Genomic DNA, 57267 nt, shown 5'->3' on the forward strand with positions numbered 1-57267 from the left:
GGGAGCGCAGGCCGTTCAACCGCGACGACCGTGGCGCGAGCCGTCCGCCGTTCAATCGCGACGACCGTGGCTCCGGAAGGCCGCCCTTCAACCGCGACGACCGTGGTGGGAGCCGTCCGCCGTTCAACCGCGACGCCCGCGGTGGGGATCGCCCGTCCTACTCCCGTGACGATCGTGGCGGCGAACGCAGGTCGTTCAGCCGTGATGACCGGCCCGGTGGGGGACGTCCCTTCAGCGACCGCGACGGTGAGGGATCTCGTACCCGCTACGGTCGTGACGACCGTTTCGGTGGCCAGGAGGAGGCTCCTCGCCAGCGTGAGGAACTGCCGGAGCTCGCCCCGGACATCACCGCTGAGGAGCTCGACAAGGAGATCCGCGAGGAGCTGCGCTCTCTCCCGCTCGATCTCGCCGAACTGATCTCGCGTCACCTGGTGGCGGCGGAGCGCGCTCTCGGTGAGGACGACGCGGAGCGGGCGTACGAGCACACCAAGGTCGCACGCCGTTTCGCGGCCAGGATCGGGGTGATCCGCGAGGCCGTGGGTATCGCGGCCTATCGTGCGGGGCACTTCGCCGAGGCGCTCAGTGACCTCCGCGCGGCTCGCCGCATGACGGGCTCCGACTCGTTCCTGCCGATCATGGCGGATTGCGAGCGCGGTCTCGGACGGCCCGAGCGTGCCCTCGACCTGGTCCGTTCGAAGGAGGCCGAGCGGCTCGATCGCGTCGGCAAGATCGAACTGGCCATCGTGGAGTCCGGCGCCCGCCGGGATCTCGGTCAGCACGACGCGGCGGTCATCACCCTTCAGCGCCTTCCCGAGCTGCGGGACACCCGCCCCCAGCCCTGGTCGGCTCGTCTCGCCTTCGCCTACGCCGACGCGTTGGCCGGGGCCGGACACGAGGAGCCCGCGACCGAGTGGTTCGGCCGCGCCATGGCCTTCGACGAGGACGGCGAGACCGACGCGGCCGAGCGTTACGCGGAGCTGACCGGTTCCGTCATCGAGGACCTCGAAGAGGATGAGGACGACGAGAGCGTCGAGGAGATCCACTCCGGAGACGACGGAGACGACGTCCTCGCCGGCGACGGGATCGGTGCCGAAGCCTCCGCGAGCGTCGAGGACATCGACGGCGGCGAGAGCGACGGCGATGACGACGACGCGCCCACCGGCGGAGACGACGCGGACACCGACGGCACCGGCGATCCCGACGACATCGCGGCCGTGGACGCGGGCGCCGAGAGCGACGATCTCGAGGATGAGGACGACGTCGACGTCGAAGATGACGACGACGAAGATGACGCGCACGAGGGGGAGCGACTCGGCACCGGCGCGGCTCCGGGCAGGGAGTCGGCCGATGACGACCTCCCCTCCGGAAGCGTCCCCGCCGTGAAGACGACGGTGAAGACCGAGCCCGCCGCCCAGGAGAAGGCCGAGCCCGAGGTCCAGAGGCCCGGAAAGGTCGACCTGGTCGGGCCGGCGTTCATCGAACCCGACTTCGGGGACATTCTCAGTGACGTTCCCGACGTCGACCCTGACGACGAGGACGAGATCGGTCCCGGCCCGGATCGCCGGAGCAGGAACGACGGCAAGTAGTCCTCGGGCGGCCTCGTCCGCCGCGGGGACGGCTCGCCACCCCGCGGCGGACGGGAGATGTCCGACCCGCCGCCCACGACCGCGGTCACGGCCATGCCTTGGCCCTGACCGCGGTCATGCCCGGCCACGGTCATGTCCCCGGTCGGGGGCGTGGCCACGGCCGGGGGAGCCGTCAGGGCTGGACCCGGTCCAGCCAGTGCAGGATTCCGGCCACGTTGGACGGGGCGCCGCTGAGCAGCTCGAACTGCTCGGCGGTCGCCTCGTCTCCCCTCAGGGCGGCGTAGCGGTCACGGGTGCGATCCCTGACCATCGCCACGGCGTGGTCCAGGTCCATGCCCTCCGCGTGGGCCTGGCGGGTGAGATCGACCCAGACGCGTAGTTCCTCGGCGGAGCGCCCGAGCGTCTCCTCCACGTCGGTGACCGGCCCGTAGTGGCTGAAGAGCAGCCGCTGTGGCCCCAGCGCCCCGAACAGGGCGATGGAGTCCAGCGCGGTCTGCAGGTCGAAGTCCGGCGGGGGAGTGGCGGGACGCAGGTCGCCGGTCTCCGGAAGGTAGACACCGGCCGCGTCGCCCACATAGAGATCACCGGTGCCCGAGTCGACGAGCCCGACGTGGTGCTTGGCGTGCCCGGGGGAGTAGTGACTGCTCAGCGTGCGTCCGTTGCCGAGGTCGATGGAGCCGGTGTCGCCGAGCGCGCGGATCCTCGACGCCTCGGTGGGGGAGAGTTCGCCGAACAGGACGTCCAGTTTGTCGCCCCAGACCATCCGGGCGCTGGCCATCAACCTGGACGGATCAGCGAGATGCCGGGCGCCCTTCTCGTGGACCACGATCTCCGCGTCCGGGTAGAAACCGGCGATGTCACCGACCCCGCCCGCGTGGTCCAGGTGGATGTGCGTCACGACGACCGTGGCGAGATCCCGCGGGCCGACGCCCAGCGAGGTCAGGGCGTCGCGTACCACGGGGGCGGAGGTGGAGGTGCCGGTCTCCACCAGGCAGGGCCGGTCGCCGAGGATCAGGTAGCCGGCCGTTATGCCGGAGTACCCGGCCATTCTCGTGTCGATCTCATAGACGTCCCCGCCGAGGGCGGTGATGTTATCCACGGGTCACCTCATCACTGGAACCGGCGTCTCCAGAACAGTATTCGGCTCTTTGGGCGCGGATCACAGCACGGCGACGCGAAAAGATCTCGAAACCTCTCACGGGGCCGGCTCCCCGGCCGGGGCGGGTGTCCCGTGGGCGGACTCCGCGCCCTCCGGTACGGGGGAGAGCAGGCGCAGCACCAGGCCGGTCCGGGGCTTGGGGCCGAACGAGGTGGACTTGCGGGGGACCCGTTCTCCCTGGGCCGCGACCGAGAGGACGTCCTCGACCGCCAGCGGACGCAACAGCACGGCCGTCCCGCCGCAGGCCCGCGCGAGCCGTACGGCGGCCTCGGGGTCGTGGTGGACGATGCGCACCGAGCGCTCGTCGTCGTCGGTCCCCCACACCTTGGGGAGCAGGAACTCGGCCAGGATGGACGTGTTCAGCGCCCGCCATCCGGCTGACCGGCCGGAGGGCATGGCGTGTTCGAGCTGGTCGGGGTCGGGGTCGCTGAGCAGGTGGGCCAGCCCTCCGCCGGACAGCAGGTAGGCCGGCCCGGTGGTCTTCTCCAGGGCGGCCAGTCCTTCGGCCAGATCGGCGTGTTCCTGCACCCGCCACGACCCCCTGGCCTTGGTCAACGCCTCCTCCGGAGGCAGGCCGGGAACGACCCGGTGAATGGCCTTCAGGTTCGGGGGGTAGGCGGTGGAGTCCACCAGGAGGGCGAGGCCGAAGTCCCACGGTCCGGGTTCCACGGACCCCGTCTCCGCACCTCCTGCCCGGGTGGTGCGGGTGCTCCGGGAGGTCCCGTCCTCCTCGGAGACCCCGTTCTCCCCGGCGACCTCACCCTTCCCGGAGATCCCGCTCTCCCCGGAGATCCCGATCGTGTCGGAGGTCCCGGTCGCGTCGGAGCCCGCCACCGTCGCGGCCCGGTGCTCGCGCTGGAGCGCGAGATAGGTGGCGTAACGGTGGTGCCCGTCGGCGATGAGGGCCTGGCGGGGGCGGAGGTCGGCGTCGACCGAGGCGAGTTCCTCGGCGTCGGTGACGGCCCACAGCCGGTGCCGGAGGCCGTCGGAGGTCGCCGCCTCCACCAGCGGGGGCCGGGACGCGGCGATCCGGTCGACGAGGCGGGTGGCGGCCCCTTCCGCGCCGTCGTAGAGCAGGAAGATCGGTTCGAGATTGGCCTCGGTGGTGCTCATCAGCGCCAGCCGGTCCGCGACCGGGCCGGGCATGACGTCCTCGTGCGGCAGGATGACGCCGGACTCGGGCCCGGCCAGCCCCACGTCGCCGATGAGCCCGCGTTGCAGGATCCCAGGCCCGGACTGCTCGTACACGTAGAGGGCGGGATCCTCGTCGGCGGCGAGCACCCCCGAGGAGAGCCATTCGTGAAGCGTCGTACGGGCCTCGGCGTACCTGTGATGGTCGGAGCCGGGAAGGATCAAACGCACCACATTGTTGGGATGGGTGTCGAGCAACTCTCGTACCCCGGCCTCGTCGATGAGGTCGTAGGGCGGAGAGGTGACCCCGGCCAGATCGTCGACCGTGAACCGTATTCCGCGGAACGGGCGTAGCACCAGCCCGTCAGGTACCGGCAGTTCAGGATTCGCCATAGAGGGCATGCTGCCATAAAGGCCTGAAACGACCGGGAACCGCTTCGAGGCCGTGGCGACCCGTGGCGGTTTCCGGTCCGTCAGGAATCGGCCAGATCTGTCGTCTGTCGATGAAGGAGGCCTCACACGATGGTCCAGGGACGTGGCGGTCCGTCTGATTCCCCCGGCCCCGAGACGGGCACGCCTGTCGGGGACGTCTACGAATGGTTCCAACGAGGGATGAGGCTGCTGTCCGAGGGCAGCCCGGCGGCGGCGGCCGCGCTCCTGGAGCGGGCGGCCGACGCGGAGCCGGAGTCGCGCAGCGTCCGCGAGGCCCTCGCCCGGGCGCAGTTCAACTCCCGGCAGTACGCCGACGCGGCCGACAGCTTCCGCTGGATCATCGACGCCAACCCGGCCGAGGACTACGCGTACTTCGGTCTGGGGCTCGCCCTGTGGCGGACCGGGGACATGGAGGGCGCCCAGGAGCCCCTGGCCATCGCCGTCGCGATGCGTCCGGATCTGCGGCACTACGTCTTGGCGCTCAAAAGCGTGCGCGCGACGCTGCGTGCCCGCCGGATGTGACCCCGGTGACCCCGGTGACCCCGTTGACCCCGGTGGCCCCGTTGACCCCGGTGGCCCCGTTGACCCCGGCGCCGCCGAGCCCGGTTCGCGGACCGGGCGTCCGAAGTTCCCCGCCCTCCGCGGTTCGGTTGTCCGAAGCCGTCCGGAACGCCCCTCGCCTCCGTGAGACGTTGCTCGCGTGTCGCCCCGGATCAGGGGTGATCGGGATGATTCGCCGTGCATCAGGTGGTCCGTCCGAGCAGGAGGGGGCGAGTGATGGAATGGGCCGGTGAACACGAAAACGCTGATCGACCCCTACGACACCCTTCTTCTAGATCTTGACGGGGTGGTGTACCTCGGTCGCGAGGCCGTACCCGGGGCTCCGGAGTCCCTGCGCGAGGCGGCGGGGCGGGGCGTGCGCCTGGCGTACGTCACCAACAACGCCTCGCGCACCCCGGCGGCCATCGCCCAGCACCTGAGCGCGCTGGGCGCCCCGGCGGCGGCGGAGGACGTCGTGACCTCGGCCCAGGCCGCCGCGCGGCTCGTGGCCGAGCGGTTCGGGCCGGGGGCCCCGGTGCTGGTGGTCGGCGGGATGGGATTGCGCGTCGCGTTGCGCGCCCACGACCTGCGCCCGGTCAGCACCGCCCTGGACGCCCCGGTGGCGGTCGTCCAGGGCATCGCGCCCGACCTCTCCTACGGCCTGCTGGCGGAGGGGGCGCTCGCGGTCCGGAACGGCGCGCTGTTCGTGGCCGCGAACGCCGACGCGACCATGCCCACCGGCAGGGGCGAGCTCCCCGGCAACGGCGCCATGGTCAGGGTGATCGCCACGGCGACCGGCGTGGAACCGGTCGTGGCGGGCAAGCCCGAGCCGCCGCTGCACCGCGAGTCGATGCTCCGTACCGGATCGCGGAGGCCCCTGGTGGTCGGTGACCGGCTCGACACCGACATCGAGGGGGCGACCAACGCGGAGGTCGACAGCCTGCTGGTGCTGACCGGTGTGGCGACCCCGCTCGACCTGCTCACCGCCGGGCCCCGGCACCGTCCCACCTACGTCGCCGCCGATCTGGCGGCGCTGCACCTTCCCTACCCCGAGGTAGGGCGGATCGGGCAGGGATGGGCCTGCCGGGGGTGGACGGCCCACTGGGAGGGGGGCGCGCTGGTCCTGGAGGGCACGGGCGAGCCGCTCGACGGGCTCCGGGCGGCCGCCGCGGCCACCTGGGAGGCGGCGGGGGAGGAACGGGCGGACGAGGGCGCGATCAGGACGGCCCTGGACGCCGTCCTGTCGCCGCGGAGCCGTCCCGCCGGCGTCGCCTCCGCCCGCTGATCGTCCGCACACGTCCGGGCGGGCGGCGCGCCCCCTCTCCCGAGGCCCTCCTCAGAGGAGTTTGCGCAGGCGGAGGAGGTCGCCGAAGCTGGCGTCGATCTTGACCCGGCCGCCGAAGACGGCGCGTCCCATGTCGAGATCCCCGTTCACCAGGGAGACCAGGTCGTCACTGCCGATGGTCAGTTTCACCTCGGCCCGGCGGTCGTCGCCCGGGGTCAGATCCTCGAAGGGACCCAGCCCGCCATGGTGGAGGCGGCCGTAGAAGGTGACGTCCAGGTCCTTGATGTGGCAGCTGATGCTGCGTTCGACCACGTGCCTGGCACGGCTCTCCTGGTCGACCTCGTCGAACCGCTCGCCGAGTTTGCGCAGTGCCGTCCGGCACTCGTCGACGGTCGCCATCGCCTCCCGCTCCCTTCTCCTGCCGTGCCGGATCCCTCTCCGGTACGGACGGTAGCGTTCCACACGGGGACGGCCGCAACCCGGCGCGGGGGTGCCGGGAAAAGAAGGCCCCGTCGTGGTGAACGGAACCCCCCTTGGGCGGGTGGCGCCGGTCCAACGAGATGACAACGATCGGGCCCCCGGGATGGTTCGCGCCCACCCCGCCCTCCCACGGGAACGACGGGGGACGAGAGGAACGGGGCCGGGGTCCAGGACGCGCGGGCGCGGACGGCCGCCGGGGCGACGGGCGGCGCGGCTTCCGATACGGTCGGGGAGTTCACGCGCACGGCACCGGCGAGCGCCGTGCCCACGTGACGGCCTGGACGCGTGCCCGGATCATCACCCGGGGCGCCCGGACGATGGTCGCGGGGCGGCCCGGAGCGCCGGGACGACCATGAGGGCCGGCCACGTGGGACGGGGCGCCGGGCGAGGTTCCGGAGGGGGCACATGACGGACCTGCTGGAGGAGACCGGCGACGGTCGGGCGGATGCCGCGCTGAGCGGCCTGGCCCGGCTCGGCGCCCTTCCCGTCTCCGCGCACGCGGACGTCTTCGAGGAGGTCTTCACCGGGCTGGAGCACGCGCTCTCCTCGGTGGACGACAGGACGAGCCCGCCGTCCGGCGCGGCGGCGGACCCGGACGAGGACGGGGACCGGAGCCGGGACCAGGACCGGGAACGGGACGGGGACGGGGACCCGGGACGGGTGCCGGCCCGGGCGGACGCCCCCGGGGAGCGGTACCGGTGAGCAGGCGGGCGCGTCTCGACAGCGAGCTGGTCCGTCGCAAGCTGGCGCGTTCCCGGGAGCAGGCGGCCCAGCTCATCGAGGCCGGGCGGGTCAGCGTCGGCGGCAGGACGGCGGCCAAGCCCGCGACCCAGGTCGACACGGCCTCGGCGATCGTGGTCGTGGAGGCGTCCGACGGCCCCGACTACGTCTCGCGAGGGGCGCACAAGCTCCTCGGCGCGCTGGAGGCCTTCGGCCCCGGCGGCCTCACCGTGGCGGGCCGGCGCTGCCTGGACGCGGGGGCCTCGACCGGCGGTTTCACCGACGTGCTGCTCCGCGCCGGGGCCGAGCACGTGCTGGCCGTCGACGTCGGGTACGGCCAGCTCGCCTGGTCGCTGCGGACCGACGACCGGGTCACGGTGATGGAGCGGGTCAACGTCAGGGACCTGACGCCCGCCATGGTCGGCGAGCCGCCCCCCACGCTGGTCGTCGGAGACCTCTCCTTCATCTCCCTGCGCCTGGTCCTGCCCGCCCTGACGCGCTGCGCGGCCGGCCGGGCGGACTTCGCGATGCTGGTCAAGCCGCAGTTCGAGGTCGGCAGGGAGCGGGTGGGCGCCGGCGGGGTCGTCCGCGATCCCGGCCTGCGGGCCGAGTCCGTACGGGAGGTTGCCCGATCCGCGGGCACGCTCGGCCTGGAGGTGCGCGGGGTCACCGCGAGCCCGCTGCCGGGCCCTTCGGGCAACGTCGAGTACGTCCTGTGGCTCGGCAGGGGCGAGGGGCCGCCGCCGGTCGCCGACCTCGACGCCGAGATCGAGCGCGCGGTACGGGAGGGCCCCCGGTAGGACCCCGGGGGAAGTTCCGGTAGGAAGACCCTCCCGCGGGGAGGACGACCCGTGGGAAGGTCCCCCGGGAAGGTCCCCGGCAGGCGGGAGGGCCGGCAGGTGGCGACCCGAGAGAGTGAGACACATGACTGCCAAGCGCACCGTGCTGGTCACCGCGCACACCGGGCGGGAGGCGGCCGTCGACAGCGCCCGGATGGTGATCCGGCGCTTCCTGGACGCCGGGCTGACCGTGCGCGTCCTCAGCGCCGAGGCCGACGAGATCGCCTGCGCCGGGGCGGACGTGGTGCCCGCCGGGACGACGGCGGTCGACGACACCGAGATGATGATCGTGCTCGGGGGTGACGGGAGCCTGCTGCGGGCGGCCGAGCTGGCACGCCCGGCCCGGGTGCCGCTGCTGGGCGTCAACCTGGGCCACGTGGGCTTCCTCGCCGAGGCCGAGGTCGAGGACCTGGCGGAGGCGGTCGACAGCGTGGTGGAGGGTCGCTACGACGTCGAGGAGCGGATGACCATCGAGGTCACGGCCCGCCTCAACGGCAAGCTGCTGGCCGACAGCTGGGCGCTGAACGAGGCCACCGTCGAGAAGAGCGAGCGGATGCTGGAGGTGGTCGCCGAGATCGACGGGCGCCCGCTCTCGCGCTGGGGGTGCGACGGGGTGATCTGCGCCACGCCGACCGGCTCGACCGCGTACGCCTTCTCGGCCGGCGGCCCGGTCGTCTGGCCCGAGGTGGAGGCGCTGCTGCTGGTGCCGATCAGCGCGCACGCCCTGTTCTCCCGGCCCCTGGTGGTCTCGCCCCGTTCCAAGCTCGCGCTTGAGGTCCAGCCGGAGACGGCCGGGGCGGTGCTGTGGTGCGACGGGCGCCGCAGGTTCGACCTGCCCGCCGGTGCGAGGGTGGAGCTCAGGCGGGCCGCGCTGCCGGTGCGGCTGGCCAGGCTGCACGGCCTGGAGGACACCGGGGCGCCGTTCACCGACCGGCTGGTCGCCAAATTCGATCTCCCCGTTCAGGGCTGGCGTGGCCGGGTGAGGCCCTAGTTCGTCCGGGCGGGCGACGTCCGGAGCGCGTAGGATCGTGCCCGCGCACCGCACTGATGTTCGGTGAACTCGATGTGACGGGAGGGACCAGTGCGACCCAGAGTCGAGGAGGTCCGCATCCAGGGGCTCGGCGTGATCGATGAGGCCGTCCTGGTGCTATCGCCGGGATTCACCGTGGTCACGGGCGAGACGGGTGCGGGCAAGACCATGGTCGTCACCGGTCTGGGGCTGCTGTTCGGCGGCCGGGCCGACCCCGCCCGCGTCCGCCCCGGCTCCGACAGGACGACCATCGAGGGCACGCTCCTGGTCGATCCGGCCGGGCGCGTCGCCCAGCAGGTGCAGGACGTCGGCGGCGAGGTCGAGGACGGCGAGCTGATCATCTCGCGGACCGTCTCGGTCGAGGGACGCAGCCGTGCCTGGCTGGGCGGGCGCACCGTCCCGGTCGGCACCCTCACCTACCTGGCCGAGGACCTCGTCGCCGTGCACGGCCAGATGGACCAGCAGCGGCTGCTGCAGGCCGGCCGCCAGCGCGCCGCCCTCGACCGCTACGCCGGGGAGGAGCTGGTCAAGCCGCTGCGCGCCTACGAGCAGGCCTACAAACGGCACCGCAAGACCGCCGAGCAGCTGGCCGAGCTCACCACCCGGGCCAGGGAGCGCGCGCAGGAGGCCGACCAGCTCAGGTTCGGGCTCGGCGAGATCGAGAAGGCCGACCCCAAGCCCGGCGAGGAGAACGACCTCCGCGAGGAGGAGGAGCGGCTCTCCCACGCCGACTCGCTGCGCGGCGCCGCCGAGAGCGCGCACCGGGCGCTGCTCGGCGACCCGATGTCCGGCGAGCAGGCCATGCCGGACGCGATCGCACTGGTCGGCGAGGCCCGCACGGCCGTCGAGGGGGTGCGCGACTTCGACCCGGCGCTCGGCGGCATCGCCGAGCGGCTCGCCGAGGCGGGTTACCTGATCTCCGACGTGGCCACCGAGCTGGCCGCGTACGCCGAGTCGGTCGACTCCGACCCGGGCCGGCTCGCGGCCGTGCAGGAGCGGCGGGCCGAGCTGATCCACCTGATCCGCAGGTACGGCCAGGACACCTCCGAGGTGCTGGCCTGGGCGGCGCGGGCCGCCGCGCGCGTCGCCGAGCTCGACGGCGACGACGACCGCATCGCCGAGCTGACCCGCGAGCACGAGGAGCTCACCGAGCTGCTCACCGAGCTGGCCGCCGAGCTGACCCGGGTCAGGACGGCGGCGGCGGAGCGGTTCGGGCAGGCCGTGACCGAGGAGCTGACCGCGCTGGCCATGCCGCACGCCCGGGTGGTGGTCGTCATCACCGCCGCCTCGGAGTTCGGCCCGCACGGCGTCGACGAGGTCGAGCTGCGCCTGTCGCCGCACCCGGCCTCGCCGCCGCTGCCGCTGAACAAGGGCGCCTCCGGAGGTGAGCTGAGCCGGGTGATGCTCGCCATCGAGGTGGTGTTCGCCGGCGCCGACCCGGTCCCGACGTTCGTCTTCGACGAGGTCGACGCGGGGGTGGGCGGCAAGGCCGCCGTGGAGATCGGCCGCAGGCTGGCCAGGCTGGCCCGTACCTCACAGGTGATCGTCGTCACCCACCTGCCGCAGGTGGCGGCCTTCGCCGACCAGCACCTCGTGGTGGAGAAGGCCGACGACGGCAGCGTGGTGCGCAGCGGCGTGATCGCCCTGGACATGGACGGCCGGGCACGGGAGCTCTCCCGGATGCTCGCCGGGCTGGAGGACTCCGAGCTGGGCCGCGCGCACGCGCAGGAGTTGCTGTCGATCGCCGCCGCCGACAGGGCGTGACCGGACATGATGGGGTGTGAGCCGGAGGTGACGGGGCGCCCGGCCGGCGTCCGGGGGACCGGAGTCCCGGGCGGGAGACACGGCCCCGGGCGGGGCGAACGGGCAGGCGGAGCCGTCGGGGGACGGTGAGGACCGTGCGCGCCGGACGGGCGGCGCGCACCGGGTGAGCAGGCGGGGGTGAGCGAGCACGTGAGGGCTTGAAGGGGTGATTCGTCCGTTCCGGGGGAGCGGGCGGCGGGCATCTCGGTGACGTATCTGACACGCTGCCGCCTGTTTGGCTCTCCCGGTCGTTCCCTCTGGCAGGATGGTCGTGATGAAGGTGCCGATTGACGGGCTTCAAGACAGGCTCACGGGGTACCTCCGCCGCAGGAAGGTCACGGACCTTCCCGGGGTGACGGCAGTGGCGAGAATCGATCGGCGGACCAAGAGGCTGACCAAGCGCCTCAGGGCCGGGGAAATCGCGATTATCGATCACGTTGACGTTGACCGGGTGAGCGCGGAGGCGCTTGTCGCGTGCGGCGCGGCGGGCGTCGTCGACGTCGCCGCGGGCATCAGCGGCCGCTACCCGAACCTGGGCCCGCAGATCATCGTCGAGGCCGGGGTGCCGTTCATCGACAACGCCACCCCCGAGCTGTTCGAGCGGATCAAGGACGGCGACCGGGTCCGGCTGCACGACGGCGTCGTGTACCTGGGCGAGGAGGTCGTCGGCAAGGGCGACGTGCAGACCGCCGAGTCCGTCGAGGCCGCCATGAGCGAGGCGCGCGCCGGGCTGACCGTGCAGATCGAGGCGTTCGCCGCCAACACCATGGAGTACGTCCGCCGCGAGCGCGACCTGCTCATCGACGGCATCGGCGTGCCCGACGTGCGGACCGTCATGGAGGGCAGGCACGTCCTCATCGTGGTGCGCGGCTACCACTACAAGGAGGACATCGCCGCACTGCGCCCCTACATCCGCGAGTACCGGCCGATCATGATCGGGGTGGACGGCGGCGCCGACGCGCTGCTGGAGGCGGGCTACACGCCCGACATCATCGTGGGCGACTTCGACTCGGTCTCCACCAAGGCCCTCACCACCGGCGCCGAACTGGTCGTGCACGCCTACCGCGACGGCAGGGCGCCGGGGCTGGAACGGGTCCAGCAGCTCGGCCGCAGCGCCGTGCTCTTCCCGGCCATCGGGACCAGCGAGGACATCGCCATGCTGCTCGCCGACGACAAGGGCGCCGACCTCATCGTCGCCGTCGGCACCCACGCCACACTGGTGGAGTTCCTCGACAAGGGCCGCTCGGGCATGGCCAGCACCTTCCTCACCCGCCTGCGGGTGGGCAGCAAGCTCGTCGACGCCAAGGGCGTCAGCCGGCTCTACCGCAGCCGGATATCCACCCCGTCCCTGCTCCTGCTCGTCGCCACCACGCTGATCACCATGGGGGTGGCGATCGTCGTCTCCCCGGTGGGCAAGATCTGGCTGGACAGCATGCGCGACGGCTGGAGCGGCTTCATCTTCTGGCTGGTCGGACTCTTCTCGTGATCGATTTCCGCTATCACCTCGTCTCCATCGTCGCGATCTTCCTGGCCCTGTCGGTCGGCATCGTGCTGGGCACCACCCTGCTCGAGGATCCCGTCATCAAGGCGAGCGAGCTGGCCGTCAACCAGTTCCGCGAGGGCAACAACGAGCTCCGCGAGCAGGTGGAGACCCTGCAGAAGCGCGAGGCCGCCAACGACGCCTTCGTGACCGGCGACACCCCCCGGCTGGTCCAGGACGCGCTGACCGGCAAGCGTGTCGTGATCGTCGAGGCGCCGGGGGCCGCGACGGGCGTGCCCGAGGCCATCCAGCAGGTGGTCGAGGAGGCCGGGGCGACCGTCACCGGCCGGATCACCCTCGCCGAGAGGTACGTCGACCCGGCCCAGGCCGGCTTCGTCGACAAGCTGGCCGTCGGGGCCAAGGCCCCCGAGACCGTCTTCCAGGCCGAGGACACCGCCCACGACAAGGCGGCCGAGGTGCTCGCCGGCGCGATCATGACGACCGACCCCGGCCAGGCGGGCGAGGAGCACCCGGCGGGCGCCGGCATCCTCGACGCCTTCCAGCGCGGCGGCCTGATCGGCGTCACCGACACCCCGGCCAGACGCGCCGACCTGGCGCTGCTCATCGCCCCGGCGGAGGCGTACACCGGGGAGGGCGCCACCCAGCAGGCCAGGGCGCTGGTCACGCTGGCGCTCGGCCTGGACGAGGCGGGCCAGGGCGCCGTGCTCGCCGGCACGCAGACCGCGGCGGCGACCGGCGGGGTCATCGCCGCGATCCGCGACGACGCGGCCTTCACCGAGAAGATCTCCACCGTCGACACCACCGATATGCCCGCGGGACGGGTCGTGGTGGTCTACGCTCTCCGGGAGCAACTGACCGGTCTGGCCGGACAGTACGGCATAGGCCCCGGTGTCTCCGGCATCGAGCCCAGTGCGACGCCCACCCCCACGGCCGCCACGGCCACCTCCGGAGGATGATTCCGATGGCTCGTCCGGCTCTTCGTTCCTTCCCCCGTGCCCTCGCGGGCGCCCTCGCCGGCGCGGCCCTCGGCGCCGCCGCCGCGCGCGTGGCCTACGCCGCGTTCACCCGCAGGCCCCCGGTCGGCGACGCCGAGACCTGGGCCCGCACCAACCACAGGGGCGAGCCGATCACGTTGCTGGAGGGGCCGGCGTTCGTCGCCGGGGCCGGGGCCGCCGCGGTCGTGACCCCCGGCCTGCCGGTCAGGGTCCGTCTGGCGGCGCTGCTGGCGGCGGCGGGCGCCGGAGGGCTCGGCGCCTACGACGACCTGTACGGGGCGACCTCGTCCAAGGGGTTCCGGGGACACCTGAGCGCCCTGGCCAAGGGCGAGGTCACCAGCGGCGCGGTGAAGATCCTCGGCATCGGCGTGACAGGCCTGGCAGCCGCCGCCCTGACCTCCCGCACCCCCCCGGACGTGACCGCCGGCGCCCCGGCCTCCCGCGCCCTCGTGGACGTGGCCGTCGACGGCGCCCTGATCGCCGGGAGCGCCAACCTGGCCAACCTCTTCGACCTGCGGCCGGGCCGTGCCGTCAAGGTGGGCCTGCTCGCCGGCGCCCCCCTGCTCGCCGCGGGCCTGCGCCGGGGCGATCCCGCCTCCGCCGCCCTGGCCGCGCTCCCCATGGGGGCCGCCGCCGCGCTGCTGGGCGAGGACCTCGGCGAGCGGGCGATGCTCGGCGACGCCGGGGCCAACGCGCTGGGCGCGCTGCTCGGCCTGGCCGCCACCGTGAGCCTGAACCGCCCCGGACGCCTGGCCGTGCTGGGCACCGTGGCCGCGCTGACCGCGGCCTCGGAGAAGGTCAGCTTCACCAAGGTGATCGCGGGCAACCCGTTCCTGCACCGCGTCGACATGCTCGGCCGTCGCCCCGTGGAGCAGGCGCCCACCCCCCGATGACCGGCCCGATGACCAGGAGGATCGGGCAGAGCGTCGCGGGCGCGGCGCTCCTCATCGGGGTCGTGACCGTCGTGGCCCGGCTCGTCGGGTTCGGCCGCTACTTCGTCCAGTCCGAGAGCGTCGGCAACGGCTGCCTGAGCACCGCCTACAACACCGCCAACTACGTGCCCAACATCGTCTTCGAGCTGGTGGCGGGCGGCGCGCTGGCCGGGATGGTGGTGCCCGTGCTGGCCTCGGCGGCCTCCCGGGCCGACCAGGACCCGCGCGCCAGGGCCGAGACCGGCCGGACCACGTCGGCGCTGCTGACCTGGACGATGCTGGTGCTGGTGCCGGTGGCGCTGCTGATCGTGGCGTTCGCGCGCCCGATCGTCGCGCTGCTGGCGGGGAGCGCGCCCGGCTGCGACGTGGCCCAGGTCGTCGAGGTCGGCACCGGCATGCTCGTCCTCTTCGCCCCCCGGATGATCTTCTTCGGGCTGGCGGTGGTCCTGTACGGGGTGCTCCAGGCCCACCGGCGCTTCCTGGGGCCCGCGCTCGCCCCGCTCGTCTCCAGCCTGCTCATCATCGCCTCCAACCTGCTGTTCGAGGCGGTGAACGGGCCCGCCGCCACCCACCTGTCGGACCTGGACGACGCCGGAGCGCTCACGCTCTCCCTCGGCGCGACCGTCGCCGCGGCGGCGATGGTGGCGACCGTCGTCGGCCCGGTGGCACGGCTGCGGCTGCGGCTGCGGCCCTCGCTGTCGTTCCCGCCGGGCGTCGCGGCCCGCGCCCGGGGCCTGGCCACCGCGGGCCTGGCCGTCCTGGTCGCCCAGCAGATCACACTGATCGTCGTCGTCCAGCTCGCCAACGACCTGGGCGGCAAGGGCGCGGTCGGCGTCTACACCTACGCCTGGGCGCTCTACCAGCTCCCGTACGCGGTGCTGGTGATGCCGATCGCCACCAGCTCCTTCCCGGTGCTGTCCACCCGGGCCGAGGCGGGGGACCTGGCCGGATTCGACGCGCTGACCTCCGCCACGACGCGGGCCGTGCTGCTGGTGACGGGCCTGGCCGCCGGGGTGATGGCGGCGGTCGCCGTGCCGGTGGCGCGGGTGTTCCTGGAGGACACCCCGGGAGGCGACCCCGCCGAGATGGCCCGGGCGGTCGCGCTGTTCGCGCCTGGCCTGGCCGGGTACGCGCTCATGCTGCACCTGGCCCGCATCCTGTACGCCCGCGGCCTGGGCAGACCGGCGGCCGTCGCCTCGGTCGCGGGCTGGGGGGTCGCGCTGGTCGCCCAGATCGTCCTGGCCAACGCCGCCCGCGACGAGACCGAGGTGGTCGGGCGGCTGGCGCTGGGCAGCACGATCGGCATGACGGTCGGAGGCCTGCTGCTGGCCCTGGCCGTGTTCCGCGCCGGCGGGGCGCGCGCGCTGGCGGGCGCGCCCCGGGCGCTGCTGACCGCGCTGGCCGGCGGCGCCGCGGCCTGGGGGGCGGGACTGGCCGTGGTCGGGGCCTTCGGGGAGGTGTCCCGGTGGATGTGCGTGCCGGTCGGGGTGGCCGCCGCGGTGGCGGGGACGGCCGCGTTCGCGGTCGTGGCCGTGCTGGTCGGCGGTCCGGACACGCGGGGACTTCCGGGACGCCTGCGCGGCCGGGCCGGGCGGGCCGGGGAAGAGGGGAGCGGCTCCGACGCCCCGTCGGGGGAGGGGAACGGTTCCGATGAGCGATCTGCTGAGGGGAGCGGGTCCGGTGGTCGATCGGCGAAGGGGAGCGGTTCCGATGAGTGATCGGCGAAGGGGAGCGGGTGCGGCGGCCGATCGGGGCGGGCGGGTGGCACTCGTGCTGGGGACCAGCGCGGGCGGGGTCGGCCGGCACGTGGCCATGCTGGCCGCGGGGCTGGCGCGCCGCGGCCACCGGGTGGTCGTGGCGGGCCCGCCGAGCACCGAACGGACCTTCGGTTTCGCCGCCCTGGGCGCCCGCTTCGTGCCGGTGCCGATCTCCGACCGCCCCCGCCCGCCCGACGACCTGCGGGCGGCGCGGTCACTGCGGTCGCTGCGCGGGGCCGACGTCGTGCACGCCCACGGGCTCCGGGCCGGGGCGCTGGCGGCGCTCGCCCTGACCGGCGCCGGGACGCCGCTGGTGGTGACCCTGCACAACGCGGCCACCGCGGGCGGAGCCGTCGGAGCCGTGTACGGGCTCCTGGAGCGCGTGGTGGCCCGCCGGGCCGACCGGATCCTGGTCGTCTCCCCCGACCTGGGGGAGCGGATGACCCTCCTGGGGGCGCGGCACGTCGAGGCCGCCGTCGTCCCCGCGCCCCCGCTGCCCCCTTCCGCGCGCCCGCCCGGGGACATCCGGAAGGAACTGGGCACCGGAGACCGGGTGATCTTCCTGACGGTCGCCAGGCTGGCCCAGCAGAAGGGACTGGAGACGCTCCTCGACGTGGCGGGGGCGGTACGGGACGCCCTCCCGGACGAGGAGCGCAGTCGGCAGCGGGACCAGGACCAAGACCAGGGACAGGGACAGGAACAGGACCGGGACCAGGAACACGGCCAGGGACAGGGGCGGGATCGGGAGGCCGGGGACGGGAACTCGGGGCCGGTGTTCCTGGTCGCCGGCGAGGGGCCGTTGCACGAGGAGTTGCGGCGGCGGATCGACCGGGAGGACCTCCCGGTCCGGCTGCTCGGTCCTCGCACCGACGTCGCCGACCTGCTCACCGTGGCCAGGGCACTGGTGGTGCCGAGCCGCTGGGAGGGACAGCCGCTCGTCGTCCAGGAGGCCCTGCGGGCGGGTACGCCGGTGGTGGCCACGGCCGTGGGAGGCATCCCGGCGATGACGGGGGAGGCCGGGCTCCTGGTCCCGTACGGGGACGTGGCCGCGATGCGCGACGCGGTGACGGAACTGCTCGCCGACGACGGACGGGCACGCGAACTGGCCGACGCCGCCGCGCGGCGAGGCCGCGCGCTGCCGGGCGAGGCCGAGGCGCTGACGGCGGTGCTCGCCGCCTACGCCCTGCCGCCGGGGCCCCGTGAAACCCGCCGGGGCCCGGGGGAACAAGGCCGAGGGGGGCGATGTTGGATTAGGCGACACCATGCCGGACACCTATACTGGCGTGGTTAGGGGGGGAGTATCCCTTCGTGGCAGTCTCGTCATCACGGTGTTGCCTCGCTCCACGGGGCCCCCGGGGCTGTCGGTCCGCACGGCCCGGCTTCTAGCCGGGTCGTCTCCATGCGGGCGGGAGAGACCTCCGGCTGTCTGTCGTGCGCGCTGCCGGAGGTTTATCAGCTGTGAGTGTTCCCACGTGGGCCTGGTTCGCCATGATCGGCGGCCTGCTCGTCATCCTCGCCTTCGACCTGTGGATAGTCGACCGCGGTGAGCCGAGAGAGTTCTCCCTCAAACAAGCCGGGTTCTGGGTCGGGTTCTACGTCAGCCTGGCGGTGATATTCGGCATCGTGATGTGGGTGTTCGCCGGCCCCGTCCCCGCCGGCCAGTTCATCGCCGGCTACCTCACCGAGTACAGCCTGAGCATCGACAACCTCTTCGTGTTCTACATCATCATGACCCGCTTCGCGGTCCCGAAGATGTACCAGCACAAGGTCCTGCTGATCGGCATCCTGATGGCGCTGGTCATGCGCGGCATCTTCATCGCCATCGGCGCGGCCGCCCTGGCCAACTTCGGCTGGCTGTTCTACGTGTTCGGCCTCTTCCTCATCTACACCGCGGTCCAGCTCGTCCGCCAGTTCGGCCAGGAGGAGCACCTTCAGGAGAACGCGGTCCTGCGCTGGGCCCGCCGGGTGCTGCCGCACACCGACGACTACGTGGGCTCCAAGATCACCGTCAAGGTCGACGGCAAGCGCCTGGTCACCCCGCTGCTGATCGTCATGATCGCCATCGGCACCACCGACCTGCTGTTCGCGCTCGACTCGATTCCCGCGATCTTCGGCCTGACCACCGACCCGTTCATCGTCTTCGCCGCGAACGCGTTCGCCCTGATGGGCCTGCGCCAGCTCTACTTCCTGCTGGGCGGCCTGCTCCAGAAGCTGACCTACCTGAGCTTCGGTCTCGCGTTCATCCTCGGTTTCATCGGGGTTAAGCTGATCCTCGAGGCTCTGCACTCCAGCGGCGTCTCCTGGGCCCCCGAGGTGCCGATCTGGGTGTCGCTGTCGGTCATCGTGATCACGATGGTCGTCACCACCGTGATCAGTCTCGTGAAGGTCCGGCGTGATGCTCGTGAGGGCAAGGACGACAACACCCCGGCGAGCGTCGAGCAGGGCTAGCGAATCGGTGCATGAGGCGCTTTGCTTGTCTCATTGCGCCTTACAAGGGCTGAGAGATGGGTAACATCCTGCCCCAGAGCGGGTAGACATACCGGTCTAATGCCGCAAGACATCACAAAAGGTTCCCTGTGTCCCACGATTCAGCAAGCCGCCGGCCAGGTCCGCTGGGCCTGGCGCGTGGCGTCTCCCCGTGGTTGCTCCCGACCGTGGCCGCCGCCGCGGTGACCTCCCTGCTCAGCCGCCGTGACCGGCGCTGGGCGGCGGCGGCGCTCCCGCTGACCGCGCTCACCGGGGGGATGCTCTGGTTCTTCCGCGACCCCGACCGGACGCCGGGCGGCGCGCGGATCCTGTCACCGGCCGACGGCGTGGTGCAGAGCATCGACGCGTGGCCGGACGGACGGACCAGGGTGGCGATCTTCATGAGCCCGCTCGACGTGCACGTCAACCGGGCTCCGCTGGCCGGCACGGTCACCTCGATGCGGCACGTGTCCGGAGGGTACGTTCCCGCGTTCGACAAGGACAGCGAGAACAACGAGCGGGTCGTCTGGCACCTGGACACCGCGCTGGGCGACATCGAGTTCGTGCAGATCGCCGGCGCGGTCGCGCGCCGGATCGTGCCGTACGTGGCCGTGGGCGCGAAGGTCGCCAAGGGCGAGCGGATCGGCCTGATCAGGCTGGGCTCCCGGGTCGACGTCTATCTCCCCGAGGGGATCACCCCGGCTGTCTCGGTGGGCGAGAGAACCGTCGCGGGGGTGACGGGTCTTGACCACGGCTGACGCGAGCTGGCCACTGGACGAGACCGACGACGAGCCGCGAGGACCGGTGGGCAAGGCGTTCCGCCTGTCGGCCGCGGACTCCCTCTCGCTCGGCAACGCCCTCTGCGGGTTCCTCGCGGTCTGCGTGCTCGCCTGGTCGGCCATCAGCGCGCTGCAGGAGGGCAAGCCCTTCGCGGCCGATCCCCGGTTCTTCGGCACCGCCGTGGTGCTGCTGCTGATCGGCGCCACCTGTGACCTGTTCGACGGCCTGGTGGCCAGGAAGTTCCGCGCCTCGGCCATGGGCGCCGAGCTGGACAACCTCGCCGATGTGATCAGCTTCGGGTTCGCCCCCGCCTTCATGGTGGTGATCTGGGCGGGCTTCAACCAGCAGGTGCCCTTCCTGCTGGTGATGGCCGCCGCGGCGTCGGTGCTGCTGGCCGGTGTCATCCGGCTGGCGCGCTTCGCCTGCGTGAAGACCAAGAGCGGCGACTTCATGGGCCTTCCCATCCCGATGGGCGCCATGACCGTGGTCTCGATCGTGCTGCTCTTCCCCCCGTCGAGCTGGGCGATCCTGCCCGTCTTCGCGGTGGCGTACCTGATGGTGAGCCGGATCGAGTATCCCAAGCCCAAGGGCAACCTGGCCGCGGGGGTGCTCGCCTGGATGATGATCAACGTGGCCTGCCTGACCATCTGGGTCGCCGGCCTGGCCGGCGGAGACACCCTGATCAAGGTCGGGGCGGTCATGCAACTGACGATCGTGGCCAGCATCCCGCTGCGGGTCCTGATGTTCAAGCGCGAGAAGCGCAAGGCGTCCGCCGGGGTCGGCTGAGCGGCCGGGTGCCCCGCCGAACGGCGGAGGATGGTCGTGAATGTGCCATCCGGTGTCCCGTTCTCCCCCCGTGACCCCTGACCGGCCTTTCCCTCACCCCCGGGATCGCGTTCAATTGCCGCATGGCGACCGAGCCACGCGAGCACACCCGTACCTATTTCCTCGGCATCCTCGCCCGCGAGCTGGAGAGCCGGGGCGTCGTCACGACGCTCAGGCGGAGCCCGCCGTCGCTCCGGGTCAGCGATCCCGAGGCGGTGCTGTTCAGCGAGACGGTCGACTGCGTCCCGCTGGCCGACGGCTGGTTCTACCGCTGGTCCTGGGGCGACCTGGTCGAGCGGGTGGAGGATCCGTCCGCGGCGGCGGACCGGATCCTCCGGATCTTCGGCGGTACGGCCCGCTGACCCCCGTCGCGGTCACCGGCCCGCCCGTGACGGCTCGTCCGCCCGTGAAGGCTCGCCCGTCAGGATCACCCGCCCGTGACGGCTCGCCCGTCGGGATCCTTCGCCCGTCACGGCCGGGCGCGCGTCAGGATCGGCCGCCCTTCACAGCCGCCCTTCACGGTCGCCCGTCGCGGCCGGTCACCAGCCGCGTTCGCGCCACTCGGACAGCGAGGGGCGCTCGGCGCCGAGCGTGGTGTCCCCGCCGTGTCCCGGATAGACCCAGGTGTCGTCCGGCAGCCGGTCGAAGATCCGCTCCGACACGTCGGCGAAGAGTTGGGCGAACCGCTCGGGATCCTTGTTGGTGTTGCCCACCCCGCCGGGGAAGAGCGAGTCGCCGGTGAACAGGTGGCCGGGGTAGTACAGGGCGATCGAGCCCGGGGTGTGCCCGCGCAGGTGGATCACCTCCAGGCTGACCACGCCGACCGTGACCCCGTCGCCGTGCCCCACCTCCAGGTCCACCGGCACCGGCAGCGCCGGCGCGTCCAGGGGGTGGGCGATCACCGAGGCGCCGGTCGCCGCGGCGACCGCCTCCAGGGCCTGCCAGTGGTCACCGTGCTGGTGGGTGGTGATGATCTTGCTGATCGGCAGGTCGCCGATCAGCTCCAGCAGCCGGTCGGGCTCGGCGGCGGCGTCGATGAGCGCGCCGTCCCCGGTCTCGGTGCAGCGGAGCAGGTAGGCGTTGTTGTCGAACGGGCCGACGGCCAGTTTGGCGATCGTCAGAGCGGGCAGTTCGCGCAGGTCGGCGGGGCCGCCCACCTGCACGTCACCGGTGTACGTCACGGATTCTCCTCGGACGGGGTCGCGGGAAGGCGAGGGTGCGGGCGGTGTCTGTCGGTGCTGTGGGTGTTGTTCGGTGCCCGTCACCGTCGTCATCATCATCGCGCGTCGTGGGCCGGCCGGGGCATAAGGGGGGTGCCGGGATCGTTGAGTACGTGAGCGGCCTGACGCGTCCGGAAAGAGGCCGTACCCTGAAAGGGCCCTTAAAGAGGGCGGGGACATCCAGTGCCCCGGATGCCGGTCCGGAAAACTGTCGGTCGCTCTCGCTAGTCTTCCCGCGACCGCTCTCAACCCTTCTCTATCGACGTCGGGACTGCTGTGGCTGACCGCCTCATCGTGCGTGGCGCACGGGAACACAACCTCAAGGACGTCTCGCTGGATCTTCCGCGGGACTCTCTGATCGTCTTCACCGGCCTGTCCGGCTCGGGGAAGTCGAGCCTGGCCTTCGACACCATCTTCGCCGAGGGCCAGCGCCGCTATGTCGAATCACTGTCGGCGTACGCGCGGCAGTTCCTCGGGCAGATGGACAAGCCCGACGTCGACTTCATCGAGGGGCTCTCGCCCGCGGTGTCGATCGACCAGAAGTCCACCAGCCGCAACCCCCGCTCGACGGTCGGCACGATCACCGAGGTCTACGACTACCTCCGCCTGCTGTGGGCGCGTGTCGGCAAGCCGCACTGCCCGCAGTGCGGGCGGGCGATCGCCAGGCAGAGCCCCGAGCAGATCGTCGACCGCGTGATGGAACTGCCCGAGGGCACCCGCTTCCAGGTGCTGGCCCCGGTGGTCCGCGGCCGCAAGGGGGAGTACGCCGAGCTCTTCGGCCAGCTCCAGGCCAAGGGCTTCGCCCGCGCCCGCGTCGACGGCACCGTGGTCCGGCTGGACGAGCCGCCGACGCTGAAGAAGCAGGAGAAGCACGACATCGAGGTGATCGTCGACCGCCTCGCCGTCAAGGAGGGCGCCTCCGGCCGCCTGACCGGCTCGGTGGAGACCGCCCTGAACCTGTCGGGCGGGACGATCACCCTGGAGTTCGTCGACCTGCCCGAGGACGACCCGAACCGCGAGCGCTTCTACTCCGAGCACCTCTACTGCCCCTACGACGACCTGTCGTTCGAGGAGATGGAGCCCCGCTCGTTCTCGTTCAACTCGCCCTTCGGCGCCTGTCCCGAGTGCACGGGTCTCGGCGTCCGCATGGAGGTCGACCCCGACCTGATCGTGCCCGACCCGGAACGGCCGCTGGGCGAGGGCGCCCTGTCCCCGTGGGCCGGCGGCCACACCAGCGACTACTTCGTCCGGCTGGTCGAGGCGCTCGGCCTGACCATCGGCTTCAGCCTGGACACCCCGTGGGAGCGCCTCCCCAAGAAGGCGCAGAAGGCACTGCTGTACGGCCACGACGAGCAGGTCCACGTCCGCTACAGCAACCGTTACGGCCGCCAGCGCTCGTACTACACCACCTTCGAGGGGGTCATCCCCTGGGTGCAGCGCCGCCACGGCGAGTCCGACAGCGACGGCATGCGCGAGAAGTACGAAGGCTACATGCGGGAGATCCCGTGCCCGGCCTGCAAGGGGGCCAGGCTCAAACCGGTCTCGCTGGCCGTCACGGTCGAGGGCCGCTCGATCGCCGAGGTCTCGGCGATGTCGATCGGCGACTGCGCGGTCTTCCTGGCGGGCCTGAAGCTCTCCGACCGCGACATGCACATCGCCGAGCGGGTGGTCAAGGAGATCAACGCCCGCATGGGCTTCCTGCTCGACGTGGGCCTGGACTACCTGACCATGGACCGGGCCTCGGGCACCCTCGCCGGCGGCGAGGCGCAGCGCATCCGGCTCGCCACCCAGATCGGCTCCGGCCTGGTCGGCGTGCTCTACGTGCTGGACGAGCCCTCCATCGGCCTGCACCAGCGCGACAACCAGCGGCTGCTGGAGACGCTGATCAGGCTCCGCGACATGGGCAACACGCTCATCGTGGTCGAGCACGACGAGGACACCATCGCCGCCGCCGACTGGGTGGTGGACATCGGTCCCGGCGCCGGCGAGCACGGCGGCCAGGTCGTCGTCTCCGGCACCGTGGCCGACCTGCTGGCCTCCGAGGACTCGATGACGGGCGCCTACCTGTCGGGCCGCAGGTCCATCACCATCCCCGCGACCCGCCGCAAGCGCGACAGGAAGCGGCAGATCACCGTGAAGGGCGCCCGCGAGCACAACCTCAAGGGCGTCGACGTGGAGTTCCCGCTCGGCGTGCTGACCGCCGTCACCGGGGTCTCCGGGTCGGGCAAGTCCACGCTGGTCAACGACATCCTCTACAACGCCCTGGCCAAGGAGCTCAACGGGGCGCGCACCGTCCCGGGCCGCCACTCCCGGATCAACGGGATGGACCTGGTCGACAAGGTCGTGCACGTCGACCAGTCGCCGATCGGCCGCACGCCCCGCTCCAACCCGGCGACCTACACCGGCGTCTTCGACAAGGTCCGCGACCTGTTCTCGCAGACCACCGAGGCCAAGGTGCGCGGCTACCAGAAGGGCCGCTTCAGCTTCAACGTCAAGGGCGGCCGGTGCGAGGCGTGCTCGGGAGACGGCACCCTCAAGATCGAGATGAACTTCCTGCCCGACGTCTACGTGCCGTGCGAGGTCTGTCACGGCGCGCGGTACAACCGGGAGACCCTGGAGGTCCACTACAAGGGCAAGACGATCTCCGAGGTGCTCGACATGCCGATCGAGGAGGCCCTGGGCTTCTTCGACTCGATCCCGTCGATCAAGCGGTACCTGCAGACGCTGTTCGACGTCGGCCTGGGTTATGTCCGGCTGGGCCAGCCGGCCACGACGCTGTCCGGCGGCGAGGCCCAGCGCGTCAAGCTCGCCTCCGAGCTGCAGCGCCGTTCCACCGGCCGCACGATCTACGTGCTGGACGAGCCCACGACGGGCCTGCACTTCGAGGACATCCGCAGGCTGCTGGGCGTCCTGGGCAAGCTCGTCGACGGCGGCAACACGGTCATCGTGATCGAGCACAACCTCGACGTGATCAAGACCGCCGACTGGCTGATCGACATGGGCCCGGAGGGCGGTTCCCGGGGCGGCAGCGTGCTCGCCGTCGGCACGCCCGAGGAGGTGGCCCTGGTCGACGAGAGCCACACCGGCCGCTTCCTGCGCAAGATCCTCGGTAGCTGAGCGCCGGACGTCCCGCGCCCGGTCACGGAGCCGTGACCGGGCCCGACGTCCCGCGCCCGCTCACGAAGCCGTGACCGGGCCGGACGTCCGGCCACGGGCCCGCCGCGGACCCGGCCGAGGAGGTATTTCTTCACAGTCTCCTGATGCGATGTACGGCATGCTGAACCGTCATCGGGGCGCTGGCCGTACCTGAACATGACGATCCTGGAGGAGACACATGACCGAGACGACGCGTCGTACGGTGATATTCGGTGCCGGTGGAGCGGGTATGGCGGCTGTGCTGACCGCCTGCGCGGGTTACGGGGAGCCGGCCGCCGAGGGCGGTGAGGCCTCGTCGACCGCCGCCTCGCAGGCCCCGGAGAAGAGCGCGGACACCGGGGCGGGGGCGGGCGCCGACTCCGGCGCCGAGGCGCTGGCCAAGACCACCGACATCCCCGAGGGCGGTGGCAAGATCTTCAAGGACCAGCAGCTCGTGATCACCCAGCCCACCGCCGGTGAGTTCAAGGCGTTCAGCTCCGCCTGCACCCACCGAGGGTGTGACGTCGACAAGGTGGCCGGCGGCACCATCGACTGCGCCTGCCACGGCAGCAAGTTCAAGATCACGGATGGTTCGGTGGTCGACGGTCCCGCGGACAAGCCGCTGCCGGAGAAGTCGATCAAAGTGGACGGCGACTCCATCACGCTGGCCTGACCCCTCGTCGCAGGTCTCGCCGCCGGGGAGGGCGTCCCCGGTCGCGGGGCCCGCGCCGCCACCCCTTCCCCGCGGGGAGAGGCGGGGGCCGTTTTCGCAAGGAAACCTGTCGGTCGGGGCCGATAGGCTCTTGGTGTGGCGAGATCTGTGGGTGGTCCGGCCGGTTTCCGGCCCAAGCCGGGGTCGATCCCCGAGTCTCCCGGCGTCTACCGGTTCAAGGACGCCGCGGGCAGGGTCGTCTACGTCGGCAAGGCGAAGAACCTCCGCCAGCGGCTGAACTCCTACTTCGCGGACTTCGCGGGCCTGCACCAGCGGACCCAGACGATGCTCACGACCGCCACGGCCGTCGACTGGACGGTCGTCGGCACCGAGGTCGAGGCGCTCCAGCTCGAATACTCCTGGATCAAGGAGTACGACCCGCACTTCAACGTCAAGTACCGCGACGACAAGTCCTACCCCTACCTCGCGGTCACCATGGGCGAGGAGTTCCCCCGCGTCCAGGTGCTGCGCGGGGCCAAGCGCAAGGGCACCCGCTACTTCGGCCCCTACTCGCACGCCTGGGCGATCAGGGAGACCGTGGACCTGCTGCTCCGGGTCTTCCCGATCAGGAGCTGCTCCACCGGCGTGTTCAGGCGCGCCGAGCAGATCGGCCGCCCCTGCCTGCTGGGTTACATCGACAAGTGCTCGGCCCCCTGTGTCGGCCGGGTCAGCGCCGCCGAGCACCGCGCCCTGGCCGACGACTTCTGCGAGTTCATGGCGGGCAACACCGGCCGGTTCGTCAAGCGCCTGGAGCGCGAGATGCGCCAGGCCGCCGTCGAGCAGGAGTACGAGCGGGCGGCCAGGCTGCGCGACGACGTCCAGGCGCTCCAGCGCGCCATGGAGAAGCAGGCCGTGGTCCTCGGCGACACCACCGACTGCGACGTGATCGCGCTGGCCGAGGACCCGCTGGAGGCCGCCGTCCAGGTGTTCTACGTCCGTGGCGGGCGCATCAGGGGCCAGCGTGGCTGGGTGGTCGACAAGGTCGGCGAGGTCACCCCGGGGGAGCTGGTCGAGCAGTTCCTGCTGCAGATGTACGGGGACGCCGCCGCCGAGGCCCTGCCCAGGGAGGTGCTGGTGCCCGTCCTGCCGCCCGACGCCGCGGCGGTCACCGAGCTGCTCTGCGAGCACCGCGGCGCCCGGGTGGAGATCAGGGTCCCGCAGCGCGGCGACAAGCGGTCGCTGATGGAGACCGTCGAGCGCAACGCGGCCGAGTCGCTCAAGCAGCACAAGCTCAGGCGGGCCGGTGACCTGACCTCGCGGAGCAAGGCGCTGCAGGAGGTCGCCGACGCCCTCGACCTGGACCAGGCCCCGCTGCGCATCGAGTGCTACGACGTCTCCCACATCCAGGGCACCGACGTGGTGGCCTCCATGGTGGTCTTCGAGGACGGCCTGGCCCGCAAGAGCGAGTACCGCCGCTTCTCCGTGCGCTCCACCGAGGGCGACGTCGCCTCCATATACGAGGTGATCTCCCGCCGGTTCAAGCGCTACCTGCAGGAACGCTCCGAGATCGGGGAGCTCGACGCCGGGGCCGGGCCGGACGGGACCGAACAGGAGGGGGGCGGGCGGGCGCCGGGCATCGACCCGGAGACGGGGAAGCCGCGCAGGTTCGCGTACCCGCCGAACCTGGTCGTGGTCGACGGCGGCCCCGCGCAGGCCGCGGCGGCCCGGCGGGCCCTCGACGAGCTGGGGATCGACGACGTGGCCGTGTGCGGCCTGGCCAAGCGCCTGGAGGAGGTCTGGCTGCCCGGCGAGGACCTCCCGGTGATCCTCGCCCGCTCCAGCGAGGCCCTTTACCTCCTTCAGCGGGTACGCGACGAGGCCCACCGCTTTGCCATCACCTACCATCGAGCCAAGAGGTCGAAGAGTGTCACGGAAAGCGCCCTGGACGAGGTCCCCGGCCTCGGCCCGGCCCGCAGACAGGCGCTGATCAAGCATTTCGGATCGGTGAAACGGCTGCGTGAGGCGACCGCGGAGCAGATCCGCGAGGTTCCCGGAATCGGCCCGTCGACGGCCGAGACGATCGTGTCGGCCTTGAAGGGGCAGCACCCATGAGCGAGAGAGAGTCAGCGTTCGTCCTGGTCACCGGCATGTCCGGGGCGGGGAGGAGCACGGCGGCCAAGGCCCTGGAGGATCTGGGCTGGTTCGTCATCGACAACCTGCCGCCGGGGCTGCTGTTCGCCATGGCCGAGGAGGCCGGACGGGTCAAGCTGGCCGCCGACAAGGTGGCGGCGGTCGTCGACGTGCGCAGCCTGGCCTTCACCAGCGACCTCAACAGCGCGATCGAGGAGCTGGAGGGGCGCGGCGTCGCCGTGCGCGTGGTGTTCCTGGAGGCCAGCGACGAGGAGCTGGTCCGCAGGTTCGAGAACGTCCGCCGCCCGCACCCCCTGCAGGGCGACGGCCGCCTGGTCGACGGCATCGCCCGCGAGCGCGGCATCCTGCGCGAGGTCCGGGCCAACGCCGATCTGGTGATCGACACCTCCAACCTCAACGTGCACGAGCTCCGCGGGAAGATCGTCGCCTTCTTCGGCGGGGAGGACCGCCCCGGCCTGCGGGTCAACGTCGTCTCCTTCGGCTTCAAGTACGGCCTGCCCGTCGACGCGGACCTGGTCGTCGACTGCCGCTTCCTGCCGAACCCGCACTGGGTTCCGGAACTGCGCCCCATGAACGGCCTGGACGCTCCCGTACGGGAGTACGTTCTCAACCAAGCGGGTGCGAAGGAACTCCTCGACGCCTACGAGGAGGTGGTCTCCATCATCGCCTCGGGCTACACCCGCGAGGGCAAGAGCTACGCCACGCTCGCCGTCGGCTGCACCGGCGGCAAGCACCGCAGCGTCGCCATGGCCGAGCAGATCGGCGGGCGGCTGCGGGACCGAGGTGGCATGGAGGTGCAGGTGAGCCATCGGGATGTGGGCCGGGAGTGAACGATGAGGGTCTCAAGGTCGTCGCACTGGGCGGGGGACACGGGCTGTACGCCTCGCTGTCGGCGTTGCGGAGGGTCACCTCCCGTCTGACGGCGGTGGTCACGGTGGCCGACGACGGGGGGTCCAGCGGGCGGCTGCGCCGTGAGCTCGGCGTGCTGCCTCCCGGGGACCTGCGCATGGCCCTGGCCGCCCTGTGCGACGAGGACGAGTGGGGGCACACCTGGAGCGAGGTCGTCCAGCACCGCTTCCGCAGCGACGGCGACCTGCACGGCCACACGGTCGGCAACCTGCTGATCGTGGCGCTGTGGGAGCGGCTGGGCGACACGGTCGCCGGGCTCGACTGGCTCGGGCGGCTGCTGGGCGCGCACGGACGGGTGCTGCCGATGTCGTCGGTGCCGCTGGACATCGCCGCCGAGGTGGAGCTGGACGGCCGGGTGAGCACGGTGCGCGGCCAGGTGGCCTGCGCGCTCACCCCCGGCCGGGTGCGGGCCATCTCGCTGCTCCCGAAGGACCCGCCGGCCTGCCGCGAGGCGGTCGAGGCGGTCCTGGACGCCGACTGGGTGGTGTTCGGCCCCGGCTCGTGGTTCACCAGCGTGCTGCCCCACCTGATGGTGCCCGAGCTGGCCGAGGCGCTGCTGGCCACCCGCGCGCGCCGCCTGGTCACGCTGAACCTCGCCCCCCAGGCGGGCGAGACCGACGGCTTCTCCCCCCAGAAGCACCTGGAGGTGCTTCGCCAGCACGCCGCCTCGCTGGCGGTGGACGTGGTCGTCGCCGACACCGGGGTGACCGACGACCGCGACGCCCTGGCCAAGGCCGCCGCCGAGCTGGGCGGCCGGCTGGTCCTCGCGCCGGTGGCCGACGAGGACGGCTCCCCGCGACATGATGCGCAACGTCTTGCCTCCGTCCTGGACGAGATTTTCCGTGAGAAGCGTTGATCCTGGTCAGCGGTGCTCAGGAGTGCGAGAAACTTCTGTGAGCCCGATTCATCTCGGGCCGCAAGGGGTCTGTATGGGGGAGGACGAACGCGCATGGCGATGACCGGTGTGGTCAAGGACGAGCTGAGCAGGCTTCCGGTGCTGAAGCCGTGCTGCCGTAAGGCCGAGGTGTCGACGCTGCTGCGGTTCGCGAGCGGGCTGCACCTGGTGAGCGGGCGGATCGTGATCGAGGCCGAGCTCGACACCAACGTCACCGCCCGGCGGCTCATCAAGGACATCGGCGAGGTCTTCGGGCACAAGGCCGAGGTGCTCGTGCTGGCCCCGGCCGGACTGCGCAAGGGCTCGCGCTACCTCGTGCGGGTCTACCGCGACGGGGAGGCCCTCGCCCGCCAGACCGGGCTGATCGACAACCACGGCCGCCCGGTGCGCGGGCTGCCCCGCCAGGTCGTCGCGGGGGCGACGTGCGACGCCGAGGCCGCCTGGCGGGGGGCGTTCCTGGCGCACGGCTCGCTCACCGAGCCGGGCCGTTCGATGTCGCTGGAGGTCACCTGCCCCGGGCCCGAGGCGGCGCTGGCGCTGGTCGGCTCGGCCCGGCGCCTCAAGATCCACGCCAAGGCCAGGGAGGTGCGCGGCGTGGACCGGGTGGTGGTGCGCGACGGCGACGCGATCGGCGCGCTGCTGACCCGGCTGGGCGCCCACGACAGCGTGCTGGCCTGGGAGGACCGGCGGATGCGCCGGGAGTTCCGGGCCACGGCCAACCGGCTGGCCAACTTCGACGACGCCAACCTGCGCCGCTCGGCCCGCGCCGCGGTCGCCGCCGGGGCCAGGGTCCAGCGGGCCCTGGAGATCCTCGGCGAGGAGGCCCCCGAGCACCTGGTGGTCGCCGGGCGCCTGCGGGTGGAGCACAAGCAGGCCTCCCTGGAGGAGCTGGGCCAGCTCGCCGACCCGCCGCTGACCAAGGACGCCATCGCCGGGCGCATCCGCCGCCTGCTCGCCATGGCCGACAAGCGCGCCCAGGACATCGGCATCCCCAACACCGAGGCCAACCTCACCGTGGACATGCTGGCCCCCTGACGGGGACGCGGACGGTCCGGGGAAGGGGTCCCGGGGGCATCGGGACGTCCGAGGGGCATCCGGGAGCATCGCGGGGCATCCCGGGGAGAGGGCCCCGGGGCCGGGGCGGGGACCCGGGGGCGCCCTCGGGGACGGCCCCGGCGGGAGTTCCGCCGGGTATGGATCACGCCCGTCACGGCAGGGCTTCCCGAGGTCGGAGGCATGCACAGTGACGAGTCGGGCACTTCACTTGAACGGTGCGATACCTACTCATGGGTTAAGGAAGAACGCACCCCACCCCTCCAGTGGTCTACACCAATTTGGGTCCGATAGGGTTCGTGTTTGAGGTTTCAAGCCACCCCCAGTCGCCGGTCCCCGGATCGGCGCACCGACGTACGAGGAGATCGGCACCGTGACCATCCGCGTAGGCGTCAACGGATTCGGCCGTATCGGCCGCAACTTCTGGCGTGCGGTCGCTGCCAGCGGCAAGGACATCGAGATCGTCGCGGTCAACGACCTGACCGACAACGCCACCCTCGCTCACCTTCTGAAGTACGACAGCATCCTCGGCCGCCTGCCGTACGAGGTGAAGAGCACCGCCGACGAGATCATCGTCGACGGCAAGACCATCAAGGCCTTCGCCGAGCGCGACCCGGCCAAGCTGCCCTGGGGCGACCTGGGCGTCGACGTCGTGGTGGAGTCCACCGGCTTCTTCACCGACGCCAACAAGGCCCGCGTGCACGCCGAGAACGGCGCCAAGAAGGTCATCATCTCGGCCCCGGCCAAGAACGAGGACGTCACCGTCGTCATGGGCGTCAACCACGACACCTACGACCCGGCCGCCCACACGGTGATCTCCAACGCCTCCTGCACCACCAACTGCCTGGCCCCGATGGCCAAGGTCATCAACGACACCTTCGGTATCGAGAAGGGTCTGATGACCACCATCCACGCCTACACGCAGGACCAGAACCTGCAGGACGGCCCGCACAGCGACCTGCGCCGCGCCCGCGCCGCCGCGCTGAACATCGTGCCGACCTCCACCGGCGCCGCCAAGGCCATCGGCCTGGTGCTGCCCGAGCTCAAGGGCAAGCTCGACGGCTTCGCGCTGCGCGTGCCGATCCCCACGGGCTCGGCCACCGACCTCACCGTCGAGGTCGGCCGCGAGACCACCGTCGAGGAGGTCAACGCCGCGCTCAAGGCCGCCGCCGAGGGCCCGCTCAAGGGCTACCTCACCTACACCGAGGACCCGATCGTCTCCTCCGACATCGTCACCGACCCCTCCTCCTGCATCTTCGACTCGGGCCTGACCAAGGTCATCGGCAACCAGGTCAAGGTCGTCGGCTGGTACGACAACGAGTGGGGCTACTCCAACCGCCTGGTGGACCTCATCGAGCTGGTCGGCGCCGACCTGCGATGAAGGACATCACCGAGTTCGACGTGACGGGTCGGCGCGTCCTGGTGCGCGCCGACCTCAACGTCCCCCTGGAGGGGGACGTCATCACCGACGACGGCCGCATCCGCGCCTCGGTGCCGACGATCAAGGACCTGACCGGTCGCGGCGCCCGCGTGATCGTCGTCGCGCACCTGGGCCGCCCCAAGGGCAAGCCCAACCCTGAGTTCTCCCTTGCCCCGGTGGCGAAGAGGCTGGGAGAGCTCCTGGAGGCCGAGGTCGCCTTCGCGACCGACGTGGTCGGGGAGTCCGCCCAGGCGGTCGTGGACGGCCTCCAGGACGGCCAGGTGGCCCTGCTGGAGAACCTGCGCTTCGAGCCCGGCGAGGAGTCCAAGGACGACGCCGCGCGGGCCGCGTTCGCCGGGAGGCTGGCCGCGTTCGCCGACCTGTACGTCGGTGACGGCTTCGGCGCGGTGCACCGCAAGCACGCCAGCGTCCACGACGTGCCGGGCCTGCTGCCGCACGCCGCGGGCACGCTGGTGCTGGCCGAGGTCGACGTGCTCAGGAAGCTGACCGACGACGCCGAGCGGCCCTACGTCGTGGTGCTGGGCGGTGCCAAGGTCTCCGACAAGCTCGGGGTCATCGGCAACCTGCTGACCAAGGTCGACCGGCTCCTCATCGGCGGCGGCATGGCCTACACCTTCCTGAAGGCCCAGGGCTACGAGGTGGGCGGGTCGCTGCTCCAGGAGGACCAGATCGAGCAGGTGCGCGGCTTCCTCGACGAGGCGGCCGAGCGCGGCGTGGAGCTCGTCCTGCCGGTCGACGTGCTGGCGGCCGTCGAGTTCGCCGAGGACGCCGAGTACGAGGTGGTCGACGCCACCGCGATCCCGGCCGACCGCGAGGGGCTCGACATCGGCCCGCGCACCCGCGAGCTGTTCGCGGGCAAGCTGGCCGACGCCGGGACCGTGTTCTGGAACGGCCCGATGGGCGTCTTCGAGTTCGAGGCGTTCTCCGGGGGAACCCGCGCGGTCGCCGAGGCGTTGATCGGTTCGGAGGCCTTCACGGTCGTCGGCGGGGGGGACTCGGCCGCGGCCGTGCGCCAGCTCGGCCTGCCCGAGGACGGCTTCTCGCACATCTCCACCGGCGGCGGGGCCAGCCTGGAGTACCTGGAGGGCAAGACCCTCCCCGGCCTCGTGGCCCTGGAGGAGCAGAAGTGAACCCGGAAGCAGGCACCCGATGACGACAGTCCGCAAGCCGCTGATGGCCGGCAACTGGAAGATGAACCTCAACCACCTCGAGGCCATCGCCCACACCCAGAAGCTCGCCTTCGCCCTCAACGACAAGGACTTCGACCGGGTCGAGGTGGCCGTGCTGCCGCCCTTCACGGACCTGCGCAGCGTGCAGACGCTGGTGGACGGTGACAAGCTGCGGATCACGTACGGCGGGCAGGACCTGTCCGCGTACGACGGCGGGGCCTACACCGGAGAGATCTCCGGCGCGATGCTCGCCAAGCTCGGCTGCACCTTCGTCACCATCGGCCACTCCGAGCGCCGCCAGTACCACCGCGAGGACGACGACGTCGTCAACGCCAAGGTGCACGCGGCCTACCGGCACTCGCTCACCCCCATCCTGTGCCTGGGAGAGGGCCTGGACGTGCGCCGGCAGGGCGGTCAGGTGGCCTTCAGCCTCGCCCAGCTCGAGGGGGCGCTCCGCAAGGTCACCGCCGAGCAGGTCGCGTCCGTCGTGCTCGCCTACGAGCCGGTGTGGGCGATCGGCACCGGCGAGGTCGCCACCCCCGACGACGCCCAGGAGGTCTGTGGCGCCCTCAGGTCGCGACTCGCCGAGCTGTACGACGCGCAGGTGGCCGCCGGTGTCCGTATCCTTTACGGTGGGTCGGTCAAGGGCGACAACATCGCGGGCATCATGGCGCAGCCTGATGTCGACGGTGCCCTGATCGGCGGGGCGAGCCTCGACCCCGGGGAGTTCGTCAAGATTTGCCGTTTTGGCGAATTGTCGAACTGACTGAGCCATTCGGAGGGTACGACTTGACATCACGTCATACCCTCTTAGAGCAAGTTTGAATCGTCACGCCTCGGCGTCACACCAGGGTCGTGCCCGGACGCGGGCCACGCGCACACAGGAACAGGTCAACGGTGACAATCGGAATCTCCATCGCCCTCATGCTGTCGAGCCTGCTGATGATGCTGCTCATCCTGCTCCGCAAGGGCAAGGGCGGTGGCCTCTCGGATCTGTTCGGCGGCGGCTTCTCGTCCTCGTTCGGCAGTTCCTCGGTGGTGGAGCGCAACCTCGACAGGCTCACCGTCATCACCGGTGTGCTCTGGTTTGTCTGCATCATCGCGCTGGGCCTGCTCCTGCGGCCCTGACCCCGATTCAACAGGCGTGACAGTGGTTCAGTCCCCGCATCCCCAAGCGGCGGGGCCATCGAGCAAGGAGTTCATCCGTGGGTAGTGGCAACGCGATCCGTGGCAGCCGTGTGGGTGCCGGCCCGATGGGAGAGGCGGAGCGCGGCGAGGCGGCCCCCCGTGTCCGGGTGCCGTTCTGGTGCGCGAACATGCACGAGACGCGCCCCAGCTTCGCGAGCGACGCGGCCGTTCCCGAGTTCTGGGACTGCCCCCGGTGTGGCCTCCCCGCCGGTCAGGACGAGGCCAACCCGCCCGCCCCGCCGCGCAACGAGCCGTACAAGACGCACCTCGCGTACGTGAAGGAGCGCCGCAGCGACAAGGACGGCGCGCAGATCCTGGCCGAGGCCCTGGAGCGGCTGCGCTCCTCCTCGCGTCCGATCTACTAGTCCCGCCGCTCGCCGGTCCGGTCGGTCACCGGTCCGGCTCGGCGCGGCCCCGTGCCGCGCGTCGTCGAGGGCCCCCGCGGTGATCCCGCGGGGGCCCTCGTCCGTCCCGGGCCGGTCTCTGCCGGTCTCGGCCCGCCCGCGCCCCGTCCCGGGCCGGCCTCCGGCTCGCCGCCCCGGCCCGTCCCTTCACAGGGCGTCACGGTCCCGGGCGGAACGCCTCAGGAGGCGAGGATGCGGCGGCCGGTGATCCGGCTGGGGGCGATCCTGACGTAGAGGTCCCGTTCGCCGCCCGCCCAGGGCTCCACCCCCAGGCCCGCCACCGAGGGCAGTTCCTCGGGCGAGACGTGGTGGACGGGGCCCTGGACGAGCACGCTCCACCCCTCCCGCCGGGTCTCGTCGATCCGGTCCACCTCGAAGCCGATCTTCATCTCGACGCCTTCGGTGCCGGTGCGCAGGTCCTGGTCCATCGGACCGCCGGATCGCGTGCGGAAGACGATCACACCGTCGTGCACCCGGTAGTTGACCGGGAGCACGGCCGGTCCCGCCGGGCCGTCGAAGGCGACCCTGCCGACGCCGCCGGGGGCGATGAGCCGCATGCACTCCTCCGGCGCGAGATCCTTCGGCGGGGGCGGCTCGTGGTCCAGGGGCCGTTCCAGGTCCCCGGCGAGCAGGTCGCCGCGCGTGGTGTCCAGTGCGTCGGCGAGGTGCGACAGCGCGCCGTCGGTGACGCCGACCGGGTTCTCCTCGATGTACTCCACCGAGGTCGGGGGGATGCCACTGCGTTCGGCGAGTTCCTCGCGGGTCAGGCCGAGGCGTTCACGGTTGAGGGCGACGCGGCGGCCGAGGCCGTCCGGCGCGGGAGTTATGTCCGACATCGACACTCCTTGTTCTTCGCGGGTGGCGGTACGGCTCACGCCGCGGGTGGGGGAGGGCGGCGGCGCGACGCCCCGGTACCGGTTCAGGGAGTGCAACGAATCACCCGTACGTCATCTTTTCGCCGTAGCCGGACGATCCGACATAACCGGTGTGCCCGCATGTTCAGGACTTACGCCGCACAAGGGCATGACCATTAAGTGAACGCCGCATCATGAGGCGGAACGGCGCTGACGATGCCCGTGGTTTGCCAAACGATGATCATTACGTGATCGTCGGGGCATGGTTGATCTGGGTACGGACCGGCTGCGCGCCGCGGTCCGGCGAGAGGCGCGGTACATCCGCGAACAGGTGACGGGGCTGGCCGAGCGCGACTCCGAGCAGCGCTTCGAGCTCCGGCAGATCGCCAAGGCGACCCTGGCGGCGGCGCTGGCCTGGTTCCTGGCCGACCGTCTCCTGCCGCGCGAGACCGTGTGGATCGCCCCCGCCACCGCCGTCATCATGGTGCACGCGACCGTGTACCAGACCCTCACCAACGGGGTACGGCGGGTGTCCGCGGTCGCCGCCGGGGTGATACTGGCCGGTAGCGTCGGCCACCTGATCGGGCTCACCGCGCTGAGCCTGCTCCTGGTCGTGCCGCCCGCGCTGGTCGCGGCGCGCTGGCACCGGATGGGCCGCCACGGCACCGACGTGGCGACCACCGCGGTGCTGATGCTGTCGTTCGGCGCCGCCTCCCAGGAGCGGTACCTGCTGGCCTACGTGGTGGCCACCGGGGTCGGAGCCGTCTGCGGCGCGCTGGTCAACGCGGTGCTCTGGCCCCCGCTGTACTACCGCCGCCCGCGCGAGGCGGTGCGCCGCCTGAGCGGGGAGGCCGCCACCCTGCTGGAGAACGTGGCCGGCGGCATGCGCGAGGGCTGCGACCTGTCGGACCTGCCCGACTGGCAGCAGCAGGCCCGGCGGCTGGACGAGCACCTGGCACGGGCCGCCTCGGCCATCGCCGACGGGGCCGAGAGCCGCCGCTACAACCTGCGCGGCGCCCGCATCCCCGAGGGGGACGACTACCAGCGGCTGCTGACGGCGATGAGCGAGATCGGCGTGCACCTGCACGCCCTGGTGCGGGCGCTGGCGCACACCGCCCAGCGGCAGCGCCCGCACGACGACCCGCCGTGGATCAGCCGGGAGTTCGGGCGCGACTACGCCGAGCTGCTCGACCTGCTCGCCCGGGCGCTACGGGCCCGGATGCGCATCGCGGACGAACCCGCGCGGCTGAGCGCGCTGATCTCCGTCGCGCTGGAGCGGGCCGACGCGATCCAGGAGCAGATGACCGAGGAGGTGCGCACCGGCAGCCTGGACCAGCCGAAGGGCTGGGCCGCCACCGGGAGCCTGCTCACCGACGCCGAGCGCGTCCTGACGATCCTCAAGACGCTGCACGCCGGCTCCCTGCGGGACCCGGCCGTCCTCGGCGACGGGGAAGGGGTGCCCGACGCCCTCGTGTGAGACGGGCACCCGGCCCGATCGGTCAGGCGGTCCGGCCGCGGAGCGTTCCCGGGACCGCGCGCGTGCTGACGGCGATCCGGTTCCACGCGTTGATCGTGGAGATCGTCACGACCAGCGCGGCGAGTGTCTCGGGCTCGTAGTGCCGCTCGGCCTCCGCCCACACCCCGTCCGGCACGGTCTCGCCGCGGTCGCTCAGGCGGGTGGCCTCCTCGGCCAGGGCGAGGGCCGCCCGCTCGGCCTCGGTGAAGAAGGGCGTCTCCCGCCAGGCCGCCACCGCGTACAGCCGCTCGTCGCTCTCGCCCGCGGCCTTGGCGTCATGGCAGTGCATGTCCACGCAGAAGCCGCAGCCGTTGATCTGGCTGACCCTGATCTTCACCAGTTCCCGGGTGGCGTGCGGCAGGTCGCTGGAGGCCGTGTACCTCTCCAGCGCCTGCATGGCCCGGTACGCCTCGGGGGCGAGCTCGGCGACGTTCATCCGCTGCTTCATCGGACACTCCTTAGTTTCTCCGGGTTCATGACGATGTCGATCTCGGTGATCCGGCCCTCGGACACGCTCAGCCCGTAGACGGCGCCGATCGTCCCGTTCCGCGTCCGAAGCAGCCCGGCCCGGCCGTTGACCGTGGCGGACGTCAGGACGCTGTCGCGGTGGTCGTACTTCCCGGCCACCCCCAGCACGAAGCGTGCCACCCGGTCGGCGCCGTGGATCGGCCGCCGGGCCGCCCCCACCACGCCGCCGCCGTCGCTGCGCAGCACCACGTCCGGGTCGAGCAGCAGCGTCAGCGCGGCGAGGTCGCCCTCGCCGTCCCGGGCGAACCGCGCGAACGCCTCGACCACCCTGCGGTGCTCGGTCTCGTCGACCTCGAAGCGGGGCGCCCGCGCCGCGACGTGCCCGCGGGCGCGGGCGGCGAGCTGCCGGCACGCGGCGGCCGACCGCCCGACCGCCCGCGCCACCTCCTCGAACGGCAGCCCGAACACGTCGTGCAGCACGAAGGAGGTGCGCTCGGCCGGGCTGAGCGACTCCAGCACCACCAGCATGGCCAGGCTCATCGACTCGTCCAGCGTCACCCGGTCGGCCGGGTCGCCGTCGGTCACCACCGGTTCCGGCAGCCACGGCCCGACGTACTCCTCGCGGCGTACGCGCGCCGAGCGCAGCACGTCCAGCGCGAGCCTGGAGACCGTGACCACCAGCCAGCCCGTGACGTCCTCGATCTCCGCCCGCCGGATCCTGCCCAGCCGGAACCAGGCGTCCTGCACCACGTCCTCGGCCTCGTCGAGACTGCCGAGCAGCCCGTAGGCCACGCCGACCAGCCGCGGCCGCATGGCCTCGAACTCGGCCGCGAGGGCCTCGTCACCGTTCACGTGACAAGGACGGGACGGGTCCGGTCTCTGTGACATCCGTTCCACGGCCGCGGGTCACGAGGTGGCCGGTGCCGTGTCCCCGGGGGTCTCGGGGGTCTCGGGGGTCTCGGGGGTCTCGGGGGTGGAGCGGCGGATGGGGGTCAGGAGCGCGGTCATCGCGATCAGCAGGCAGGCGGTGCCGGCGACGAGACAGGTCGCGGCGACACCGTACTCTCCCGCGCCCCAGGTCAGCGCCGCCGCGCCCACCGGGCCGAGGGAGAAGTGGATCGTCCAGAACGCCGAGGTGACACGGCCCAGCAGATGGTCCGGGGTGACCTGCTGGCGCAGGGACATCGAGCAGATCCCGGCCACGCTGACGCCGCAGAGATAGACGGCCATCAGGGCGGCGACCACCGGGACGCTGCCGGAGAGGCCGACGCACGCCAGGGCGAGCGCGCTGACGGAGATGGCGCCGATCCAGGTGACGCCGAACCCGAGCCTGCGGCGGACGGGCGCCACGAGCAGGGCCCCGGCGATCGTCCCGGTCGCGGCGATCGCGAGGACCGTGCCGACGGTGCCGTCGGAGCGGCCCAGGTCGTGCTTGAGGTGGTAGATCAGCACGTCGGTCATCCCGAGCGTGAAGAAGATGAAGAAGGACAGCAGGATCGTCAGGGAGCGCAGCACCGGGTGCCGCCAGAGGAACCGGGCACCGGCCGACAACTCCTGCCAGGGCCTCTGGCGCTCCGGCACGGGCGCGGCGGCCCCGGCGGCCCCGGTGGCTCCGGTGGCTCCGGTGGCTCCGGTGGTCTCGACCTTCCTGAACCGGACGAAGAACAGGCCCGCCGCCGACAGCGCGAAGCTCACCGCGTTGACGGCGATCGCCGCGGTCGGCCCGAACTGCCCCGACACCACCCCGGCGAGCAGCGGGCCGCCGAGACCGGCCGCGGCCGCGGTCGCGTACAACCGGCCGTTGGCCTCGGTGACGCGGTCGCTCCCGACCAGGTTGCGCACCGCGGTCACGTAGGTGACCTGGAAGACCATGCCGACCGCCTCGCCGATCGGCAGCACCACGTACAGCAGCCAGATCTGGGGGCCGAACGCCCAGGCCAGCGGGATGAGCCCGTACAGCACCAGGCGGGCCAGGTCGCAGCAGATCAGCAGGGTCCGCCGGTCGAACCGGTCGACCAGGACTCCCGCGAAGACCCCGGCCCCCACCGACGCGGCACCGGCCAGGCCCGTCAGCAGCCCCATCTGCGCGACCGAACCGGTCACGTGCAGGACCAGCAGCGGGACGGCGATGTAGGCGAACGTGTCCCCGGCGACGGAGAGGGTCTGGGAGACCCAGAAGATCCCGAAGTTCCGGTCCCGCCACAACGGCGGTGAGGGCGCGTTCCCGTCTCCCGATGCTTCTGCCATCGGATCACTATCACCCGCTTCGGGGGATCTTTTCCACTCCTTTGTCCCGGGACCGAAGGCGCCGGGCGTCCTTCCTCGGCACCGGGCGGGCGCGCGACGTCCCGTGGCCGGTCACGGGACGTCGTCCCCGGAACGTGGCCCGGCGCCGCCCGGCGCCGCCGGGCGCTGCCGGATGCGAGGCGTACGGGGCGAAGGCCGGCGGACCCGTGTCCTTCCGTCCTTCGGCACAATGGCCGATGTGCGAGTTGAACTGCTCGGGCCGTTGGAGGTCCGCGACCTCGACGGGGCCGTCGTGGAGGTTCCCGGCGTCCGGCTGCGCGCGCTGCTGGCCGCGCTCGCCCTCGAACCCGGCCGGAGCCTCACGCGTGCGAGGCTGGTGGACTGGATCTGGGGGCGACGGCCGCCCGCGGACGCGGCGAACGCCCTGCAGGCGCTGGTGTCCAGGCTGCGCAGGGCGCTGCCGGACGGCGTGATCGAGGCGGACTCCGGTGGCTACCGGCTGGCCGTCGCCCCCGACGCCGTGGACGTGTGCCGGTTCGAGCACCTGGTCGGACGGGCCCGCGCCACGAAGCCCGCCGCCTCCGGGGGGCCCGGGGGGCCCGGGGGGCTCGCGGAGCGGGCGGACCTGCTGCGCTCGGCCCTGGCGCTGTGGCGCGGTACGGCCATGGCGGACATCGCCCCGCGCGACAGCGACGCGTTCGACGCCGCGGTCGCGCGGCTGGACGAGCTCCGCGTCGCCGCGCTCGTGGACCGGGTGGACGCGGACATCCGCCTCGGCCGCGGCCCGGAGCTGGTCTCGGAGCTGACCGGGCTGGTCGCCGCGTACCCGCTGCGGGAGGGGTTCGCCGCGGCCCTGATGCGGGCCCTCGCCGAGGCGGGGCGCGGGACCGAGGCGCTCGCCGTGTACCGGCGGACGCGCGAGCGGCTGGCCGAGGAGCTGGGCGCCGATCCGTCGGCCGAGCTCTCCGCGCTGCACACCGCCCTGCTGCGGGGTGAGCCGGGTGAGCGCGCCGGGAACCGCAGGACGAACCTGCGCGCCGAGCTGACGAGTCTCGTCGGCAGGGACGACGACGTCTCCGCGGTCGCCGCCCTGGCCGCCGGGCACCGGCTGGTCACCCTGACGGGGCCCGGCGGCTCCGGCAAGACGAGGCTGGCCACGGAGGCCGCGCGGACGATGCTCGCCGAACTGCCGGACGGGGCCTGGCTGATCGAGCTGGCCTCGGTGCGCGCGGGCGGCGACCTGGCGCGGGCCGCCCTCACCGCGATGGGCCTGCGTGACCAGGCGCTGCCCGGCGGCGCGCGGGGCGGGGAGCCGATGGACCGGCTCGTCGCCGCGGTCCGGGAGCGCGCGCCCCTGCTGGTCCTGGACAACTGCGAGCACGTGATCGAGGAGGCCGCGGCCTTCGCGGACCGGCTCCTGGGGGAGTGCCGGAGGCTGCGGGTCCTGGCCACGAGCAGGGAACCGCTCGGCATCACCGGGGAGGTGCTGTGGCAGGTCGAGCCGCTCGCGCTGCCCGCGAGCGGGGCGGATCCCGCCGAGGCCGGGTCCTCGCCCGCGGTGCGGCTGCTGCGCGACCGCGCGGAGCTGGTGCGCAAGGACGTCGGCTCCGACGCGCGCACGCTGGCGGCCATGGCGCGGATCTGCCGGGCGCTCGACGGGATGCCGCTGGCGATCGAACTGGCCGCGGCACGGCTGCGCACCATGTCCGTCGACCAGCTCGCGCGCCGGCTCGACGACCGGTTCGCCCTGCTGACCGGTGGCAGCCGTACGGCGCTGCCCCGGCACAGGACGCTGCGCGCGGTCGTGGACTGGAGCTGGGACCTGCTGACCGAGGCCGAACGCGCCGTGCTGCGGCGGCTGTCGGTGTTCTCCGGCGGGGCGAGCCTGGAGGCGGCCGAACGGGTGTGCGGGGGCGCCGCCTTCGGCACCCCCGGCGTGCCCGGTGCGGAGCGGGTGCTCGACGTGCTGACCGCGCTGATCGAGAAGTCGCTGCTGGTCGCCGACGGCGGGGACGCGCCGCGCTACCGCATGCTCGGCACCGTCAGGGAGTACGCGGCCTACCGGCTCGCCGAGGCCGGGGAGATCGAGCCGGCGCGCCGGGCCCATCTGGCCCATGTCACCGAGCTGGCCGAGACGGCCGATCCGTACCTGCGCCGGGCCGGGCAACTGCGATGGCTGTCGGTGCTCCAGGCCGAGCACGACGACATCGGCGCGGCCCTGCGCGGGGCGATCGCCGAGGGATGGGCCACGGAGGCGATGCGGCTGGCCGCGGCCGCGGGCTGGTACTGGTTCCTCAGCGGGCACAGGAACGAGGGCACCGAGCTGAGCATCGCGGCGGCCTCGCTGCCCGGAGAGGTGCCCGACGAGACACGGGCGATGGCGTACACCATCGTGACGGTGTTCGTGACCTCCGGATCGGGCGACCAGTACCGGGCGCGGGAGTGGATCCAGGAGGCGCACCGGCTCCTCCGGCGCGGCGGGTACCGCAACCCGCTGCTCGGGTTCGTCGAGCCGCTGGAGCGGATGCTGCGGGAACCGACGCAGTTCTTTCCCGCGTTCGAGCCGCTCATGGCCGGCGGCGATCCATGGGTGCGCGCGCAGGCCAGGCTCACCCACGGCCGGTTGCGGCTCACGCTCGGCGGCGACGAGACCGACGTGGACGCAGACGTCGAGATCGCCCTCGCCGAGTTCCGCACGCTGGGCGACCGGTGGGGGATCTCGATGGCGCTGACCTTCCTGGCCGACCGGCTCGCCATGCGCGGCGAGTTCGCGCGCGCCTGCGAGCACTACGAGGAGGCGGTCACGGCGCTGGCCGAGGTGGGCGCCACCGAGGACCTGGTCACCCTGCGGGCGCGACAGGCCCAGCTTCACTGGCTGCTCGGCGACGAACGGGCCGCCGCGTCGGTCATGGCGGACGCGCGGCGACGGGCGGGCGGGATCACCTGGCCGGACACGCTCGTCGAGCTGGCGCTCTCGGAGGCGCAACTGGCGTGCTGGCGCGGCGAACCGGAGGCGGCACACCGGCACCTGGCCACGGCAGGGGCGACGCCGGGCGACGACGACACCTTCGACGTCAGGGCCATGAACCTGCGCGGCTACCTCACCGAGGACCTCGACGAGGCCCGCGCGTACCGGAGCGAGGCGTTCCGCGTGGCCGTGGAGTACGGGTACCCGCCGCTGGTCGCCGAGGTGCTGGTCGGGACCGCGGACCTCGCGCTGCGCCGGGGGGAGCACGAGCGGGCCGTGCGGCTGCTCGCGGCGAGCGACGTCGTGCGCGGCACCCCGGATCGCTCGCTGCCGGACGCCTCCAGGATCGCCGCGGACGCCCGGGACCGTCTCGGCGAGACCGCCTTCACCGAGGCGGCCCGCGCCGGCCAGCGGGAGGACTGGCGCGAACTGGCCGAGATCACGCTCGCCCCGTGACGGGTACCGCCACTCTCACGGGTTTCGCCACAGGCGGGCCGAGCGGCGGCCCAGGTGCAGGAGCGGCGGGCAGGTGATGCGGGTGCCCCAGCGGGTGGGAAGGGCGAAGGCGACGGCCTTGGCCGGTACGCCGGTCGTGAAGGCCGCCGTGGCGTAGACGCGGCAGTGTCCCCGCGACAGCTCCCGCACCAGGAGCAGTCCCCGGCCGCTCTCCGCCAGCGGGTCCGGCTCGGCCCGCGGGCGCAGGGAACCGAGGAGCGCGGGAATCCACCCCGGGTCGGGGTCGCCGTCCACGAACTCACACCACGCCGGGACGCCCGCCAGGCTGAAGACGCGCATCTCGTACGGCGGGCGGGCGTGCCGCTCGGCGTTGGCGGCCAGCTCGGCCGCGATCGCCTCGGTGTCGGCGACGTCCTCGCCCGGTACGCCCTCGGCCGACAGCACCTCGCGGACGACCGTGCGGGCCAGGCGGGAGGCCGAACCCGCACGCAGGACCGCCACCAGCATGCCGACCTCGCCGAGCGCCTCCCGCGGGTCGCCCGTACTGGTGATGGTGATCCCCTCGCGGGGGACGCCCGAGCTTTTCCGGACACCCGGGATTCCGGGTGAGTCCGCCGAACCGGGTGATCTTGACCACATGTGCGTACTCCATCGCTTTCGGTGACCGTGCGAGAAGGAAACGCCATGGTCCGGGCGGCGGCCAGGTCGCGGCGCAGACGTCACGACACCTCGCGCCTGTCATACCGAAGGGCGATCGCCGCCGTCCGCCGTGAGGATCGTCCTGCCGACTGGTCGTTCCCTGGTCGTTTCCGCGGTTGGGCGTGCCTCTGAAGCCGGGCCTGTTGACAATGAGTTGATGATTCGCTGCTCTGGGTGATGGAGGTCGTCGTGGGCGGGACGGGTCGTGGTGAGGGGCGTCCGGAGCTGATGCGCGCTCGCCGGCGGATGGGTATGAGCCAGGACGAGATCGCGGCGGCTCTATGGGTGTCGGCGACGACGTGGAGCCGGTGGGAGCGGGGCCGCCAGGAGATCCGGCCGGTGTACCGGGCGCGGATGGCGCAGGTGTTCGGGGTGGACCCGGCCGAGGTCGAACGGTGGATCGAGGGCAGGGCCCCGGTCGATACGGAAGCCTGGCTGCTTCCGGACTTCAGCGACTTCTCGCTCGGGGCTACCGTCGAGGCGGCCGGGCGACTGTGGAGGTGCGACGTGGATCCGGAACGGCGTCATGTGCTGGCCGCGTTGCCGTTCGTGCCCGCCGCGCTGGGCGGATGGCTGTCGGAGTGGAGCTACGGCACTCCGAGCACGTCGGCGGCCTACCAGGGGTCGGGGACGGCGGTGGGCATGTCGGACGTCCGGCGCGTCGTCGAGGCGCGGCAGGCGTTCGCGCAGATGGACCACCGGTTCGGCGCGGGGATGGTGCGGCCCGCCGTGGTGGACTACCTGCACAGCACGGTGGCCCCGATGCTCCGGGGCCGTTACGACGACACGGTCGGGGCCGCGCTGATGACCGCCGCTGCGGGGATGACCCTCCAGGCGGGGTGGACGGCCTTCGACCTGGGACGTCACGGGCAGGCCCAGCACTACTTCGGTCAGGCGCTCACCCTGGCCAAGGCCGGAGGCGACGCGCTGACCGGTGCCTGGGTGCTGACGACGATGACACTCCAGGCGATCTATCTGGAGCAGCCCGCCTGGGCGGTACGGCTGGCGCGGGCCGCCGTGGACGCGGGCCATCGGGGCCAGGCCCCGCCGCGCGTCACGGCCTGGTTGCTGAGCAGGGAGGCGTGGGCGACGGCACTGCAGGTGAACATGAGCGACCCCGGGGACGGTCATGCCGCCAAACGGGTCGAGCACCTGCTCGCGGAGGTCGAGCGGGTCTATGCCCGGGGCGTCACCGACCGCGACCCGGCGTGGACCGACTGGTTCGAGCCGACCGAGCCCGTCGCCGAGGCGGGCATCTGCTGGTCCCTTCTCGGCGAGTACCGGCGGGCGGCCGTCTGCGCGGAAACGGCGCTGCGCGAGTACGACGAGCGCCGCTCCCGCTCGGCTCAGCTCAGCCGGGTGAGCGCCGCCGAGGCGTACCTCGGCATGGGCGAGCTGGAGCGGGCCGTCGACTCGGTGCGGGCGACGATCCCCATGGCCAGATCGCTGACCTCGTCCCGGCTGGTCGGACGCATCAGGACGTTCTCCGACCGCCTTGAGCCGTACGGGACCGCCGTCCAGGTCAGGGAGTTCCGCGCGTACCTGGACGGTGAGCTCGTGTCCTGAGAGTCACGGCGCGGCAGGCGTCCCGACCCGTCGCAGGTTCCCGGTCACGTGTCCCAGGTGACCGGGAGGCTCTTGATCCCGTAGATGTCGGCGGTCTCCGGGCGCAGGGCGACCTCCTCGGCACCTACGGCCAGGCGCAGCGTGGGGAAGCGGCCGAGCAGCGCGGGCAGGGCGACGCGCAGCTCGACGCGGGCGAGCTGCTGGCCCAGGCACTGGTGGACGCCGTGGCCGAACGCCAGGTGCCCGCCCTCCTGCCTGCGCAGGTCGAGCGTGTGCGGGTCGGTGAAGCGCTCTGGATCGCGGTTGGCGGTGTTGTACGACAGGATGACCGTCGTACCGGCCTCGACGGTCCGGCCGCCCAGCTCCACGTCCTCCAGCGCGACCCTGTGGAACTGCTTGGCGACGGTCAGGTAGCGCAGCAACTCCTCGACGGCGCCCTCGGTGAGCCCGGGGTCGGCGCGCCACGCGGCGAGCTGCCCGGGGTTGCTCAGCAGGGCGAAGGTGCCCAGCGCGAGCATGTTCGCGGTGGTGTCGAACCCGGCCGACAGCAGGAGCAGGGCCATTCCCTGAAGCTCCTCGTCGGTCAGGTCGCCGTCGAGCAGGTCGCTGAGGATGTCGTCGGTGGGGTTCGCGCGCTTGGCGGCCACCAGCTCGGCGAGGTAGCCCTGGGTCGCGACATAGGCCGCGATCAGTTCCTCGTCGTCGACCTCCCCGCCGAGGAATGTGTCGATGTTGTCCTGGAAGGAGCCGCGGTCCTCGTACGGGACGCCCAGCAGCTCGCAGATGATGACCGACGGGATGGGCCTGGCGAACGCGGTCACCAGGTCCGCCGAGGGCCCGGCCTTCTCCATCGCGTCCAGGTGCTCGGTGGTGACCTGCTCGACGCGCTCGGTGAGCTGGCGCATCCGTCTCACGGTGAACTTGCCCACGAGCGGCTTGCGGTAGCGGCCGTGCCGCGGCTCGTCCATCAGCAGGAACTCGCCGGGCGGCGCCGGAGGGACCTCGATCTCGCCGTAGTCGATCAGCGGGTGGTGGCGCATGAGCTCCTTGCGGGAGCTGAACCGCGGGTCGGCCAGGACCGACCGGACCAGGTCGTACCCGGTGACCAGCCAGCCCTGGTGCCCGTCGGGGAAGGGGAGGCGGCTGATCGGGCCGTGCTCGCGGGCCTCGACCAGCTCCGCCGGAGGATCGAAGGGGCAACCGGGCCGGCGCGCGGCCGGCATCGTGGCGACGGTGTGGAGGGATTCACCCATGACGGTTCCTCATCTCACGACGGTAGGTTCTTCGCGCGGTCCCGAGGCCGCACCCTCCGGACCGCTCACGGCGTTCACCATCGCCGACCGCGCTGACATCGGGCCGTCACCGCACTGACGCGGCCGCTGATACGCCATCGGGCGCCGACACGGCGGCGACGTTCCATGGCCGGGTCGCCGTCCCCCGGCGCACCTCCTGCCGCCCGACGGCCGGCCAGGTGGTCTTGACCGCGATCCTCGGCGTGGCAGAGCCGTCGACACCGGGCTCTGACGGGCGTGCGGCGCGGCGGCCGGGTCCCCGGCCGGGACGACGTGGTCGTCGCCGCCCACACCTCAAGGGTGGCAATCACCCAATATGTTGTGAACATCGGAAAGGTGAGTGCATGGATCCAGAAGCTCGTGCTTCCCACCAGGACCGGGAGACGATCGTCCTACGCCTCCAGCGGGCGTACGCCGACGGCCGCCTGGCCTCGGAGGAGATGGAGTCGCGCGTCGAACGCGCCCTGACCGCCGTGTCGCACGGCGACCTGGCCACGTTGACGGCCGACCTGCCCGAACGCGCCGACGAGGTGGTGACCCTGACCTCCACGGCGGGCAAGATCGTGCGTACCGGCCGGTGGCGGGTGCCCCGGGTGCTGCGGATCGAGTCCGAGTTCGGCGACCCGCGCCTGGACCTGACCGAGGCGGAGATCGACCACCTGGAGATCACCCTGGATCTCCACCTGACGTACGGTTCCGCCCACATCACGCTGCCACCGGGCGCCAGCGCCGACACCGACGGGACGAACTGCGAGTGGGGCGGCGTGTCGTCCGAGGTTCCGGCGGTGGCGAGGCCGGGCCTGCTGCATGTGCGGGTGACCGGCAGGCTCGGCTTCGGCAAGGTCCGCATCCGCTACCGGGGCGCCGGGAGGCGCCGCTGGTTCGGCCGCTGACACGAACCGCGCCGGCCATGGGGGGTGGCGAGCGGCTCCCCCCGAGTCATCCCCTGACCCCGAGGCGCCCCGCGACGCCAGGGTACGGTTCTCGGCCGGCGGGGCCGGCGGCGCCTCCTGAGGGAAGGCGGCCGGGCGCGAGCGGTCAGCGGCGGTAGACCTCCTGGCCGTCGACGAAGGTCATGGCCACCGCCGTCCGCCAGATGTCGGCGGCGGGTCCGGCGAACGGGTCACGGTCCAGGACCACCAGGTCGGCGCGGTTGCCCGGGACGATGCTCCCGGCGTCGTCGTCGCGGTTGATCCACGCCGAACCCGCGGTGTAGGCGGTCAGGGCCGTGGCCAGGTCCAGGCTCTGGCCGGGCAGGAACGGGGTCTGCGCCGTCGGGTAGCCCGCGTGCACCGAGCCGCCCGGTTCGGTGCGGTTGACGGCCACGTGCATGCCCTGGATCGGGTCGGCGACCGAGACCGGCCAGTCGCTGCCCGCGCAGAACCGCGTGCCCGCGCGCAGCAGGTCGGCGAACGGGTACTGCCAGGACGAGCGCTCCTCGCCCAGGAACGGGATCGTCAGCTCGTCCATCTGGGCGTGGTGGGTGGCCCACAGCGGCTGCAGGTTGGCGGTCACGCCGAGCCTGGCGAAGCGCGGCACGTCGGAGGGTTCGATGACCTGCAGGTGCGCGATGTGGTGGCGGTTGGCCGGGTCGGTCCCCTCGAAGGCGTCCAGCGCCTCGCGCACGGCCCGCTCGCCGATGGCGTGGACGTGCACCTGGAAGCCGTGCCGGTCCAGCTCGGCGACGTACTCGCGCAGCAGCGCGGGCTCGACGTACGACAGGCCGGTGCCGCCGCAGCGGCAGTAGGGCTCGATCACCGCGGCGGTGAAGTTCTCGGCGATGCCGTCCTGCATGATCTTCACCGAGGTGGCGCGGAACCGCTCCAGGCCCTCGGCGGAGCGGCGGCGCTCCAGCAGTTCGGGGATCTGCTCGGCGCCGCGCGTGCGGTCCCACCAGAGCGCGCCCACCACGCGGGCCCGCAGCGCGCCGGAGGCCGCCGCCGCGAGGTAGGTGGGCAGCGGGTCGTCGGAGCCGGCGTAGGAGCCGACGATGGCGTCCTGCCAGCCGGTGATGCCGAGGGAGAACAGGTGCTCCTGGGCGGCGAGCAGGGCGTCGTGCAGGTCTCCGGGGGTGGGGCGGGGGGTGAGCAGGCCGACCAGGTCCATCGCGCCCTCGTGCAGCACGCCGCTCGGGGTGCCGTCGGGGTCGCGCTCGATGCGGCCGTCGGCGGGGTCGGGGGTGTCGCGGGTGATCCCGGCCAGCTCCAGCGCCCGGGTGTTCACCCAGGCGGCGTGGTGGTCGCGCTGGATCAGGTAGGCCGGGCGGTCGACGACGTCGAGCTGGGAGCGGTGCGGCAGGCCGCCGGGGAAGGCCGACATGTCCCAGCCGCCGCCGTCGATCCACGGGCGTTCGGGGTGCGCCCCGGCGTAGGCGGCGATCCGCTCCAGGTACTCGGGCAGGCCGTAGACCGCTGACAGGTCGCACCTGGCCCGCTCCAGGCCCGCCTGCACGGGGTGGATGTGCGCGTCGGTGAACGCGGGGGTCAGCAGGGCGCCGTCCAGGTCCACGGTCTCGTGGCCGGGGGCGGCCAGCGCCGCCACGTCGGACTCGGTGCCCACGGCGGCGATCCGGCCGTCGCGGACCAGCACGGCCTCGGCGAAGGCGCCGGCGGCGAGGAAGACCCGGCCGCCGCGGAAGAGGAGGTCGCTCACGGGTGTGGGGGGCATGGCTCTCCTGGGCGTGGGGACGCGGCCGTCGTCGGTGTCCGGCGTCAGCGTCCGGTGATGGAGTCGGCGACGCGGGCCAGCACCGAGGTGCGGCCGAGCCCCGCGTTCTCCCGGGCGTCGGCCCGCCGGTAGAGGTCGTACATGGCGTGCACGCCGATCCACCGCAGCGGTTCCACCTCCCAGCCTCGCACCTTACGGTCCACCCAGGGGAGACCCGCCAGCTCGGTGTCCTCGCCCAGGATCAGGTCGCGCAGGGTACGGCCGGCCAGGTTGGCCGTGGTCACCCCGTGGCCGGTGTAGCCGCCCGCCCAGCCGACGCCGGTGGCCCGGTCGACGTGCACGGTGGCGCACCAGTCGCGCGGCACGCCCAGCACCCCCGACCAGGCGTGCGCCACCCGGGAGGCCCGGACGGCGGGGAACATGCCGGTCAGCAGCTCCCACAGCGCCTCGATCGTCCAGGAGTGGGTGCGGCCCCGCTCGTCCACCCGCGAGCCGTACAGGTAGGGCTTGCCGCGCCCGCCGAACGCGATCCGGCCGTCGGCGGTGCGCTGGGCGTACATGTAGTAGTGCGCCATGTCGCCGAGGAGCTCGCCGCCGGACCAGCCGATCTCCTCCCAGAGCTCCGCCGCCAGCGGCTCGGTGACGATCATCGAGCTGTTCATCGGCAGCCACGCGCGGTGGTACTGCCCGAACTCGGCGGTGAAGCCCTCGGTGGCGCGGATGACGTGACCGGCGCGGACCGTGCCGTAGGGGGTGCGGGCCTCGTGCGGGGCGATCTCGGTGACCGGGGTCCGCTCGAAGATCTCCACCCCCAGTTCCCGTACGGTGTCGGCCAGGCCGCGGGCCAGCTTGGCGGGCTGGATGCGGGCGCAGTGCGGGCTCCAGATCGCGCTGACCGCGCCGTTCACCCGCAGCCGCTCCTCCCGCTCGGCCGGGTCGAGCAGCCGCACGTCCTGCTCGGTCCAGCCCCAGTGGCGCTCGTGGGCCAGCAGCTCGCGCAGCCGCCGGTCCTGGGCGGCGTTGGTGGCGACCGTGGTGACGCCGCCCTTGACGATCTCGGCGTCGATGCCCTCGTCCTTCGCCACGGCCACGACCTCGTCGACGCTGTCGAACATGATCCGCTGGAAGCGCTTGGCCGCGTCCACGCCGTGCGTCCTGGCGTAGCGCTCGGGGGTGCCCGCCAGCTCGCCGACCAGCCAGCCGCCGTTGCGCCCGGAGGCGCCGTAGCCGGCGAACTCCTTCTCCAGCACGACGACCCGCAGGCCCGGGGCGGCCTTCTTCAGGTAGTACGCGGTCCACAGGCCGGTGTACCCGGCGCCGACGACGGCCACGTCGGCGTCGAGGTCGCCGTCCAGGGGCTCCCCGGCGGCCGGGAGGCCGAGGGAGCGGTACCAGAAGGAGACGTCTCCGTTGACGAAATCCCCAGCCAGGGGAACACGGGTACTCATAGCTTCATATCCTGCTATATCCGTCTATGTAGGCATAATTGGCAACGGAAATCGTTGTGTGAACGCCGTCCGGCCACGTAATCAGTGATCTTGTCATATGTAACGGCGGGCTCACTCCCGTGTAGCAGTCCCGTAACAGGATCAGGCAAGGCTATCTCCTGACAGAGGGAGCGTTCTGATGGGATTTCTTCGAATCCGTACGACCGTCGACGAGAGGCCGGGGCGCCTGGCCTCACTGGCCGCCGCGCTCGCCGCCAAGGGCGGCAACATCCTGGGCCTGAGCGTCCAGACCGACGTGAACGGCACGGTCGACGAGTTCGTCACGGACATCCCGGCCGGCGCCGAGGCGGTACGCGAGGCGCTCGAGGCCGCCGGGGGCCGCGAGGTCCAGGTCGTCACCGCCACCGCGCACGAACTGACCGACGAGCCCACCCGGGTCCTGCTGCTGGCCTCGCGGGTGCGCACGACGCCCTGGCGCCTGCCGGAGCTGCTCGGCGAGCTGCTGCGCGCCGAGGACTCCCGCTGGGTCTACGGTTCGGAGATGAGCGATCTTCCCGACCCGACGCTGCTCACCGTCCCGGTCACCGCGCGCCGCGCGATCAGGGTGCGCCGCTCCGAGCTCCCCTTCACCCTCACCGAGGCCGCCCGCGCCGCCTCCTTCGTACGGCTGGCGCAGCCTCCGGCGGAGCAGACCGGCGACGACCGCGAGTTCAAGCTCTCCGACGGCACCGAGATCCAGGTCCGGCCGCTCACCGGCCTGCACCGCGAGGCCGTACGCGACCTGCACGACCGCTGCTCGCCCGAGGCCCGCAGGTTCCGCTACTTCACCTCGATGCCGGCGCTGCCGCCCAGGGTCTTCGACCGTCTCTGCGACCGCACCCGCGGGCACTCGGTCGTCGCCGGTCAGGACGGCCAGGTCATCGCCGTCGCAAGCCTGATGTTCACGCCGGACCCGGGCACCGCCGAGATGGCCTTCCTCGTCGAGGACCGCTGGCAGGGCAGGGGGCTGGGGACCCATCTGGCCGGGGTGCTCGTCCGCCAGGCCCGCGACCTGGGGTTCGCCGAGGTCAGGGCGACCCTGCTGTCGGACAACACGCGGATGCGCAGGCTGCTGGTCTCGCTCGGCGCGACCCTGAACCACACCGAGGACCCCGGCGTGATGGAAGCCAGGCTGGCCGTGGGCGTGATGGCGACGGCGGCCCCGAGCTGACCCGTCACGCGTCCTCCCCGTTCCGGGACCGCTCAGGGGTCCCGGAACGACGGGACGCACTCCCGCGCCTCCCGTCGGGGGTGGGCGCGGGCCCGTCCCCGGCCCTCCGCCTCCCCGCCCTTCCCGGTTCCCTCCCGGGTGAGGGCCCTCAGGCCCCGGGCCTCTCCCAGGGCGCCGGCCCCGGGTCGTCCCCGGGATCGGCGTCCGGCCGGCCGGGCACGTCGCCGGGCGGTGAGGGAGCTGACGCCGGCGGTTCCTCCCCGGAGCCGGGGGAGGCGTCCTCCCCGGCCATCGCCGCCAGCCTGCGCTCGATCCGGTCCAGGCTCTCCTGGACGCGGTCCAGCCGGGCCTCCACCGAGGTCTCCATGAACGGGAGGCTCTCCTCCGACGCCAGCGCGCCGCGCACGTCGCGCCGGCCGAGCACCATGATCACCTGGACGCGCACCGCCTCCAGGCGCGCGCCCCTGGCGGCCAGCACGCGCGCGGCCACCCCTTCGCCCTCGCGGATCAGGCCGAGCAGGATGTGCTCGGTGCCGATGTAACCGTGGTGCAGGCCGAGCGCCTCCCGCAGGGACAGCTCCAGCACCTTCTTCGCGCGGGAGGTGAACGGGATGGCGCCGGTGCCGGTCTGCTCGCCCCGGCCGATGATCTCCTCGACGTCGGTCCTTACCTGCTCGCCGGTGATGCCGAACGTCCGCAGGGCGCGACCGGCGACGCCGTCCTCCTCGCGGATCAGGCCGAGCAGGATGTGCTCGGTGCCGATGTGCCCGTGACCCAGGCGGCGGGCCTCCTCCTGCGCCAGGACCACGACGCGGCGGGCACGGTCGGTGAAGCGCTCGAACACGGGGAGCCTCCAAGAGGGGTGTCGAGGTGCCTGACCCCCACTATGCGCCAGCCGCCGGGCGAGCGGGAGGAGATCCACCGGAGGATTTCACCCCTCACGGCGCGCCCCGTGCGACCCCGCGCACCCCCTCGTCCGAGGAATCGTACATTCTTGTGTTAATTTCATTGAAAACGGCTTTCGTCGCCGGACGGGAAGTGCGTAGGGTCCCGGCATGACGCCGAACGCCTTCATCGACGCGCTCCCCAAGGTCGAACTGCACGTCCACCTGGTCGGTTCCGCCTCGGTCCCCACCGTTCTCGAACTCGCCCGCCGCCACCCGGGCGGCGTCGTCCCCACCGACGAGGAGGCGCTGCGGGCCTTCTACCGGTTCCGTGACTTCCCGCACTTCGCCGAGATCTACCAGGCCGTCAACGCCCTGGTCCGCGAGCCCGAGGACGTCGCCACCCTGGTGCTCGGCCTGACCCGCGACCTCGGCGGCCAGAACGCCCGCTACGTCGAGCTGACCGTCACGCCGTACGCCCACCACGTCATGGGCATGCCGATGCGCGAGGTCACCGAGGCCCTCGACGAGGCGGCCCGCCGCTCCCGCGAGGAACACGGGGTGCGGGTGGCCTACGTCTTCGACATCCCCGGCGAGTACGGCGCCGAGGCGGCCCGGATCACCCTCGACCACGCGCTCCAGGAACCTCCCCGCGCGCTGGTAGGTTTCGGCCTGGCCGGGATCGAACAGGAACGCCCCAAACACCGGGACGCCTTCCGGGACGCCTTCCGCGCCGCCACGGCCGCGGGACTGCGCAGCCTGCCGCACGCGGGCGAGATGAGCGGCCCCGAGACCATCTGGGAGGCACTGGACCACCTCGGCGCCGAGCGGATCGGCCACGGCACCTCCTGCATGAGGGACCCCCGCCTGATCGCCCACCTGCGCGAGACGCAGATCCCGCTGGAGGTCTGCCCCACCTCCAACGTCTGCACCGGCCAGGTCGCCCGCATCGAGGACCACCCGCTGCCCCGCATGATCGAGGAAGGCCTGTTCGTCACCCTCAACAGCGACGACCCGCCCATGTTCGCCACCAGCCTGAGCCGCGAGTACCGCGTCGCCGCCGAGGACCTGGGCCTGGACCGCGCCACCCTCGCCACGCTGGCCCGCAACGCCGTGCACGCCTCCGGCCTGGACGCGCAGGACAAACGGGAGATCCTCACCGAGATCGACACCGTCACCTCAATCGGCACGTTCCCGAACTGAACCCACGCCGGCCATCGATGACCCCATACGGAACCGGACGACCGGAGGTCACTTCTGGCCGGGGGGCGGGTTGAGCTGGGCCAGCCCGCTCCGGAACTCGGCGACCCACTCACCGGTCTCCCCGATGATCGTCGCCGACAGGTCGGTGATGAGGACCCGGAGCAGTTCGAGATACTCCTCCACCGGAACCGGCCGCTGCTCGGCCGCGTCGCGCGCGTTCAGCACCGCCCAGTCGAGCTGGAAGGCGTGCAACCGCGACTGGATCTCCTGCGCGCAGACCATGTCCCGCATCCAGCGGGACGACAGCCCGAGAAAGTGGTCGAACGCGACGCAGACACCACCCGAGGCCAGCAGCACGTAACCCCACCCCAGGCCGCCCCCCGCACCGGCCGCGCTGGCCAGCGGCTGGAGCCCGCCCGCGGCGGCCAGCACGATCGCGGCCCCTCGCAACGCCTTGGAGGAGACCCGCTTCCTGACGCGGTCCCGTATGTACCAGGTGTACGCCTCGATGGCCCGCTCCTCGGCCTCGAGATACATCCGGCGCAGGAGGGTCCGCCTCCTCGTCATGGTCGTCGTCCCGCGAGGCGAGGGAGGGAAAGGTGGCGTGGCAGTCGTCGAAGGACCGCCTCAACCGGCGTGTGACCTGGTCCCGGTTGCTCCCGATGCTCGTGTCACCCTCCCATCGGTAACGGGAGGCGTTGTACCGCCTCGCGTACACCTGCAGGCTCCTGGGGGTGACCTTGACGAGCTGATACTGGTTGGGCACGTCGTCGGGGCGGGCCTCCTTGCGCACCCCGGTGCTGCCCGCGCAGCGTACGGCGAAGGCGTCGGCGCCGTAGCTGTCGATGCGGCCCTCGTGGGTGTGCCCGTGCAGCAGCAGGTTCAGGTGCGGGGCGACGAGCTCGCCGAACTGGTGCCGATCACGCAGGAAGGCGTCGTCGCCCGGATCGACGATCACCGGTTCGCCGCCCGCGACGGTAATGACCCGTCCGTGTTCGCCAGCGGCCGGAGCCGCGAACTCGGGTTGTCGGTCAAGATTCAGGAGGAGGCGAGTGCCGCCCGCGCAGTGGCCATCTTCATCACCAGTCGTCGTGGATTGTCCTTGACCGGAAGGAATCCGTGAAAGGCGTAGAAGTCGGCGGCACGGCCGTCGATCGCGTCGACCACGATGATGCGACCTCCCGCCGTCTCCGAAGCTGAAACGATCTTGGATATGGCGTTCACCAGCAGATCCGAACTCAGTCCCCGGCCGTGGAGACGGTGATCGAGGGCAAGCCTCGCCAGAAGGTAGCCGGGCACGATGCTCACCCCGCCGGAGAGTGAGCCGCCGGCCTCAGCGCGGCGGACCTCGGTGGGGGTGATGGAGAAGTACGCGACGATGTGATCGGTGTCCGGGGGAGACCATACGTAGGTGCGTGCCGTGTCCGACCTCCGGGCGCGAAGCGCCGTCCTGACAAGCCATTCGTTCATGAGCGGGACCGAGCGGTCGAAGCCGCCGGGGTCGTGCTCCTCACGAAGGAAACGCGAAGGCCAGGTCATGCCGATTCGTGATAGCCGGGCCGTCGCCGCGCGACCCTGCGGAGCACGGGCGCGTCGTCCGGTTCGTCGAGCGACGAGAGCAACTCGTCGAACTGCTCGGCGGGCATCAATGTGACATCCGGTCGGGCGAGCACCCGACCGGCCTCCGCGCGGGCCGCGCGCAGCACGAAAGACGAGGTGGACTCTCCCGTGGCCTCCGCGGCCTGCACGATGAGTGCCTCGGTGGCCGCGTCCGTGCGCATCTCGATGCGATGTGTCTTGACGGTCATCACCATCACCTCCACCTCCTTTCCATCGCACGGTGCTGATAGGGCAGGCCTTCTGCCGCGGTAAGCGTATCTGTGACGTCTCCACCGCACAGTGTGATTACGGCCGACGGCTCATCGCCGGACGCATTCCGTCGCGAGAGCGGCGGACGTGACGCCTCGGTGCGTGAACGGAGACGAGCCGTGAGCCCGTCAGCACGTGTGACCGTGACATCCCGCCACGCCGGTCCGTGACGCGTTACGCGCCTCCGGCGTGAACCCGCAGAGCAGGGCGGAGGTCCCGACGAGATCGATGTCGTCGCCGGGGGCGCTCGTGCCGCCCGAGAAGCTCGGCGGGCTCCGGCTAGCCCTTCCTGCCGTTTCCTTTCCCGTTGTTCCCGCCGCCGTTCCCGTTCCCGTTGTTCCCGTTTCCGTTGTTCCCGCCGCCGTTCCCGTTGTTCCCGCTCCCGGTGTCGTTGCCGGGCTTCGGCTCGGCGTTGGCGGCCGTGGGCGCGGTGGTGGGCTTCGTCGTGCCGGGTCCGGCGGCGGTGGGCCGGGGAAGGGGCGCGGAAGGCTCGCTGGGCGCGGACGTGGAGCGGATCCTCGGCGTGGAGGTGGACCGGGTGCGCGGCGCGGGCGTGGGGGCGGACGTGCGCCGGGGGCGGGGGGTGGAGGTGGACCGGTCGCGGCGGCCGGAGGTGGATCGTTCACCGGTCACCGTCCGCGCCTCGGTGGCGCGGTCGAGCCGGAGCGTCGTGGTGGGGTCGGGGCTGGAAGGGGTGTCCCGCGTCGAACGGCCGGGTTCGCCGCTCCACCACACGGACGTGAGGGCGCCGGTCGTGACGAGAACCCCCGCGAGCAGCGCCGCGACGCCGGCCGCGAGCCACCGGTGTCCGATGACCCTCCGGCGCGCCGGAGCGGTACGCGGACGGTCACCGGCCCCGGCACCGAGACCGGGGATCAGACCGGATCCGGAGACGGGGCCGGAGGCGGGGGCGGGCACGAATCCGGGACGGGGGCCGGAGCCGGGGTCGGGATCAGGGACGGGACCGGCATCGGGGTGTCCGGCGATGTCGCCTGGGGTGACCGGCGCCGCGATCGCCCCGGTGCGGAAGGGGATCTCGGCGGCGCCGGTCTCCCGGTCCCACGACGCGACGGTGCCTCCCTCCCCGTCCCCCGGTGCCGCGGAGTCCTGTTCGCCGCGCCCCGAGGCGGCAGGGGCCTTCCGGCTCCACGGTGGGAAGGCTTCCCGTTCCCCGTCCCACAGCGCGGCGATCTCCCGCAGTTGCTCGCGGGCGCGGGCCGCACCGGTGCGGTGGGCGGGGTCCTTGTCGAGCAGGCCGGTGATGACGGGCGCCAGGGGACCGGCGTGCCGGTACGGCCCGGGGGTGGTCGTCATCACGGCGGTGAACGTGGCCATCACGGTGCTGCGGCCGAACGGGGCGCTTCCCTCGACCGCCGCGTACAGGGTGGCGCCCAGGGACCACAGGTCGCTCTCGGCGTTCGAGGCGCCGCCGCCGGCCCGCT

General features: G+C 72.3%; 50 protein-coding genes and 1 pseudogene (1 of these 51 only partly in view). 34 read left to right on the top strand and 17 right to left on the bottom strand.

From position 1 onward, the window contains the following. Positions 1-1586 (top strand): hypothetical protein (locus AB0G16_RS13470; RefSeq protein ID WP_362803558.1); only part of this gene is annotated, 1586 nt, incomplete at its 5' end. A 172-nt stretch (positions 1587-1758) separates the two neighbouring features. On the opposite strand, the gene AB0G16_RS13475 is transcribed toward AB0G16_RS13470, so the two are convergent. Together AB0G16_RS13475 and AB0G16_RS13480 are read right to left on the bottom strand one after the other, a co-directional pair. Beyond that, positions 1759-2685 carry an MBL fold metallo-hydrolase gene (locus tag AB0G16_RS13475; RefSeq protein WP_362803561.1) on the bottom strand — a complete coding sequence of 309 codons (927 nt, stop codon included), beginning with the start codon at positions 2683-2685 and terminating at the stop codon, positions 1759-1761. Positions 2686-2781: 96 nt separating this feature from the next. Further along, the gene (locus AB0G16_RS13480; protein ID WP_362803564.1) at positions 2782-4278 is read right to left on the bottom strand and encodes a DUF1015 domain-containing protein; all 1497 of its coding nucleotides are present in this window, start codon (positions 4276-4278) and stop codon (positions 2782-2784) included. A gap of 120 nt (positions 4279-4398) precedes the next feature. Between AB0G16_RS13480 and AB0G16_RS13485 the strand changes: the two genes are divergently transcribed. Together AB0G16_RS13485 and AB0G16_RS13490 are read left to right on the top strand one after the other, a co-directional pair. After that, positions 4399-4830 (top strand): tetratricopeptide repeat protein, encoded by a 432-nt coding sequence (locus AB0G16_RS13485; protein WP_362803567.1) that lies wholly within the window; start codon positions 4399-4401, stop codon positions 4828-4830. Positions 4831-5098: 268 nt separating this feature from the next. After that, positions 5099-6133, top strand: coding sequence for an HAD-IIA family hydrolase (locus tag AB0G16_RS13490; protein ID WP_362803570.1), 1035 nt, complete (start codon positions 5099-5101; stop codon positions 6131-6133). Between the two features lie 51 nt (positions 6134-6184). Here the strand turns inward: AB0G16_RS13490 and AB0G16_RS13495 are convergent, their stop codons facing one another. Further along, on the bottom strand, positions 6185-6532 hold the full coding sequence (locus tag AB0G16_RS13495) for an SCP2 sterol-binding domain-containing protein (protein WP_362803573.1): 348 nt from the start codon (positions 6530-6532) through the stop codon (positions 6185-6187). A gap of 486 nt (positions 6533-7018) precedes the next feature. Between AB0G16_RS13495 and AB0G16_RS13500 the strand changes: the two genes are divergently transcribed. The 13 genes from AB0G16_RS13500 (at position 7019) to AB0G16_RS13560 (ending at position 20623) form a co-directional block, all read left to right on the top strand. Continuing rightward, positions 7019-7315, top strand: a complete 297-nt coding sequence (locus AB0G16_RS13500; protein WP_362803576.1) for a hypothetical protein — start codon at positions 7019-7021, stop codon at positions 7313-7315. Continuing rightward, positions 7312-8133, top strand: a complete 822-nt coding sequence (locus AB0G16_RS13505) for a TlyA family RNA methyltransferase (protein ID WP_362803578.1) — start codon at positions 7312-7314, stop codon at positions 8131-8133. Before AB0G16_RS13500 ends, AB0G16_RS13505 begins: the two co-directional genes overlap by 4 nt. 124 nt (positions 8134-8257) lie before the next feature. Beyond that, entirely contained in the window at positions 8258-9163 is a 906-nt protein-coding gene (locus AB0G16_RS13510) for an NAD kinase (protein ID WP_362803581.1), read from the top strand. Between the two features lie 90 nt (positions 9164-9253). Then, positions 9254-10966, top strand: coding sequence for a DNA repair protein RecN (gene recN, locus AB0G16_RS13515; protein WP_362803584.1), 1713 nt, complete (start codon positions 9254-9256; stop codon positions 10964-10966). A 313-nt stretch (positions 10967-11279) separates the two neighbouring features. Continuing rightward, on the top strand, positions 11280-12491 hold the full coding sequence (steA, locus tag AB0G16_RS13520; protein WP_362803587.1) for a putative cytokinetic ring protein SteA: 1212 nt from the start codon (positions 11280-11282) through the stop codon (positions 12489-12491). Then, entirely contained in the window at positions 12488-13462 is a 975-nt protein-coding gene (locus AB0G16_RS13525) for a copper transporter (RefSeq protein ID WP_362803590.1), read from the top strand. Before steA ends, AB0G16_RS13525 begins: the two co-directional genes overlap by 4 nt. A gap of 5 nt (positions 13463-13467) precedes the next feature. Then, positions 13468-14394 carry a hypothetical protein gene (locus tag AB0G16_RS13530; protein WP_362803592.1) on the top strand — a complete coding sequence of 309 codons (927 nt, stop codon included), beginning with the start codon at positions 13468-13470 and terminating at the stop codon, positions 14392-14394. A gap of 8 nt (positions 14395-14402) precedes the next feature. After that, positions 14403-16151 carry a lipid II flippase MurJ gene (locus AB0G16_RS13535; RefSeq protein WP_362803595.1) on the top strand — a complete coding sequence of 583 codons (1749 nt, stop codon included), beginning with the start codon at positions 14403-14405 and terminating at the stop codon, positions 16149-16151. Beyond that, positions 16144-17481: a glycosyltransferase family 4 protein gene (locus AB0G16_RS13540; protein WP_362803598.1), complete on the top strand. Its 1338-nt coding sequence runs from the start codon at positions 16144-16146 to the stop codon at positions 17479-17481. The genes AB0G16_RS13535 and AB0G16_RS13540 overlap by 8 nt, the downstream gene beginning before the upstream one ends. Before the next feature lie 167 nt (positions 17482-17648). Further along, positions 17649-18638, top strand: coding sequence for a TerC family protein (locus tag AB0G16_RS13545; RefSeq protein ID WP_362803601.1), 990 nt, complete (start codon positions 17649-17651; stop codon positions 18636-18638). A gap of 128 nt (positions 18639-18766) precedes the next feature. After that, a complete protein-coding gene (locus AB0G16_RS13550) occupies positions 18767-19414 on the top strand; it encodes a phosphatidylserine decarboxylase (protein WP_362803603.1) in 648 nt (215 codons plus the stop codon). Then, entirely contained in the window at positions 19401-20222 is an 822-nt protein-coding gene (pssA, locus tag AB0G16_RS13555) for a CDP-diacylglycerol--serine O-phosphatidyltransferase (RefSeq protein WP_362803606.1), read from the top strand. Before AB0G16_RS13550 ends, pssA begins: the two co-directional genes overlap by 14 nt. Before the next feature lie 122 nt (positions 20223-20344). Next, entirely contained in the window at positions 20345-20623 is a 279-nt protein-coding gene (locus AB0G16_RS13560; RefSeq protein ID WP_362803609.1) for a hypothetical protein, read from the top strand. A gap of 177 nt (positions 20624-20800) precedes the next feature. Here AB0G16_RS13560 and AB0G16_RS13565 read toward each other — a convergent pair whose 3' ends face one another. Then, a complete protein-coding gene (locus AB0G16_RS13565; protein ID WP_362803612.1) occupies positions 20801-21442 on the bottom strand; it encodes an MBL fold metallo-hydrolase in 642 nt (213 codons plus the stop codon). A gap of 315 nt (positions 21443-21757) precedes the next feature. Here AB0G16_RS13565 and uvrA point away from each other — a divergent pair, with 315 nt between their 5' ends. The 11 genes from uvrA (at position 21758) to AB0G16_RS13620 (ending at position 34439) form a co-directional block, all read left to right on the top strand. Beyond that, positions 21758-24598: an excinuclease ABC subunit UvrA gene (gene uvrA / locus AB0G16_RS13570; protein ID WP_362803615.1), complete on the top strand. Its 2841-nt coding sequence runs from the start codon at positions 21758-21760 to the stop codon at positions 24596-24598. A 268-nt stretch (positions 24599-24866) separates the two neighbouring features. Further along, the gene (locus tag AB0G16_RS13575) at positions 24867-25289 is read left to right on the top strand and encodes a Rieske (2Fe-2S) protein (protein WP_362803618.1); all 423 of its coding nucleotides are present in this window, start codon (positions 24867-24869) and stop codon (positions 25287-25289) included. A 147-nt stretch (positions 25290-25436) separates the two neighbouring features. Further along, on the top strand, positions 25437-27380 hold the full coding sequence (gene uvrC, locus AB0G16_RS13580) for an excinuclease ABC subunit UvrC (RefSeq protein WP_362803907.1): 1944 nt from the start codon (positions 25437-25439) through the stop codon (positions 27378-27380). Beyond that, positions 27377-28249 carry an RNase adapter RapZ gene (gene rapZ, locus AB0G16_RS13585; RefSeq protein WP_362803621.1) on the top strand — a complete coding sequence of 291 codons (873 nt, stop codon included), beginning with the start codon at positions 27377-27379 and terminating at the stop codon, positions 28247-28249. Before uvrC ends, rapZ begins: the two co-directional genes overlap by 4 nt. After that, positions 28246-29184, top strand: a complete 939-nt coding sequence (gene yvcK, locus AB0G16_RS13590) for a uridine diphosphate-N-acetylglucosamine-binding protein YvcK (RefSeq protein WP_362803624.1) — start codon at positions 28246-28248, stop codon at positions 29182-29184. The genes rapZ and yvcK overlap by 4 nt, the downstream gene beginning before the upstream one ends. 93 nt (positions 29185-29277) lie before the next feature. Further along, positions 29278-30258 (top strand): DNA-binding protein WhiA, encoded by a 981-nt coding sequence (whiA, locus tag AB0G16_RS13595; protein ID WP_362803627.1) that lies wholly within the window; start codon positions 29278-29280, stop codon positions 30256-30258. 391 nt (positions 30259-30649) lie between these two features. Beyond that, a complete protein-coding gene (gap, locus tag AB0G16_RS13600) occupies positions 30650-31657 on the top strand; it encodes a type I glyceraldehyde-3-phosphate dehydrogenase (protein WP_362803630.1) in 1008 nt (335 codons plus the stop codon). Then, on the top strand, positions 31654-32847 hold the full coding sequence (locus AB0G16_RS13605) for a phosphoglycerate kinase (protein ID WP_362803633.1): 1194 nt from the start codon (positions 31654-31656) through the stop codon (positions 32845-32847). Before gap ends, AB0G16_RS13605 begins: the two co-directional genes overlap by 4 nt. 19 nt (positions 32848-32866) lie before the next feature. Next, a complete protein-coding gene (gene tpiA / locus AB0G16_RS13610) occupies positions 32867-33652 on the top strand; it encodes a triose-phosphate isomerase (RefSeq protein WP_362803636.1) in 786 nt (261 codons plus the stop codon). 131 nt (positions 33653-33783) lie between these two features. Beyond that, positions 33784-34014: a preprotein translocase subunit SecG gene (secG, locus tag AB0G16_RS13615; protein WP_362803639.1), complete on the top strand. Its 231-nt coding sequence runs from the start codon at positions 33784-33786 to the stop codon at positions 34012-34014. 77 nt (positions 34015-34091) lie between these two features. Continuing rightward, positions 34092-34439, top strand: coding sequence for an RNA polymerase-binding protein RbpA (locus AB0G16_RS13620; RefSeq protein ID WP_012892502.1), 348 nt, complete (start codon positions 34092-34094; stop codon positions 34437-34439). Between the two features lie 218 nt (positions 34440-34657). Here the strand turns inward: AB0G16_RS13620 and AB0G16_RS13625 are convergent, their stop codons facing one another. Beyond that, complete coding sequence (locus AB0G16_RS13625) at positions 34658-35314, bottom strand: pyridoxamine 5'-phosphate oxidase family protein (protein ID WP_362803642.1); 657 nt, start codon at positions 35312-35314, stop codon at positions 34658-34660. Between the two features lie 280 nt (positions 35315-35594). On the opposite strand from AB0G16_RS13625, the gene AB0G16_RS13630 reads away from it, so the two are divergent. Further along, entirely contained in the window at positions 35595-36809 is a 1215-nt protein-coding gene (locus AB0G16_RS13630) for an aromatic acid exporter family protein (protein WP_362803645.1), read from the top strand. Between the two features lie 22 nt (positions 36810-36831). Here the strand turns inward: AB0G16_RS13630 and AB0G16_RS13635 are convergent, their stop codons facing one another. From AB0G16_RS13635 to AB0G16_RS13645, 3 genes are read right to left on the bottom strand one after another with little or no spacing between them, the layout of a single operon-like run. Beyond that, positions 36832-37296 carry a carboxymuconolactone decarboxylase family protein gene (locus AB0G16_RS13635; RefSeq protein WP_362803648.1) on the bottom strand — a complete coding sequence of 155 codons (465 nt, stop codon included), beginning with the start codon at positions 37294-37296 and terminating at the stop codon, positions 36832-36834. After that, positions 37293-38168, bottom strand: a complete 876-nt coding sequence (gene sigJ, locus AB0G16_RS13640; protein ID WP_362803650.1) for an RNA polymerase sigma factor SigJ — start codon at positions 38166-38168, stop codon at positions 37293-37295. The genes AB0G16_RS13635 and sigJ overlap by 4 nt, the downstream gene beginning before the upstream one ends. 54 nt (positions 38169-38222) lie before the next feature. Continuing rightward, positions 38223-39563: an MFS transporter gene (locus tag AB0G16_RS13645; RefSeq protein WP_362803653.1), complete on the bottom strand. Its 1341-nt coding sequence runs from the start codon at positions 39561-39563 to the stop codon at positions 38223-38225. A 229-nt stretch (positions 39564-39792) separates the two neighbouring features. Here AB0G16_RS13645 and AB0G16_RS13650 point away from each other — a divergent pair, with 229 nt between their 5' ends. Beyond that, the gene (locus AB0G16_RS13650; RefSeq protein WP_362803656.1) at positions 39793-42987 is read left to right on the top strand and encodes a BTAD domain-containing putative transcriptional regulator; all 3195 of its coding nucleotides are present in this window, start codon (positions 39793-39795) and stop codon (positions 42985-42987) included. A gap of 15 nt (positions 42988-43002) precedes the next feature. On the opposite strand, the gene AB0G16_RS13655 is transcribed toward AB0G16_RS13650, so the two are convergent. Then, positions 43003-43626, bottom strand: coding sequence for an ATP-binding protein (locus AB0G16_RS13655; protein WP_362803659.1), 624 nt, complete (start codon positions 43624-43626; stop codon positions 43003-43005). A gap of 288 nt (positions 43627-43914) precedes the next feature. Here AB0G16_RS13655 and AB0G16_RS13660 point away from each other — a divergent pair, with 288 nt between their 5' ends. Then, positions 43915-45252 carry a helix-turn-helix transcriptional regulator gene (locus tag AB0G16_RS13660; protein WP_362803910.1) on the top strand — a complete coding sequence of 446 codons (1338 nt, stop codon included), beginning with the start codon at positions 43915-43917 and terminating at the stop codon, positions 45250-45252. Positions 45253-45296: 44 nt separating this feature from the next. Here the strand turns inward: AB0G16_RS13660 and AB0G16_RS13665 are convergent, their stop codons facing one another. Beyond that, entirely contained in the window at positions 45297-46505 is a 1209-nt protein-coding gene (locus AB0G16_RS13665; protein ID WP_362803661.1) for a cytochrome P450, read from the bottom strand. A 383-nt stretch (positions 46506-46888) separates the two neighbouring features. Here AB0G16_RS13665 and AB0G16_RS13670 point away from each other — a divergent pair, with 383 nt between their 5' ends. Continuing rightward, positions 46889-47437 carry a DUF1707 domain-containing protein gene (locus AB0G16_RS13670; RefSeq protein WP_362803664.1) on the top strand — a complete coding sequence of 183 codons (549 nt, stop codon included), beginning with the start codon at positions 46889-46891 and terminating at the stop codon, positions 47435-47437. 145 nt (positions 47438-47582) lie between these two features. Here the strand turns inward: AB0G16_RS13670 and AB0G16_RS13675 are convergent, their stop codons facing one another. Both AB0G16_RS13675 and AB0G16_RS13680 read right to left on the bottom strand, forming a co-directional pair. Further along, entirely contained in the window at positions 47583-49211 is a 1629-nt protein-coding gene (locus AB0G16_RS13675; protein ID WP_362803667.1) for an amidohydrolase, read from the bottom strand. A 44-nt stretch (positions 49212-49255) separates the two neighbouring features. Next, entirely contained in the window at positions 49256-50659 is a 1404-nt protein-coding gene (locus AB0G16_RS13680; RefSeq protein ID WP_362803670.1) for an FAD-binding oxidoreductase, read from the bottom strand. Positions 50660-50837: 178 nt separating this feature from the next. On the opposite strand from AB0G16_RS13680, the gene AB0G16_RS13685 reads away from it, so the two are divergent. After that, complete coding sequence (locus AB0G16_RS13685; RefSeq protein ID WP_362803673.1) at positions 50838-51869, top strand: GNAT family N-acetyltransferase; 1032 nt, start codon at positions 50838-50840, stop codon at positions 51867-51869. Positions 51870-52287: 418 nt separating this feature from the next. On the opposite strand, the pseudogene AB0G16_RS13690 reads toward AB0G16_RS13685, so the two are convergent. Then, a pseudogene (locus tag AB0G16_RS13690) lies at positions 52288-52713 on the bottom strand (Clp protease N-terminal domain-containing protein); the annotation flags it as partial. Between the two features lie 211 nt (positions 52714-52924). On the opposite strand from AB0G16_RS13690, the gene add reads away from it, so the two are divergent. Beyond that, positions 52925-53956: an adenosine deaminase gene (add, locus tag AB0G16_RS13695; RefSeq protein ID WP_362803676.1), complete on the top strand. Its 1032-nt coding sequence runs from the start codon at positions 52925-52927 to the stop codon at positions 53954-53956. A 48-nt stretch (positions 53957-54004) separates the two neighbouring features. Here the strand turns inward: add and AB0G16_RS13700 are convergent, their stop codons facing one another. Further along, a complete protein-coding gene (locus AB0G16_RS13700; protein ID WP_362803679.1) occupies positions 54005-54523 on the bottom strand; it encodes an SLATT domain-containing protein in 519 nt (172 codons plus the stop codon). A 301-nt stretch (positions 54524-54824) separates the two neighbouring features. Between AB0G16_RS13700 and AB0G16_RS13705 the strand changes: the two genes are divergently transcribed. Then, entirely contained in the window at positions 54825-55079 is a 255-nt protein-coding gene (locus AB0G16_RS13705; protein ID WP_362803682.1) for a hypothetical protein, read from the top strand. Here the strand turns inward: AB0G16_RS13705 and AB0G16_RS13710 are convergent. The 3 genes from AB0G16_RS13710 to AB0G16_RS13720 form a co-directional block, all read right to left on the bottom strand. Further along, positions 54995-55495, bottom strand: coding sequence for a hypothetical protein (locus AB0G16_RS13710; protein WP_362803685.1), 501 nt, complete (start codon positions 55493-55495; stop codon positions 54995-54997). The genes AB0G16_RS13705 and AB0G16_RS13710 overlap by 85 nt on opposite strands. Continuing rightward, positions 55492-55770, bottom strand: a complete 279-nt coding sequence (locus AB0G16_RS13715; RefSeq protein WP_362803913.1) for a DUF1778 domain-containing protein — start codon at positions 55768-55770, stop codon at positions 55492-55494. The genes AB0G16_RS13710 and AB0G16_RS13715 overlap by 4 nt, the downstream gene beginning before the upstream one ends. A gap of 334 nt (positions 55771-56104) precedes the next feature. Next, positions 56105-57267, bottom strand: the 3' portion of a protein-coding gene (locus tag AB0G16_RS13720) for a serine/threonine-protein kinase (RefSeq protein WP_362803688.1). It continues 565 nt past the right edge of the window; only the last 1163 of its 1728 coding nucleotides appear in the window; the start codon falls outside the window, past its right edge; it ends in the stop codon at positions 56105-56107.

Origin of the sequence: Streptosporangium sp. NPDC023615 (assembly GCF_040640155.1) — a bacterium.
Classification (GTDB): domain Bacteria; phylum Actinomycetota; class Actinomycetes; order Streptosporangiales; family Streptosporangiaceae; genus Streptosporangium.

Excerpts from the sequence above, each read along its gene's own strand:
- AB0G16_RS13625 (WP_362803642.1), bottom strand. The coding sequence starts at position 35,314 with ATGTCGGACATAACTCCCGCGCCGGACGGCCTCGGCCGCCGCGTCGCC.
- AB0G16_RS13660 (WP_362803910.1), top strand. The coding sequence starts at position 43,915 with ATGCGCGCTCGCCGGCGGATGGGTATGAGCCAGGACGAGATCGCGGCG.
- AB0G16_RS13530 (WP_362803592.1), top strand. The coding sequence starts at position 13,468 with ATGGCTCGTCCGGCTCTTCGTTCCTTCCCCCGTGCCCTCGCGGGCGCC.
- whiA (WP_362803627.1), top strand. The coding sequence starts at position 29,278 with ATGGCGATGACCGGTGTGGTCAAGGACGAGCTGAGCAGGCTTCCGGTG.
- AB0G16_RS13560 (WP_362803609.1), top strand. The coding sequence starts at position 20,345 with ATGGCGACCGAGCCACGCGAGCACACCCGTACCTATTTCCTCGGCATC.
- AB0G16_RS13675 (WP_362803667.1), bottom strand. The coding sequence starts at position 49,211 with ATGCCCCCCACACCCGTGAGCGACCTCCTCTTCCGCGGCGGCCGGGTC.
- AB0G16_RS13715 (WP_362803913.1), bottom strand. The coding sequence starts at position 55,770 with ATGGTGATGACCGTCAAGACACATCGCATCGAGATGCGCACGGACGCG.
- AB0G16_RS13680 (WP_362803670.1), bottom strand. The coding sequence starts at position 50,659 with ATGAGTACCCGTGTTCCCCTGGCTGGGGATTTCGTCAACGGAGACGTC.
- AB0G16_RS13670 (WP_362803664.1), top strand. The coding sequence starts at position 46,889 with ATGGATCCAGAAGCTCGTGCTTCCCACCAGGACCGGGAGACGATCGTC.
- AB0G16_RS13635 (WP_362803648.1), bottom strand. The coding sequence starts at position 37,296 with ATGAAGCAGCGGATGAACGTCGCCGAGCTCGCCCCCGAGGCGTACCGG.
- AB0G16_RS13650 (WP_362803656.1), top strand. The coding sequence starts at position 39,793 with ATGGCCGATGTGCGAGTTGAACTGCTCGGGCCGTTGGAGGTCCGCGAC.
- AB0G16_RS13540 (WP_362803598.1), top strand. The coding sequence starts at position 16,144 with ATGAGTGATCGGCGAAGGGGAGCGGGTGCGGCGGCCGATCGGGGCGGG.
- AB0G16_RS13480 (WP_362803564.1), bottom strand. The coding sequence starts at position 4,278 with ATGCCCTCTATGGCGAATCCTGAACTGCCGGTACCTGACGGGCTGGTG.
- AB0G16_RS13630 (WP_362803645.1), top strand. The coding sequence starts at position 35,595 with ATGGTTGATCTGGGTACGGACCGGCTGCGCGCCGCGGTCCGGCGAGAG.
- AB0G16_RS13665 (WP_362803661.1), bottom strand. The coding sequence starts at position 46,505 with ATGGGTGAATCCCTCCACACCGTCGCCACGATGCCGGCCGCGCGCCGG.
- AB0G16_RS13575 (WP_362803618.1), top strand. The coding sequence starts at position 24,867 with ATGGCGGCTGTGCTGACCGCCTGCGCGGGTTACGGGGAGCCGGCCGCC.
- rapZ (WP_362803621.1), top strand. The coding sequence starts at position 27,377 with ATGAGCGAGAGAGAGTCAGCGTTCGTCCTGGTCACCGGCATGTCCGGG.
- AB0G16_RS13605 (WP_362803633.1), top strand. The coding sequence starts at position 31,654 with ATGAAGGACATCACCGAGTTCGACGTGACGGGTCGGCGCGTCCTGGTG.
- AB0G16_RS13535 (WP_362803595.1), top strand. The coding sequence starts at position 14,403 with ATGACCAGGAGGATCGGGCAGAGCGTCGCGGGCGCGGCGCTCCTCATC.
- tpiA (WP_362803636.1), top strand. The coding sequence starts at position 32,867 with ATGACGACAGTCCGCAAGCCGCTGATGGCCGGCAACTGGAAGATGAAC.
- AB0G16_RS13700 (WP_362803679.1), bottom strand. The coding sequence starts at position 54,523 with ATGACGAGGAGGCGGACCCTCCTGCGCCGGATGTATCTCGAGGCCGAG.
- AB0G16_RS13655 (WP_362803659.1), bottom strand. The coding sequence starts at position 43,626 with ATGTGGTCAAGATCACCCGGTTCGGCGGACTCACCCGGAATCCCGGGT.
- AB0G16_RS13510 (WP_362803581.1), top strand. The coding sequence starts at position 8,258 with ATGACTGCCAAGCGCACCGTGCTGGTCACCGCGCACACCGGGCGGGAG.
- AB0G16_RS13500 (WP_362803576.1), top strand. The coding sequence starts at position 7,019 with ATGACGGACCTGCTGGAGGAGACCGGCGACGGTCGGGCGGATGCCGCG.
- add (WP_362803676.1), top strand. The coding sequence starts at position 52,925 with ATGACGCCGAACGCCTTCATCGACGCGCTCCCCAAGGTCGAACTGCAC.
- AB0G16_RS13495 (WP_362803573.1), bottom strand. The coding sequence starts at position 6,532 with ATGGCGACCGTCGACGAGTGCCGGACGGCACTGCGCAAACTCGGCGAG.
- AB0G16_RS13685 (WP_362803673.1), top strand. The coding sequence starts at position 50,838 with ATGGGATTTCTTCGAATCCGTACGACCGTCGACGAGAGGCCGGGGCGC.
- AB0G16_RS13710 (WP_362803685.1), bottom strand. The coding sequence starts at position 55,495 with ATGACCTGGCCTTCGCGTTTCCTTCGTGAGGAGCACGACCCCGGCGGC.
- AB0G16_RS13485 (WP_362803567.1), top strand. The coding sequence starts at position 4,399 with ATGGTCCAGGGACGTGGCGGTCCGTCTGATTCCCCCGGCCCCGAGACG.
- steA (WP_362803587.1), top strand. The coding sequence starts at position 11,280 with ATGAAGGTGCCGATTGACGGGCTTCAAGACAGGCTCACGGGGTACCTC.
- AB0G16_RS13645 (WP_362803653.1), bottom strand. The coding sequence starts at position 39,563 with ATGGCAGAAGCATCGGGAGACGGGAACGCGCCCTCACCGCCGTTGTGG.